The organism is Chryseobacterium sp. T20 (assembly GCF_047345655.1).
Classification (GTDB): Bacteria; Bacteroidota; Bacteroidia; order Flavobacteriales; family Weeksellaceae; genus Chryseobacterium.
The window spans coordinates 57672-112876 of sequence record NZ_JBLFDU010000003.1 but is presented as its reverse complement, the minus strand read 5'-3'; the positions used below and the strand labels follow the sequence as shown (position 1 = coordinate 112876).

General features: G+C 35.9%; 66 protein-coding genes (1 of these 66 only partly in view). 53 read left to right on the top strand and 13 right to left on the bottom strand.

Translation table 11 applies throughout. From position 1 onward, the window contains the following. Positions 1-85: 85 nt before the first annotated feature. Positions 86-1264: a nicotinate phosphoribosyltransferase gene (gene pncB / locus ACMA47_RS09080; protein WP_413929529.1), complete on the bottom strand. Its 1179-nt coding sequence runs from the start codon at positions 1262-1264 to the stop codon at positions 86-88. A 1065-nt stretch (positions 1265-2329) separates the two neighbouring features. Here pncB and ACMA47_RS09075 point away from each other — a divergent pair. Continuing rightward, positions 2330-3103: a hypothetical protein gene (locus ACMA47_RS09075; protein WP_413929528.1), complete on the top strand. Its 774-nt coding sequence runs from the start codon at positions 2330-2332 to the stop codon at positions 3101-3103. A 2-nt stretch (positions 3104-3105) separates the two neighbouring features. Here the strand turns inward: ACMA47_RS09075 and ACMA47_RS09070 are convergent, their stop codons facing one another. Next, on the bottom strand, positions 3106-3582 hold the full coding sequence (locus ACMA47_RS09070; protein WP_034694650.1) for a Dps family protein: 477 nt from the start codon (positions 3580-3582) through the stop codon (positions 3106-3108). A 235-nt stretch (positions 3583-3817) separates the two neighbouring features. On the opposite strand from ACMA47_RS09070, the gene ACMA47_RS09065 reads away from it, so the two are divergent. The 9 genes from ACMA47_RS09065 to ACMA47_RS09025 all read left to right on the top strand — a co-directional run bounded on the left by ACMA47_RS09065 (position 3818) and on the right by ACMA47_RS09025 (position 14406). Then, positions 3818-4948 (top strand): hypothetical protein, encoded by a 1131-nt coding sequence (locus ACMA47_RS09065; protein ID WP_413929527.1) that lies wholly within the window; start codon positions 3818-3820, stop codon positions 4946-4948. A gap of 313 nt (positions 4949-5261) precedes the next feature. Continuing rightward, positions 5262-5675, top strand: a complete 414-nt coding sequence (gene rpsL, locus ACMA47_RS09060; RefSeq protein ID WP_002983146.1) for a 30S ribosomal protein S12 — start codon at positions 5262-5264, stop codon at positions 5673-5675. Between the two features lie 23 nt (positions 5676-5698). After that, complete coding sequence (gene rpsG / locus ACMA47_RS09055; RefSeq protein WP_034694654.1) at positions 5699-6175, top strand: 30S ribosomal protein S7; 477 nt, start codon at positions 5699-5701, stop codon at positions 6173-6175. A gap of 6 nt (positions 6176-6181) precedes the next feature. Then, positions 6182-8299, top strand: coding sequence for an elongation factor G (gene fusA, locus ACMA47_RS09050; RefSeq protein ID WP_413929526.1), 2118 nt, complete (start codon positions 6182-6184; stop codon positions 8297-8299). Positions 8300-8315: 16 nt separating this feature from the next. After that, positions 8316-8621 (top strand): 30S ribosomal protein S10, encoded by a 306-nt coding sequence (gene rpsJ / locus ACMA47_RS09045; RefSeq protein ID WP_002661363.1) that lies wholly within the window; start codon positions 8316-8318, stop codon positions 8619-8621. Positions 8622-8948: 327 nt separating this feature from the next. Beyond that, on the top strand, positions 8949-11120 hold the full coding sequence (locus tag ACMA47_RS09040) for a TonB-dependent siderophore receptor (RefSeq protein ID WP_413929525.1): 2172 nt from the start codon (positions 8949-8951) through the stop codon (positions 11118-11120). Positions 11121-11135: 15 nt separating this feature from the next. Then, positions 11136-11423, top strand: coding sequence for a hypothetical protein (locus tag ACMA47_RS09035; protein ID WP_413929524.1), 288 nt, complete (start codon positions 11136-11138; stop codon positions 11421-11423). Positions 11424-11549: 126 nt separating this feature from the next. Continuing rightward, entirely contained in the window at positions 11550-12056 is a 507-nt protein-coding gene (locus ACMA47_RS09030) for a low affinity iron permease family protein (protein WP_413929523.1), read from the top strand. A gap of 145 nt (positions 12057-12201) precedes the next feature. Beyond that, the gene (locus ACMA47_RS09025) at positions 12202-14406 is read left to right on the top strand and encodes a reprolysin-like metallopeptidase (protein ID WP_413929522.1); all 2205 of its coding nucleotides are present in this window, start codon (positions 12202-12204) and stop codon (positions 14404-14406) included. Positions 14407-14466: 60 nt separating this feature from the next. On the opposite strand, the gene ACMA47_RS09020 is transcribed toward ACMA47_RS09025, so the two are convergent. The 7 genes from ACMA47_RS09020 to ACMA47_RS08990 all read right to left on the bottom strand — a co-directional run bounded on the left by ACMA47_RS09020 (position 14467) and on the right by ACMA47_RS08990 (position 23736). Beyond that, positions 14467-17187, bottom strand: a complete 2721-nt coding sequence (locus ACMA47_RS09020; RefSeq protein WP_413929521.1) for a hypothetical protein — start codon at positions 17185-17187, stop codon at positions 14467-14469. A 76-nt stretch (positions 17188-17263) separates the two neighbouring features. Next, positions 17264-18241 (bottom strand): hypothetical protein, encoded by a 978-nt coding sequence (locus tag ACMA47_RS09015; protein ID WP_413929520.1) that lies wholly within the window; start codon positions 18239-18241, stop codon positions 17264-17266. A 223-nt stretch (positions 18242-18464) separates the two neighbouring features. Continuing rightward, positions 18465-18887, bottom strand: a complete 423-nt coding sequence (locus ACMA47_RS09010; RefSeq protein ID WP_413929519.1) for a hypothetical protein — start codon at positions 18885-18887, stop codon at positions 18465-18467. Between the two features lie 171 nt (positions 18888-19058). Then, positions 19059-19871 carry a hypothetical protein gene (locus ACMA47_RS09005; protein WP_413929518.1) on the bottom strand — a complete coding sequence of 271 codons (813 nt, stop codon included), beginning with the start codon at positions 19869-19871 and terminating at the stop codon, positions 19059-19061. A gap of 4 nt (positions 19872-19875) precedes the next feature. Then, positions 19876-20607, bottom strand: a complete 732-nt coding sequence (locus ACMA47_RS09000; protein WP_079240240.1) for an MIP/aquaporin family protein — start codon at positions 20605-20607, stop codon at positions 19876-19878. A 23-nt stretch (positions 20608-20630) separates the two neighbouring features. Then, positions 20631-22127, bottom strand: a complete 1497-nt coding sequence (gene glpK / locus ACMA47_RS08995) for a glycerol kinase GlpK (protein WP_309522550.1) — start codon at positions 22125-22127, stop codon at positions 20631-20633. Positions 22128-22137: 10 nt separating this feature from the next. Then, a complete protein-coding gene (locus tag ACMA47_RS08990) occupies positions 22138-23736 on the bottom strand; it encodes a glycerol-3-phosphate dehydrogenase/oxidase (protein ID WP_413929517.1) in 1599 nt (532 codons plus the stop codon). Between the two features lie 116 nt (positions 23737-23852). Between ACMA47_RS08990 and ACMA47_RS08985 the strand changes: the two genes are divergently transcribed. From ACMA47_RS08985 to rplQ, 29 genes are all read left to right on the top strand, one after another. Then, positions 23853-24617, top strand: a complete 765-nt coding sequence (locus ACMA47_RS08985) for a DeoR/GlpR family DNA-binding transcription regulator (RefSeq protein ID WP_413929837.1) — start codon at positions 23853-23855, stop codon at positions 24615-24617. A gap of 249 nt (positions 24618-24866) precedes the next feature. Beyond that, positions 24867-25490, top strand: a complete 624-nt coding sequence (gene rplC, locus ACMA47_RS08980) for a 50S ribosomal protein L3 (RefSeq protein ID WP_413929516.1) — start codon at positions 24867-24869, stop codon at positions 25488-25490. Beyond that, positions 25481-26110, top strand: a complete 630-nt coding sequence (gene rplD, locus ACMA47_RS08975) for a 50S ribosomal protein L4 (RefSeq protein WP_034694672.1) — start codon at positions 25481-25483, stop codon at positions 26108-26110. The genes rplC and rplD overlap by 10 nt, the downstream gene beginning before the upstream one ends. A 3-nt stretch (positions 26111-26113) precedes the next feature. Continuing rightward, entirely contained in the window at positions 26114-26404 is a 291-nt protein-coding gene (gene rplW, locus ACMA47_RS08970) for a 50S ribosomal protein L23 (protein WP_002983204.1), read from the top strand. Between the two features lie 22 nt (positions 26405-26426). Further along, positions 26427-27248, top strand: coding sequence for a 50S ribosomal protein L2 (gene rplB / locus ACMA47_RS08965; RefSeq protein ID WP_027381305.1), 822 nt, complete (start codon positions 26427-26429; stop codon positions 27246-27248). Positions 27249-27250: 2 nt separating this feature from the next. Then, a complete protein-coding gene (gene rpsS, locus ACMA47_RS08960) occupies positions 27251-27529 on the top strand; it encodes a 30S ribosomal protein S19 (protein WP_002983209.1) in 279 nt (92 codons plus the stop codon). Positions 27530-27531: 2 nt separating this feature from the next. Beyond that, entirely contained in the window at positions 27532-27930 is a 399-nt protein-coding gene (gene rplV / locus ACMA47_RS08955; RefSeq protein WP_002983214.1) for a 50S ribosomal protein L22, read from the top strand. A gap of 7 nt (positions 27931-27937) precedes the next feature. Then, positions 27938-28687, top strand: coding sequence for a 30S ribosomal protein S3 (gene rpsC, locus ACMA47_RS08950; RefSeq protein ID WP_034694675.1), 750 nt, complete (start codon positions 27938-27940; stop codon positions 28685-28687). Between the two features lie 98 nt (positions 28688-28785). Continuing rightward, positions 28786-29211 carry a 50S ribosomal protein L16 gene (rplP, locus tag ACMA47_RS08945; RefSeq protein WP_034694677.1) on the top strand — a complete coding sequence of 142 codons (426 nt, stop codon included), beginning with the start codon at positions 28786-28788 and terminating at the stop codon, positions 29209-29211. 12 nt (positions 29212-29223) lie between these two features. Beyond that, complete coding sequence (rpmC, locus tag ACMA47_RS08940) at positions 29224-29409, top strand: 50S ribosomal protein L29 (protein ID WP_034694678.1); 186 nt, start codon at positions 29224-29226, stop codon at positions 29407-29409. A 12-nt stretch (positions 29410-29421) separates the two neighbouring features. Next, on the top strand, positions 29422-29676 hold the full coding sequence (gene rpsQ / locus ACMA47_RS08935) for a 30S ribosomal protein S17 (RefSeq protein WP_027371715.1): 255 nt from the start codon (positions 29422-29424) through the stop codon (positions 29674-29676). 2 nt (positions 29677-29678) lie between these two features. Then, entirely contained in the window at positions 29679-30047 is a 369-nt protein-coding gene (rplN, locus tag ACMA47_RS08930) for a 50S ribosomal protein L14 (RefSeq protein ID WP_002983226.1), read from the top strand. A gap of 21 nt (positions 30048-30068) precedes the next feature. Further along, on the top strand, positions 30069-30395 hold the full coding sequence (gene rplX / locus ACMA47_RS08925) for a 50S ribosomal protein L24 (RefSeq protein WP_029297774.1): 327 nt from the start codon (positions 30069-30071) through the stop codon (positions 30393-30395). Positions 30396-30408: 13 nt separating this feature from the next. After that, positions 30409-30960: a 50S ribosomal protein L5 gene (gene rplE / locus ACMA47_RS08920; RefSeq protein ID WP_062673609.1), complete on the top strand. Its 552-nt coding sequence runs from the start codon at positions 30409-30411 to the stop codon at positions 30958-30960. A 3-nt stretch (positions 30961-30963) separates the two neighbouring features. After that, positions 30964-31233: a 30S ribosomal protein S14 gene (gene rpsN / locus ACMA47_RS08915; RefSeq protein WP_002983233.1), complete on the top strand. Its 270-nt coding sequence runs from the start codon at positions 30964-30966 to the stop codon at positions 31231-31233. Between the two features lie 146 nt (positions 31234-31379). Further along, positions 31380-31778: a 30S ribosomal protein S8 gene (gene rpsH / locus ACMA47_RS08910; RefSeq protein WP_034694686.1), complete on the top strand. Its 399-nt coding sequence runs from the start codon at positions 31380-31382 to the stop codon at positions 31776-31778. A 17-nt stretch (positions 31779-31795) separates the two neighbouring features. Further along, positions 31796-32341 carry a 50S ribosomal protein L6 gene (rplF, locus tag ACMA47_RS08905; protein WP_034694687.1) on the top strand — a complete coding sequence of 182 codons (546 nt, stop codon included), beginning with the start codon at positions 31796-31798 and terminating at the stop codon, positions 32339-32341. Between the two features lie 15 nt (positions 32342-32356). Continuing rightward, the gene (rplR, locus tag ACMA47_RS08900) at positions 32357-32710 is read left to right on the top strand and encodes a 50S ribosomal protein L18 (protein ID WP_034694689.1); all 354 of its coding nucleotides are present in this window, start codon (positions 32357-32359) and stop codon (positions 32708-32710) included. A 19-nt stretch (positions 32711-32729) separates the two neighbouring features. Continuing rightward, positions 32730-33251, top strand: a complete 522-nt coding sequence (gene rpsE, locus ACMA47_RS08895; RefSeq protein ID WP_002983245.1) for a 30S ribosomal protein S5 — start codon at positions 32730-32732, stop codon at positions 33249-33251. An 11-nt stretch (positions 33252-33262) separates the two neighbouring features. Further along, complete coding sequence (rpmD, locus tag ACMA47_RS08890) at positions 33263-33439, top strand: 50S ribosomal protein L30 (protein ID WP_027371710.1); 177 nt, start codon at positions 33263-33265, stop codon at positions 33437-33439. A gap of 21 nt (positions 33440-33460) precedes the next feature. Beyond that, entirely contained in the window at positions 33461-33910 is a 450-nt protein-coding gene (gene rplO / locus ACMA47_RS08885; protein WP_291904486.1) for a 50S ribosomal protein L15, read from the top strand. A gap of 9 nt (positions 33911-33919) precedes the next feature. After that, positions 33920-35299 (top strand): preprotein translocase subunit SecY, encoded by a 1380-nt coding sequence (gene secY / locus ACMA47_RS08880; protein ID WP_062673613.1) that lies wholly within the window; start codon positions 33920-33922, stop codon positions 35297-35299. 3 nt (positions 35300-35302) lie between these two features. Continuing rightward, on the top strand, positions 35303-35518 hold the full coding sequence (infA, locus tag ACMA47_RS08875) for a translation initiation factor IF-1 (RefSeq protein WP_027381317.1): 216 nt from the start codon (positions 35303-35305) through the stop codon (positions 35516-35518). Between the two features lie 64 nt (positions 35519-35582). Next, entirely contained in the window at positions 35583-35699 is a 117-nt protein-coding gene (gene rpmJ / locus ACMA47_RS08870; RefSeq protein ID WP_007839480.1) for a 50S ribosomal protein L36, read from the top strand. A gap of 7 nt (positions 35700-35706) precedes the next feature. Next, on the top strand, positions 35707-36084 hold the full coding sequence (rpsM, locus tag ACMA47_RS08865) for a 30S ribosomal protein S13 (protein ID WP_034694696.1): 378 nt from the start codon (positions 35707-35709) through the stop codon (positions 36082-36084). Between the two features lie 12 nt (positions 36085-36096). Further along, positions 36097-36486 carry a 30S ribosomal protein S11 gene (rpsK, locus tag ACMA47_RS08860; RefSeq protein ID WP_034694697.1) on the top strand — a complete coding sequence of 130 codons (390 nt, stop codon included), beginning with the start codon at positions 36097-36099 and terminating at the stop codon, positions 36484-36486. 19 nt (positions 36487-36505) lie between these two features. Next, positions 36506-37114 carry a 30S ribosomal protein S4 gene (gene rpsD, locus ACMA47_RS08855; protein ID WP_062673615.1) on the top strand — a complete coding sequence of 203 codons (609 nt, stop codon included), beginning with the start codon at positions 36506-36508 and terminating at the stop codon, positions 37112-37114. A 33-nt stretch (positions 37115-37147) separates the two neighbouring features. Then, entirely contained in the window at positions 37148-38143 is a 996-nt protein-coding gene (locus ACMA47_RS08850; RefSeq protein ID WP_034694699.1) for a DNA-directed RNA polymerase subunit alpha, read from the top strand. 6 nt (positions 38144-38149) lie between these two features. After that, complete coding sequence (gene rplQ, locus ACMA47_RS08845) at positions 38150-38662, top strand: 50S ribosomal protein L17 (RefSeq protein WP_034694700.1); 513 nt, start codon at positions 38150-38152, stop codon at positions 38660-38662. A gap of 100 nt (positions 38663-38762) precedes the next feature. Here the strand turns inward: rplQ and ACMA47_RS08840 are convergent, their stop codons facing one another. Next, entirely contained in the window at positions 38763-39197 is a 435-nt protein-coding gene (locus ACMA47_RS08840; RefSeq protein ID WP_413929515.1) for a hypothetical protein, read from the bottom strand. A 568-nt stretch (positions 39198-39765) separates the two neighbouring features. Here ACMA47_RS08840 and ACMA47_RS08835 point away from each other — a divergent pair. The 8 genes from ACMA47_RS08835 to ACMA47_RS08800 all read left to right on the top strand — a co-directional run bounded on the left by ACMA47_RS08835 (position 39766) and on the right by ACMA47_RS08800 (position 47537). Further along, entirely contained in the window at positions 39766-40398 is a 633-nt protein-coding gene (locus tag ACMA47_RS08835; protein ID WP_413929514.1) for a response regulator, read from the top strand. A 5-nt stretch (positions 40399-40403) separates the two neighbouring features. Next, on the top strand, positions 40404-41234 hold the full coding sequence (locus ACMA47_RS08830) for a hypothetical protein (protein ID WP_413929513.1): 831 nt from the start codon (positions 40404-40406) through the stop codon (positions 41232-41234). 618 nt (positions 41235-41852) lie between these two features. After that, positions 41853-42641 (top strand): sensor histidine kinase, encoded by a 789-nt coding sequence (locus ACMA47_RS08825; RefSeq protein WP_413929512.1) that lies wholly within the window; start codon positions 41853-41855, stop codon positions 42639-42641. A 71-nt stretch (positions 42642-42712) separates the two neighbouring features. Then, complete coding sequence (locus ACMA47_RS08820; RefSeq protein WP_413929511.1) at positions 42713-43042, top strand: hypothetical protein; 330 nt, start codon at positions 42713-42715, stop codon at positions 43040-43042. Positions 43043-43067: 25 nt separating this feature from the next. Continuing rightward, on the top strand, positions 43068-43457 hold the full coding sequence (locus tag ACMA47_RS08815; protein WP_413929510.1) for a hypothetical protein: 390 nt from the start codon (positions 43068-43070) through the stop codon (positions 43455-43457). Beyond that, complete coding sequence (locus ACMA47_RS08810) at positions 43454-44677, top strand: hypothetical protein (RefSeq protein ID WP_413929509.1); 1224 nt, start codon at positions 43454-43456, stop codon at positions 44675-44677. The genes ACMA47_RS08815 and ACMA47_RS08810 overlap by 4 nt, the downstream gene beginning before the upstream one ends. A gap of 192 nt (positions 44678-44869) precedes the next feature. Next, on the top strand, positions 44870-46162 hold the full coding sequence (gene eno, locus ACMA47_RS08805) for a phosphopyruvate hydratase (RefSeq protein WP_413929508.1): 1293 nt from the start codon (positions 44870-44872) through the stop codon (positions 46160-46162). A gap of 88 nt (positions 46163-46250) precedes the next feature. Then, a complete protein-coding gene (locus tag ACMA47_RS08800) occupies positions 46251-47537 on the top strand; it encodes a citrate synthase (RefSeq protein WP_034694713.1) in 1287 nt (428 codons plus the stop codon). A 60-nt stretch (positions 47538-47597) separates the two neighbouring features. Here the strand turns inward: ACMA47_RS08800 and ACMA47_RS08795 are convergent, their stop codons facing one another. Both ACMA47_RS08795 and ACMA47_RS08790 read right to left on the bottom strand, forming a co-directional pair. Then, positions 47598-47921, bottom strand: coding sequence for a nuclear transport factor 2 family protein (locus ACMA47_RS08795; RefSeq protein ID WP_413929507.1), 324 nt, complete (start codon positions 47919-47921; stop codon positions 47598-47600). Positions 47922-47940: 19 nt separating this feature from the next. Beyond that, positions 47941-48735: an SDR family oxidoreductase gene (locus ACMA47_RS08790; RefSeq protein ID WP_413929506.1), complete on the bottom strand. Its 795-nt coding sequence runs from the start codon at positions 48733-48735 to the stop codon at positions 47941-47943. A gap of 122 nt (positions 48736-48857) precedes the next feature. On the opposite strand from ACMA47_RS08790, the gene ACMA47_RS08785 reads away from it, so the two are divergent. From ACMA47_RS08785 to ACMA47_RS08775, 3 genes are all read left to right on the top strand, one after another. After that, positions 48858-49217: a winged helix-turn-helix transcriptional regulator gene (locus ACMA47_RS08785; RefSeq protein WP_079240253.1), complete on the top strand. Its 360-nt coding sequence runs from the start codon at positions 48858-48860 to the stop codon at positions 49215-49217. An 87-nt stretch (positions 49218-49304) separates the two neighbouring features. Continuing rightward, positions 49305-50366 carry a helix-turn-helix domain-containing protein gene (locus tag ACMA47_RS08780; protein WP_413929505.1) on the top strand — a complete coding sequence of 354 codons (1062 nt, stop codon included), beginning with the start codon at positions 49305-49307 and terminating at the stop codon, positions 50364-50366. Positions 50367-50446: 80 nt separating this feature from the next. Further along, a complete protein-coding gene (locus ACMA47_RS08775) occupies positions 50447-52621 on the top strand; it encodes a TonB-dependent receptor domain-containing protein (protein WP_413929504.1) in 2175 nt (724 codons plus the stop codon). Between the two features lie 35 nt (positions 52622-52656). Here the strand turns inward: ACMA47_RS08775 and ACMA47_RS08770 are convergent, their stop codons facing one another. Next, complete coding sequence (locus ACMA47_RS08770; RefSeq protein WP_413929503.1) at positions 52657-52821, bottom strand: hypothetical protein; 165 nt, start codon at positions 52819-52821, stop codon at positions 52657-52659. A 290-nt stretch (positions 52822-53111) separates the two neighbouring features. Here ACMA47_RS08770 and ACMA47_RS08765 point away from each other — a divergent pair, with 290 nt between their 5' ends. From ACMA47_RS08765 to ctlX, 3 genes are all read left to right on the top strand, one after another. After that, positions 53112-54026, top strand: coding sequence for a dimethylarginine dimethylaminohydrolase family protein (locus ACMA47_RS08765; protein WP_413929502.1), 915 nt, complete (start codon positions 53112-53114; stop codon positions 54024-54026). A gap of 106 nt (positions 54027-54132) precedes the next feature. After that, complete coding sequence (locus ACMA47_RS08760) at positions 54133-54540, top strand: four helix bundle protein (protein ID WP_413929501.1); 408 nt, start codon at positions 54133-54135, stop codon at positions 54538-54540. A gap of 55 nt (positions 54541-54595) precedes the next feature. After that, positions 54596-55205, top strand: partial view of a citrulline utilization hydrolase CtlX gene (gene ctlX / locus ACMA47_RS08755; protein ID WP_413929500.1) — the 5' portion only. 314 nt of this gene lie beyond the right edge of the window; 610 of the gene's 924 nt are visible here — the first part of the coding sequence; the start codon lies at positions 54596-54598; the stop codon falls past the right edge of the window.

The following is a 55205-nucleotide window of genomic DNA, read 5'->3' as shown; positions in this document are numbered from 1 at the left end:
TTTTGAAAACTGAATTTTAAGTGATGATATAAAACAAAAACCTCGATGACTTCGAGGTTTATATCTAATTGTTCTGATGAGGTTATTAATCTTTAATTCGTAAAAATTCTTTTGCCAATTCAATCATCTTTGGATCTCCGGTATATTTACCATGCTCATCGGAAAGTTTTACCGTAGGAATCCATTCTTTATTGGGAGCCTGTACACCGATCAGTTTCATAACGATATTCATTGGTTTCAATCCTACATCATTGGTAAGGTTGGTTCCGATTCCGAATGAGATGCCAATTTTTCCTCTGCAGTAATTGGTGATTTCCTCTACTTTTTCAAGATTTAAAGCATCAGAAAAAATAATATATTTAAACATAGGATTAATCCCGTTTCTTTGATAGTGGGCAATGGTTTTATCTGCAAATTCCAAAGCGTCACCACTGTCATGGCGAACCCCATCGAAAAGCTTCGCAAATTTTTTGTCGAACTGTTGGAAGAAAACATCGGTAGTATAAGTATCAGACAAGGCCACTCCAAGATCACCTCTGTAAACATCTACCCAGTGTTCAAGGGCCATTTCATTGGCCATTTTGAATCCATATTCAGCTGCGTGGAACATAAACCATTCGTGAGCATGCGTTCCGATTGGTTTTACGCCGTACTTCATAGCAAAATGAACATTTGAACTTCCGATAAATGTAGATTCTTTTTTCTGAGTTAAAGCTTCCATTACAAGATTCTGTACCTTGTAAGAGTGTCTTCTTCTCGTTCCGAATTCTGCAAATGTTACTCCAAGTCTTCCCAATGAGTCAGCCTTTTCGATTGTTTTGCTCATCACCATTTCGTTGGAATCCCTTTCCATGTGGTTCATCTCGTAATGCAGCTCACTGATTAATGCAAGTAGTGGAACTTCCCAAAGAATGGTTCTGTACCAAAGTCCTTCCACAATAACGGAAAGATCACCTCCTTCCTGATGGATTTTTACTTCAGATGGGTCATAATGGTAGCCTTCTAAAAAATCAAGATAGGGTAGATCTATATAAGGACATGTTCTTGCCATGAATTTTTTCTCGTCCTTCGTAAGCTTAAGTTCAGCCATTTTATTCACAGCTTCTCTTAAAGCAGCGTCAAATCCTTCCGGGAAGTGGTGCTTTCCTCTGTTGATAAATTCATATTTTACAATAGAACCAGGAAATAGCTTTACCACAGCATTCTGCATGGTTATTTTATAGAAATCATTATCAAGGATAGAGTTTAATCTGACGTCGTTCATAATATGTGTAATTTTAACGCAAATATAAAAATAAAAAATAATATCCCCTAAATGTAAGGCGATTTTTTGGAAATATTTCCATGCTTTTTGATGGAGTTACTTTCCAGGATCGGAATTCTACATCCAAACTTGTTTTTCCTTCTTGGTAATATAGTTGCGTATTTGAGAGTTTGACCTAAGTATAATTTATAACGGTATTCTGCATAGTATTGTTATGAAAATCTTTGTCGGGTATTGAGTTAAAAGGTAATGCAGACTTTTTTTTGTAATAAAATTTAATAATTTACTTTTGTTCTCCATATTTATTTAGGCAGTAAAATGAAAAAATACGGGTTTATAAGTGTTTTTGTTTTTCTATTAGGCTATTTTTTTTACTTAGTTTCGGAGATTCTTTCTTTGCCAAAGGGTGTAGGCTATTTTTACCCTGTTGATGATGTTTATATTCATTTGGAGGTAGCAAAAAATATAGCTGATCAATTTTTATTTTCTATCAACTCCAATTCATTTGATCCCGCATCTTCATCTATATTGTATAGTTTCTTTTTGAGCCTTTTAATAAAAGTTTTTGGGGATTCATCTTATTATCCTTTGTTGATTAATCTTACGTTTGGGGTTTTAACAAGTTTTTACGCAGCCAATTTTATTGTCCTTCAATACGGAAAGAAGTTTGCACTTTTTTTTGTTCTTCTGTTGCAGCCATTAGCAATGATTTATCTTTCCTCTATATTAGGAATGGAGCATACTATCCATATATTCCTCATAGTTCTGTTTTTTATTTTTTATAATAAATTAGTTTCAGGAGATTTGAAGGCTTTCTCCTATTTATTAATAGTCATTTTTTTTCTCGGAGCAGTAAGATTTGAAAGTGTGTTCTTCATTTCTGCCGTTATTTTTGTTTTTGTAGGTCAGAAAAAATTTAGACAGGGCTTGTTGATTGGTTTTGTCGGTTTTTTCCCTATCATAATGTATGGATTGTATTCTCTTCTTATGGGAGGTTTATTTTTTCCAAATTCAGTACTTGTCAAAAGTAATTTTCATGTTTCAGATGTAGAAAGTTGTATAACAATGTTGAAAAGCAAGTTTTTGGATGTGGATTATATCAAATATTTGTTTCCTTTCAGTATATTTTATTTAACATATGCTTTTTCCAGATATAGAAATGCAAAACTTCAAAGAGTTCTTGAAATGGAAGCATTGCCAATCATCATTTTGCTTACTTCTTACGGGCAGCTCATTTTTGGAATAATGACATTTAGATATGAAAATTATTTGATGATTGCCTATCTTTTTATTGGAGTTAAAATTTGTGATTTTTATTTTAAAACTTCAGGTTTCTCTATTCCTAAACTTTTTGCTTTTTTATTTGTAGGCTACTCGGTAGTTTTTGGACTATTCAAAATGTATTGGTATCATCCGGTTTTATATACTGATTCTAAAAATCTTTACTACAATCAATATAAGCTCGCACAGTTTTTAAAAAAGTATTATTATTCTGAAACAATTGTAGCCAATGATATTGGCGCAATCACCTATTTTACAAATATTGAAGTTTTAGATATGTATGGATTGGGAAGTACGGATGTTGCAAAATATAAATATAAAAACCCTGATGGTAATGATTTTTCATATTTTATGGGAGAATTAAGTTACCGAAAAAATGCGCGAATTGCTGTAATCTATCCGGAATGGTTTGTAAATCAAATTCCCAAAGATTGGGTTTTGGTTGGAAAATGGAAAATGAGTGATTTTAGAAATCCTCATATAAGGTATGTCAATTTTTATGCTGTTACAAAAAATGACATACCTTATTTAAGAAAAAGTTTAAAAGAGTTTAAATAGAATTACTTCCCAAGATAAGAGTTATACATCCAAACTTCTTTCTCCTGCTCGGTAATATAGTCGCTCATTTGCGAGTTGGTACCTTCATCTCCTGCTTCATCTGTAATATCCAAAAGTTCTCTCTGCAGATCAATCACCACTTTGAATGAGCTTAGAATCTGCTCAACACTTTTGGTACCATCAGTTACTTCTTTGCTTTCCTTAATGGTTGCTACCTTTAAGTAATCTGAATAGTTATGAGCAGGCGTAGCTCCTAACGTAAGGATTCTTTCTGCAATTTCGTCAATCTTTAATACAAGGCTGTTATACAATTCCTCAAACTTCGGATGAAGGGTAAAAAACTGTTCTCCTTTAATGTTCCAGTGAGAACCTCTTGTGTTCTGATAGAATACAGAATAGTTAGCCAATAAAATGTTTAATTTTTCTGAAATCTTTTTGCAATCGGCTTCTTTAAGGCCAATGATACTAGCATTTTTCATATGTATATATTTATTTTTTTAAGGTTAGATACAATCACTGCTTCCATTAAGTATGGGAGGAAGCTTTTTTGATGTGATTGATAGTTTATCATTTTGTATATCTCAAATTTACGAAATATCGTGCCGAATTCCACTGATTATTAATAGATCATAACTATAAGAAAGTTTTTAAATATAGTTTGGAAGTATTAATATTGTGCTTATTTAAAACAGACCTCAGAAATTACAGACTATTATGCTTTTTGATACCCTTATCAATATCCCTGAAAATAAAGAAAGATCACTGGTAAAATATTTCAGTATTGGAATTGTACTGATTTATATTGGTGTTTTTATCGCATTATATCTGAAAGCTGAAGAACCGTTTTCAGCCTGGACTATTTCTGATTGGCTGATCAATTATACAGATGGCGGTTTCAAAAGAAGAGGCCTTTTGGGAGACGTATTTTTTTATATACAGGATATAACGGGATTGAAATTACAATTTCAGATCTTTATTCTTCAGATCGTGGGGCTGTCGGGAATTCTGTACGGGACGCTTTTATACCTGAAAAAATATAAGGTTGACCTTTTTTATCTGAGCATCATGGCCTCACCTTATATTCTTTTATTTCCTGCATTGACTGTGAGAAATGCTGGCAGAAGAGAAATCATATTGATTATTATAATGCTTTGGTATTCTTTTGCAAAAAGATCTAAGCTTAATGATGCGTTATTATGGATTTTGTATATCATTTTTCTTTTCATACACGAGGCCGGATTTTTTTTCTTTCCCTTTTTATTATGGATTAATTATTCCAAATGGCAGAAAATTAATATTAAATACTTCCTGTCTATAACCGCAGCTGCTTTTGCCAGTATTGGTCTGATCTATTTTTTGGGTGGAAATGTGAACCAGGGAGAAAGTTTATCGATCCTGAAAAGCAGAGGAGTGGTTTTTCAGAAAGAGAATATTTTTGATCTGGAATATTATTTTGATTTTAACTATGTTCTTCAGTACAAATTATCATTTCTGGTTCATGCTATTGAGCTCCTTGTTATGATATTTCAGATAGGACTTTATATTTATCTGTTTAAAAAAGAATCATTCTATAACTACCTTTTCTGTAATATGATCTGCCTTCTTTGGGTTGCTCCTTTATATTATCTTGGAATTGACTGGATGAGATGGAATTATATTTACTCCACATTATTATTTATTGTGTTTACATCGCTGTTAAAAACAAATGATTCCGGAATGATATCATTCAATAATAACCCGATAAAATCTTCTTATCTTATTTTTTCCGGTGTTTTTTATGTACTGATTCTCTTACATCTTCAGCATGATACCATGATTGAATGGATTCAAAACTATCTTATGTAGAATTAAATTTGAAATCATCATAAGGATAAGAACATTTCTAAATACATCAGATCTGATATCCGGAATTTATTTTAAAAGAAAAAAATATTGAAAATCCGGAGTCGATAAATTTCATAATTATTTAATACTCATTTTTTAGGATGTAAAATCCATTTCTTCCTGCTTGTTTTCCGCATGTATATTGTACTTCTATATTGATACTCATGAAATGTGTTTCATTTCCGATGTAAGTATTTGATTTTAATTTTTATATAAGAGTTTGCAGATTAAAAAAATATTACTATTTTTGCACCCTAAAATAAAAAGCAATTAAATGCCTACTATTCAACAATTAGTAAGAAAAGGAAGAGCCACGCTTGCCAAGAAGAGCAAATCGGCTGCCCTAGATTCTTGTCCACAAAGACGTGGTGTATGTACGAGAGTATATACAACTACACCTAAGAAACCTAACTCTGCACTTAGAAAAGTAGCAAGGGTAAGACTTTCTAACGGTAAAGAAGTTAACGCCTATATCCCGGGCGAAGGACACAATCTTCAGGAGCACTCGATAGTATTGGTTAGAGGCGGAAGGGTGAAAGACCTACCGGGAGTACGTTACCACATCGTAAGAGGTGCATTAGACACCGCTGGTGTAAATGGAAGAACTCAGAGAAGATCTAAGTACGGAGCTAAGAGACCTAAACCAGGACAAGCAGCTGCTGCTCCTGCAAAAGGAAAGAAAAAATAATCATTAAATAAGGTACAAAAGCAATGAGAAAGACAAAAGCGAAAAAAAGACCGTTGTTACCAGATCCGAAATTTAATGATCAATTGGTAACGAGATTCGTAAACAACTTAATGCTTGACGGTAAGAAGTCAATCGCATTCAAAATTTTCTATGATGCATTAGAGATCGTAGAAACTAAAAAAGGAGATAACGAAAAAACTGCACTTGAAATCTGGAAAGATGCACTTACAAATGTAATGCCTCACGTAGAAGTACGTTCTAGAAGAGTAGGTGGAGCTAACTTCCAAATCCCTATGCCAATCAGAGCTGATAGAAAGATTTCTATGGCAATGAAATGGTTAATCAAATATTCTAAAGCTAGAAATGATAAGTCTATGGCTTTGAAATTAGCTAACGAAGTTGTAGCTGCTTCAAGAGAAGAAGGTGCTGCTTTCAAAAAGAAATCTGATACTCACAAAATGGCGGAAGCTAACAAAGCTTTCTCACACTTCAAATTCTAATCTGAAATGGGAAGAGATCTTAAATTTACAAGAAATATTGGTATCGCTGCTCACATTGATGCAGGTAAGACTACCACTACAGAAAGGATTCTATTCTATACAGGGGTAAACCACAAAATTGGAGAAGTTCACGATGGTGCTTCTACAATGGACTGGATGGAGCAGGAAGCAGAAAGAGGTATTACTATTACTTCTGCAGCGACCACTTGTTCTTGGAACTTTCCAACAGATCAAGGAAAACCTCTAGCTGATACTAAGCCTTACCACTTCAACATCATTGATACACCGGGACACGTTGACTTCACAGTAGAGGTAAACAGATCTTTAAGAGTATTGGATGGATTGGTATTCTTATTCTCTGCAGTAGATGGAGTAGAGCCTCAGTCTGAAACAAACTGGAGACTTGCTGACAACTACAAAGTTGCAAGAATGGGATTCGTAAACAAAATGGACAGACAAGGTGCTGACTTCCTTAACGTGGTAAACCAGGTTAAAGAAATGTTAGGATCTAATGCAGTTCCAATCGTTTTACCAATCGGTGCTGAAGAAGATTTCAAAGGTGTTGTTGACTTAATTAAAAACAGAGCGATCATCTGGGATGAAGCAGGACAAGGAGCTACTTTCGAAGTAGTGCCAATTCCTGAAGATATGAAAGATGAAGTTCTTGAATATAGAGAGAAACTAGTAGAAGCTGTTTCTGAATATGACGAAACTTTGATGGAGAAATTCTTCGAAGATCCGGATTCAATTACAGAAGAAGAAATCAATGCTGCATTGAGAGCTGCTACTATCGATTTATCTATTATCCCAATGACTTGTGGTTCTTCATTCAAGAATAAAGGAGTACAGTTTATGTTGGATGCAGTATGTAAATACCTTCCTTCTCCATTGGATAAAGATGATATCAAAGGTACTGATCCAAGAACAGACGCTGAGATCACAAGAAAACCATCTGTAGATGAGCCTTTCTCTGCATTAGCATTTAAGATTGCTACTGACCCGTTCGTGGGAAGATTAGCATTCTTCAGAGCTTACTCTGGAAGACTGGATGCAGGTTCTTATATCTTGAACACTCGTTCAGGTGATAAAGAAAGAATCTCTAGAATCTATCAGATGCACGCTAACAAGCAAAATCCAGTAGAATATATTGAAGCTGGAGATATTGGTGCAGCAGTTGGATTCAAGTCTATCAAAACTGGTGATACGATGTGTGATGAGAAAAACCCGATCATTCTTGAATCTATGGTTTTCCCTGATCCGGTAATTGGTATCGCTGTTGAGCCTAAAACTAAAGCTGACCAGGATAAAATGGGTAACGCTTTAGCTAAATTGGCTGAAGAAGATCCTACGTTTACTGTTAGAACTGACGAAGCTTCTGGACAAACGATTATCTCTGGTATGGGTGAGCTTCACTTAGATATCATTGTTGACCGTATGAAGAGAGAGTTCAAAGTTGAAGTAAACCAAGGACAACCTCAGGTAGAGTACAAAGAAAACTTAACAAAAGTTGCTCAACACAGAGAAGTTTACAAAAAACAATCTGGTGGTAAAGGTAAATTTGCTGACATTGTATTTGAACTAGGACCTGCAGACGAAGGTAAAATTGGTTTAGAATTCATCAATGAGATCAAAGGTGGTAACGTTCCTAGAGAATTTGTTCCTGCAATTGAAAAAGGATTTAAAGCTGCAATGAAGAACGGTCCTTTGGCTGGTTTCGAAGTTGAAGGTATTAAAGTTACTCTTAAAGATGGATCTTTCCACGCGGTGGATTCTGATGCTCTTTCATTTGAAATGGCTGCTAAATTAGGATTTAAAGAAGCGGGACGTGCTGCTAAGCCAGTAATTATGGAGCCTATTATGAAACTGGAAGTTGTAACTCCGGAAGAATATATGGGTAACATCATTGGTGACCTTAACAAAAGAAGAGGTACTATCAGTGGTCAGGAAGAGAAAAACGGTGCTGTTGTAATCAAAGGTTCTGTTCCACTTTCTGAAATGTTTGGATACGTAACTACTCTAAGAACACTTTCATCAGGAAGAGCTACTTCTTCTATGGAATTAGAGAAGTACCAAGCTACTCCACAAAACGTTGCTGAAGAAATCATAGCTAAAGCAAAAGGTTAATTTTTAAATTAAAGAAATGTCACAAAGAATCAGAATAAAACTAAAATCTTACGATTACAACTTGGTAGACAAGTCTGCTGAGAAAATCGTAAAAACGGTAAAGGCTACTGGTGCTGTTGTAAACGGTCCAATTCCATTGCCAACGAATAAGAGAATCTTCACAGTGTTGAGATCTCCGCACGTAAACAAGAAAGCAAGAGAGCAGTTCCAATTATCAGCTCACAAGAGACTAATGGATATCTACTCTTCTTCTTCTAAAACTGTTGATGCTCTAATGAAATTAGAACTTCCTTCAGGTGTAGACGTTGAAATTAAAGTGTGATAAATGCATACTTTGCAATGATTATACAATCCGTTCCTTTTCAGGGACGGATTTTTTTTATGCATACAACCTAAAATGCTAAAACATGCGAAGGATGTAGATTTGTATATCACCAAATCTGCTTTTTTTTGAATTGTACTTTCTGTAACCATAAAAGACCTTGGGAGGATAACCCTTAAGGATGCTATAGATCTGTTTGGAGATTACAATAGGTCGCTGGATATGATTAATGATCTGATATTAATAGTTCTTTTCAGGGTGACATATGTCACTCTTGTTTATTTATTTAGAATTAATAAAAATAATAATTTTGCAAAAAATTATCAGATGAATAAAGTAGTATCCTTTTCTCTGCTTGTATTAGGTGGGGTTTTTGTAAATGCACAGAAAGTTAATGATTCTATCAAAAAGTCGAAAGAAATTGATGAAGTAGAATTATTCGGTGAAAGAAAAAAGCAACCGCAAGGTTTAGAAGCAATTACAAGATTGCCTTTAAAAACCAGAGACCAGATTCAGAGTATTTCTGTAATCTCTCATAAAGTAATTGAAGACCTGGGAGGGCTGACCGTTACTGATGTAGCAAAGAATGTTCCGGGAGTGACCCAGTTCGGTAGCTATGGAGGGACCAGAGAAAGTATGTCTATCAGAGGATACCGAGGAGTGCCAGTTTTAAAGAATGGAGTACAGATGGATTCCGATTTCCGTACTGCGGGAATGCTTACTGATATGCAGGGAATAGAAAGTATTCAGATAATTAAAGGCTCTGCTGCCGTTACACAAGGAATTGGTGATGGTCTGGGATCAGCAGGAGGTGTGATTAATGTGGTAACAAAAGTACCTAAATTTATCAATCAGACTAATGTAGGTTTCAGATATGGAAGCTGGGATTTCTATAGACCAACAGTTGATTTCCAGAGAGTGCTAGATTCTCAAGGGAAGGTTGCTGTTAGATTAAATGCTGCCTATCAAAATAATAACAGCTTCAGAAGATTTATTAATACAGAACGTATTTATGTAAATCCATCTATTGCCATTCGTCCGGATGATAAAACGGAAATTGTAGTGGAAATGGATTATATGCATAACAATACAACACCGGATAGAGGAACTGTAAACCTAGCTAAAGGAGACACTGAGGCAATATACAGAATGCCGGGAAGAAAATTCCTTGGATTTTCTACAGATAATGCAAAGACTGAAACATTCAACTTTTCAACAACTGTAAACCGAAAGCTGACTGAGAAATTAAAATTAAGAGCTGCTTATATGAGCTCATCTTATCAGACTGAAATTGTGGGTGCAGCTCTGGCTCCTTTAAAGAGAGATAATCCAACGGAATTCCGTAACAGAACATTGACAAGATCTGATAGAGAGGATTTAAATAAAGTATTTCAATTTGATTTTATCGGGGCTGATGTAATGACAGGGTTCATGAAACATACTTTTCAGGTAGGTTTTGACTGGAAAGAATCTAATGTTACAACTACTTCTTATAAAGCTAAAGATGTAGACCAGATTAATGTTCTGAATGAAATCAACAATATTCTTCCTGCTGGAGTGAACATAGACCTATCAACAGCGAATGCTATTAATACAGTAGCGCCTACTATGGGATTAATGGCGCAGGATGTTATTACGTTCAACAAATATATTAAGGCTCATTTAGGAGTTCGTTATAGCAGATTAATCGGTTCAGATAAAGAAAAAGATTATGCATGGAACCCTTCATTGGGGATTATGATTTCTCCTATTGAAAATATGAACATCTTTGGTTCCTATACAAGTACTACAGCGTTGAGAAGTTCCAATAATGTATTGTTCAGCGGAGGAACTGTTGGAGCATCTACTACCAAACAATGGGAGGCTGGGATTAAATCCGACTGGCTAAATGAAAGATTAAGATTTAATGTAACCGTTTTTGATATCAATACAGATAATTTATCCTACGAACTTCTTGATGGTGGAAATCCTACAGGAAAATATGCACTTGCAGGGAACTTAAAAAGAAAAGGGGTTGAAGTGGAGTTGATCGGTAAAATTCTTCCCAATCTACAGGTAATGACGGGATGGGCTTATGTGGATGCACAGTATAAAGACAGTCCTTCATTTGTGAACGGTTCAGCACCTATTAATACCCCTAAGCATTCTGCTAATGCATGGTTAAATTATAAATTCGATACAGGGGTTCTTACAGGGCTTGACGTAGGAGCAGGAATTTATTTTGTAGGAGAAAGACCGGTGGATGATTATAAACAAAAATATAGCAATACGGAAAATGGCTATGTGAACGGAACTCAGCCGGGAGAAAAACCTTTCTTTATGCCGCAGTATACTACAGTAGATGCTCAGATAGGATATTCTTTCAAAAATGGATTAGGATTAAGAGGGTTCTTCAATAACATCTTTGATTCTGTAGGGTATAACTCTTATTTCAGAGGTGGGTACATTGACCAGATTCAGCCGAGAAACTTTGCTGTACAGGTAAACTATAAATTCTAACTCAAAAAAAATATTATGAAAATTACCAGAACAGTATTCTTATCATTGATTGCCGTAGCTGGTTTAGCTTCATGTTCCGAAGAGCATTTGTCTGAAGAAGAACTGAAAACAGCCAGAGAAAATATTGAAAAAAGTTACAATAATCCTAAAAGTATATACTCTTGGGGGAACATTTCTCCCTGGAAGGATCATTGGAATAATACATTTTATCCAAAACCTTTTTCATCTGCTCAAATCGGAAAGAGTATGATAGCAGAAGAAAAACAGAACCTTGAAAACCGTTTTTCAGGAAAAATCAAATAATATATTTCACACATTCATATCAATTTTAATTAGAAAACATTAAGACAGTAGTATTGTCTTAATGTTTTTGTTTGTATTTATGATTCCTGATTCCTGTTAATTTTATACATTTAATCAATCTATAAAATGATAACCATGGGAAAAATGAACCATAGCTTTTTTGAGAAATTTTCAAACTGGGCTGTAAAATTTACAGGAAGTCCGTATGCTTTTATAGGAGCTTTTCTTATTGTAGTAGTATGGGCAGTTTCAGGACCTTTTTTTGACTATTCTGAAACCTGGCAGCTGGTAATTAATACTGGAACTACAATCATTACTTTTCTGATGGTATTTCTCATTCAGAAAGCTCAGAACAAAGACTCAAAAGCCATACAGATCAAACTCAATGAGCTTATTGCGGCTCACGAAAAAGCAAGCAACCGGATTGTGGATATTGAAGATCTTACAGAAGCAGAGCTGGATCAGCTTCACGTCTACTATGAAAAGCTGGGTGAGCTTGCCAAAAAAGATGCGGATATCCATACGTCTCATTCCATTGATGCAGCACAAAGGAACCATGATTACAAATATGAGTTCTTTAAAAGAAAACATGAAGAATGGATGCAGAAACAGGAACATAAGAAACAGAATTGAAAATTTTCTAAATATTTTTAAATATTATGATTTTTTTTAATTCTCCCATTGGTGTTATTATGGATTTTAGTGTTTGTTTTTAATTTTTAATCTTGTTTTTAGTGTTTGTTTTGATAAATATTTACTTTTATTTTAAAAAAAACATATGAAAGCAAAATTATTTTGTTTGCCGGTATTGCTGTTGGCAATATCTGCAAATGCACAATGGAGCAGAGGATTGCCTCAGCAGAAAATAATAAAAAAGAGTGATCATTCTGTTTACTACAAGCTTGATATTGATCAGATAAGAACACAGTTGCTAAGAGCTCCTAAAATGGGTGAAGGTTCTCCCATCACGATCAATATTCCTACTCTTGAAGGTAAAATAGAGAAATTTACAGTCAACAGTTTTCCGGTAATGGATGAAACCTTGGCTAATAAATACCAGTTGGGTTCCTATGTCGGAATTGGCGTTGATGATCCTATTAAATATATCAGATTCAGTGTTGCTCCCCATGATTTCCAGTCTATGATGATTGGTGCCAACGGTCAATATGAATTTATAGAACCAGCCACATCTGATAAGGCTTTTTATTCCGTACATGGAAAAACTAATAAAAGCGGACATGCATTTGCCTGCTCTACAAAAGAAGATAAAGAAACTGTAGCTAATCTTGAAAAGCTCAAGAATATTGGAGCAGCAGCAAAATCAAATAATAAAACCTTCCATACCCTTCGATTGGCCATGTCTGTTACGGGTGAGTATACCGCCTATTTTGGTGGTGTTGCTGGCGCACTAGCACAGATCAATGCTACTTTATCAAGAGTAAACGGTGTATTTGAAAAAGAATTTAATCTGCATGTTAATGCGATTGATGCTCCTAACCTGATCTTTACTGACGCCGCTAACGATCCTTATAGTGATTCCAGCCAGATGTGTAAATGGAATTATGAACTGATGAATACATTGCATGGAGGGGCTTATGGTGTTACAGATACTAGTTTTGATATCGGGCACCTGTTCGGAGCTTCTGGAGGAGGAGGAAATGCAGGCTGTATAGGCTGTATAGGGAGTAATGATACATCTACAACTATTGATCCTGATTGTAATAATTCACCTTCTCCAAATAACTACAAAGGAAGCGGTTTTACCTCTCCAGCAAATAGTATCCCAATGGGAGATACTTTTGACATAGATTATGTAGCTCATGAAATAGGACATCAATTGGGAGATAATCATACCTACAGTTTTAATGAAGGAACAGGCGTATGTGTGGAACCAGGATCGGGATCTACAATTATGGGCTATGCCGGGATTACAGGTGCAAATACTGATGTTCAGCAAAATTCTGATGCCTATTTTCATAGTGTAAGTATTGATCAGGTACAGGCTAATCTTGCTGCAGTAACTGTTGATGTGGAAACACCAATCACCAATAATCCACCTGTTGTAACCGCAATGAATACAACCTATACGATTCCTAAATCCACAGCATTTGTACTGACAGCATCAGCAACAGATCCGGATGGAGATGCTCTGACTTATTGCTGGGAACAAGTGAACTCGAGTAGTTTGGCTAATGGGGTAACCAAAACTAATATTGGAAATACAAGTTCAGGAGCAAGCTTCAGATCCTGGATGCCTACCACCAATCCTACCAGATATTTCCCTAAACTGGCAACCGTATTGGGAGGAGCTGTAAAAAATACAACTGATTTTGAAGCAGCAAGTACAGTGGCAAGAACTACGAACTTCCGCGTGACGGTAAGAGATAACAAACCAGGAGGACAGGCTCAGACGGCTTATGCTACCCAGACTGTAGTTGTGGGATCTGCAGCCGCATTTACTGTAAATACAACATCATTGACACCTAATGCCAATTCTGTAATTGCATGGACCGTTTCAGGAACAACAGCATCTCCATATAATGTAGCTAACGTAAAAATTGATTATACTGCAGACGCCGGAGCAACCTGGAATGACCTTGTTGCATCAGTTCCAAATAACGGGTCGGCAAACGTTTTCATCCCTGCATCTTTAGCAGGGAAAACGATTCACCTGAGAGTTTCAGCAATCGGAAATATTTTCTACGCTGTGAAGCAGGCTACCGTCTCAAGTCTACTGGCAGTTTCTGAAGCTGGAAATGTGAAGTCTGTTAAGATCTATCCAAATCCTGTAGAAGATGTGTTGAATGTGATGAATGTCTCTTCCAATGCTTCTTATGAAATTTTCAATGCTCCGGGGCAGATAATTGCAAAAGGAACTATAGGAGAGGGGAAAATTAATGTAAGAACTCTTGTGAAAGGAGTCTACTTTATTACCATCAATAATAAGGAAGAGAAAAGTACAACCAAGTTTGTGAAAAAATAATCCAGTAAAAAATCAAAATAAAAAACCTCTGAGTCATCAGAGGTTTTTTTATGGTTTGTATTATCTCATAAAATAGTTGAAATAACTACAGCTTCCCATTAAGTTCTTCGTTGTTTCAGTATCAGAATACTGAGCTTTCAACTGGGCAAAATAGGTTCTGTATTTCTGGTTTTTAAGATTGTCCATTTCCTTTTGTCTGGCATCTTCTTTTTCAGACCATTTAGGATCAGAATAATCGAAATCTTTTGGGGCTTTTGCTTCATACTGGTAATACTTGCCTTGTTCAGCACTTGCCATCTGGAATAAGATTCTTGCTTTTTCCTCTTTATTATTGGAAAGCTTAAGGGCTTTTTGATAATAGTTGATTGACAGGTCAAAATTATCAGGCTCAATATAAGAAGTATCAAGGAAGTTTTTGTAATAATACTTGTAAGGATTCTTTTGATTTGTATTCCAGAAGTCATATTTACCTCCGTTGGTGTTGTCGATATCCATGACAAACAATTGGCGATAATATCCTAAAATAGAAGTATTGTACAATAAGTTTCCGATCAGTTGATTGGCTTTTGCTGCTTTTTCACCTGTTCCGTTTCCGATCTTTTTCAGTTGAATCAGTGCATCTGCCAGCTCTAGTTTGTCCATGCTTGTTTTGATGAAAGGGAAATCAGTATAGTTTTCTGCTTTCATGCTTTCCGTATCAGGACTTCCGAAACTTTCCCACACATTATGTCCGAAGACAAGGTTTGAAATATTTTTAAACCCGTTGTATTCTGCAGGAGCATATTGTTTTGGAGTAATGGTCTGACCATTCTTTTCTGTCCATTCGTAATTTTGTCTTGGAATCCCGGCAAAGTTTTTTGCTTTTTCATAATAAGCTTTTGCCTTTTCAAAGTCGGCAAGTCTCATCGCTCTGTCACCATAAATGGTACTGAAGAAAGCATCAATGTTACCTACGCTGTCCATATTTTTGGCGATAATCTGCTGCTCAAACTGGGTTTTATTTGGCTTTCTGTAAAACTCTTCCACGCTTTTTACCAGACTGGAGTTCGGATTGTACTGCAGATCTGAAAGTTTATTGTTCATCAGGAATGATTTTCCGTCCTCTCCCTGAAGAAAATAACGGTTCGCAATAACATCTTTAAGGAAATCTGCAGTAGAAGGGACTTCACCATAATAATCGAAATTATCGGTAGTTGCTGTATCTTTCACTACTTTTTTCTCTACAAAGTATTCTGCATAATCTTTCATCAGATGGTCTTCATAGTCTGCATCAATTTTCGGCTGAGAAACAATGTCATTCAGAACTTTCATCCTTTTGATTTCCTCCAGATATTCCGGATTGGTCGTTTTGATGTCATTCAGAATTTCAGAACTTTCTTTATAGTCTTTCTTTAAAAACTTAAGATATGCATCTGCAATCTGCCAGTATTCATCTTTAGACTTTTCTTTTGTTTTATCTGTGAATTTTTCCAGGTCGTTAAGGAAGTCCTGTGTTTTTTCATCATAATAATAGCCCGTTCTGTTGTAGAATGGAATTCTGTCCGGATTGCTGAACAGCTCATCATCACTTTGATCTGCTTTAGCATTGTCACCTTTTTTGTCAGATTTGGAACCTCCGAAAAGGTTTTTGAAGAACCTTACAATTTTCTGCCAGAAAGAAAGCTTTTCTTCCTTTACTTCAGTTTTGGTTTGATCTGTAGTTTGAGCTTTTACGGTATTATCCGTTGAATTTTCTTTTGATGCTGCTTTTTGAGCCTCTGAAGTATAATAATAAGTAGGCAGGTAGCTTCTTTCAAGCTCATTGATACTTCTGGCGGCCATTACCTTCAGAATCTCAGAATCAGGATTGATTTCATACATCTTTTCCATCATTGGAATAGGATTGTTGAAATCTTCATAGCCTAAAAGAAAATAAGCCATATTCTTTTCCTCATTCGTATGGGCTCTTTTCATAATGTTGCTGAAAGAGGCAGTATCTGAAAGCTTCATAGAAACAAATGCAGATTCTTTACGGTCTTTGCTGTTCATGAATACCTGAAAGAAGTTCCAGTTGGCATCACTGTTCATTTCCATTCCTCTTTGTGCTCCTGCCAATTGGTCCAGAGACATGAAGTAGACTGTTCCTTTTAGTTTGATGGGAGCGACATACGTTTTGAAAGCCTGTACTGCAGAATCATAATTTCTTGTATAATGATTCAGACGTACCAGCTGATATCCGTAACGTTGTTTGATTTCAGGATTTCTCGCTGCATTGTATAAAGAGGTTAAAGCTGCGATCGTTTTATTGTAATCCAGAGCAGTAGCATTTTTTCTGTTGGCATCCCTGTCGTAATAGAATGAGTTTTCACTTTCTATATAATTGATGCTCATGTAGGGTTCAAGATATTTGGCTTCAATCAAATAATCAATGCCTTCCTTATATTTCTGGTAAAATCCTGTACCTAGTTTCTGTAAAAGAGGGTTGGTAGGATTTCCGTTCTTTAAAGCATTCAGGTCGTTCATGGTGATCTTATACACCAGATTCTGGGTTTCAGAATAGCTCAGCTGATTGTTGAAGAACTTTTTCCAGGTTTCCACATTGTCATCAGGAATCAATGCAGAGTTATATCCACCATAAAATCTGCTTGAATAATTGTGCAGAAAAGGAAGGTAAGCCTTGTCCTTGATGATGGTTTGCGTAAAAAGGTTGAAGTAATCATAATCAGGATCTGACCACGCACACGCGTCAGATTGTGTATAGAAAAGTGATACAACCGCAAGTGAAAGAATATACTTTTTCATAGGGTGTGTAGTGTTTTTTTAGTTTTAATATTGTATGATGGTTGGTTCAGGCAAGTGTGCCTCTATCTTTAAAAGATTAAAATTTCCGGTCTAACACAAATTTACTATCTAATTGATAATAAATAATATTAAAATGCGGGATTTTTTTCTGTAAAAACTCAATAACATCGTTAAGCTGTTCTTCGGAGATTTCTTCTACCTTTATTTTAAAGCCTTTGTTTAAATAACTTCCAAAGTAGAATCCGTCTTTCATGACTTCAACTTCGTGATCTGAGATCTTTTTGAAATGGGAGTTTTCCAGGTCTCTTTTTGATAAGGCATTAATGAGTTTATGTTTTCCTAAATGGTTGGTAACAATTCCCCATGAATAAATTGGAAGTGCCACTTCAACTTTTTTGATAGGGTAATCTTCCATCTTTGAAAGATAGCTTTTCAGAATATTCACATCCAGAATAGAATTCTTATCAGATTTTTCCAGAGGTGATGAAGTGGAGTAACACATCAGATATACCTTTTCCACAGGAGGAATTCCGGTTTGCTTTTTATCTTTCACCTGATGAAGGCGAAGCGTACAGGTAATTTCTTTTCCGGAGACTCTTTTGAGTTCTTTCAGAAATTTAAAATAATCATTCCTTGTTCCGGCTGTCCAGTCACAATCGATTTGAATTTCATTATGGGTTTTGAGATGATATTCTTCTGCTTTCTTTTGGATTAAAAGATGAATGCTTTCTGCCAGAAATCTGATCTCTTCTGATGAGATACCCAACAAGGTCTGATTGGTAATGAAAACTGTAGGAACAATCTGTTTGTCTGTCTGAAAACTCTGATCCTTGGTGATGACTGCAACAGGTTGAAATTTCCCATTCACTTTATCCACATCAAAGAATCTGGTGTACAAATAAGGAATGGTAGCTTTATCTAATGCTTTCTTTTCTGTATTGTCAAGCTTCAGTTTGGTTTTCCAGTAATAAAACGTGTAAGGATGATTCTCCTTTCTGTTGCATGATACAGTAAGAAAGAGGAGAAATAGAAATAAAATTTTTAAATGCTTCATTGGTGTAAATCACCCTTTAAAATTAAAGATATTTTGGCAGAATATAAACCGTAAAATCCCGGTGATTAAAGAATGATAGCTGATGATGCGAAGGTGAGCTGTTACAAATGTATAAAGGTTTTGCTGATGGAAAATTACAATAGTACTTTTTTACAATTATTGGGTGTTCCCAACAACAAGAAAACCACCCCTGATGGAATGGCTTTCTCTATATATTATTATACTACTTAAAAAATTCGCTTTCGCAGGTACAGGTTTCTTTATTGATGCTCTCAGTGGATGAGCAGCAGCCTTCAAGATTCTTAACATTTCCTTTTTCATCGGTAAGGTAAATCTTTTCTTTATCGAATTTCACGAAAAACGTTTCTTCAAATTTTTTAAAAACTACTTTCATTACCTTATTGGGTGCGTATTGACCAACATTGATTTCTTCTGTTGTTTCTTCTCCGCTGGCTTGATTCACCTGAACGTATCCAAAATGTACATCGCCATTATTTTTGAGATCCAGATAATAATGAGGAGTACCTGTGCCACTATATCCTTTCATGATATCAAAAGCTCTGTATCCAATAAAAGGAAGCTCTGTCTGCTGTGCCCACGTAAAAATACTGATGCACAGAATCATTACACTGAAAAACTTTTTCATAGATATTTTTTTCAAAAGTAAAGATTTTTAAGCAAAACAGCTACCGTAAAAAAACGGTTATTGTATTTTAGAATAACTGCTGGATTACAAAATAGATTACCTTTTAATTGTAACATCATGACAAAGCCACCCCAAAAGGAGTGACTTCTCTATAATTGGGTTAAAGTTGGATTAAAAAACAGTTGCTGCAAGTTGAATCCTTGCAAACTTATTGGATGGGTTCCACATCGCCATCATGGTTACAGGAAGACTGTAATGATCGGTAATCTTAACAACCTTTCCAGCCTTTACCCCTACATTTACAATGTCAAAGCTGTTTTGGCCATTGCCATATAAAAACGTTTTGTCGTTAAGAGCGAATCCTGCTCCTACAAATGCATCCAGATTGACTTTCTGCCCCTTAATAACAGGGTAGCTTGCCTGTACATAGGTAGAATATCTGTTCTTTTTGTAACTTCCATCAGCTTCCAGAATAACTTCTCCTGCATTGGCTCCTCCATACAGCATGATGTCAGCTTCAATATTGATCGGGAATGATGGTCCGAAAGTATAGTTGGTCCTTAAATCAATAATATGAGCAGTTCTTCTTTGTGAATAGCTGAAGATATCATCAGCAGCCACTTCAGTATTGATGTTTCGGGAGTTGTAAAGATCCCATAGTCCAATATAAAAACGTCCGTCAGAATATTGAATATAATAATTGATCTCTTTATAATGAGTGTTGTCTTTATCATCCGCCAGTGCTGATGCTCCCCAGATTCCTACCTTCCATTTTTTCTCTGCATCCAAAGCATACGACAGATTTCCCATCACAACGGGTTTATCAGTAATAATAAGACCTCTCCATAAATGATTGTTCTGAATGTTGGCTGTAAAATCAAGTCTTCCTTCTTTGGATTCCTTGGCTTCAGCACTTTCCTGTGAAAGTAGCTTTCCTGTTCCTAAAACAAGAAAGAAGATCCCTTTTAAGATTTTTCTCATCATGTGCTTATTTTAAAAATCCATATAATACTGCTGCGATAATAGCTCCGGTAATCGGGCCTACTACAGGAATCCACGCATAGCTCCAGTCACTGCTGCCTTTTACAGGTAAAATTGCATGCATAATTCTTGGGGCAAGATCTCTTGCCGGGTTAATGGCATAGCCTGTAGTTCCTCCAAGAGATAAGCCTATTGCCCACACTACAAACGTAACAGGAATTGCTCCAATAGAACCTAATCCTACTTTGGCTGTTGGATCTGCCTGTAAAGAAATACTTGGATCTGCAAAATAGAAGACGCAGAATACCAGTACAAATGTTCCGATAATCTCACTGATAAGATTGGAAGATGTTTTTCTGATAGCCGGACCTGTACTGAAACAGGCCAGTTTTGCACCTTCATCTTCTGTAATGGCAAAGTGATCTTTATGAAATAGCCATACTAAAAATGCACCCAGCATTCCTCCGATCATTTGGGCTGCAATATAAGAGGGAACCAGGTCCCACGAAAACTTTCCTGCTGTCGCAAGGCCAATGGTTACAGCCGGATTCAGATGGGCCCCACTTATTGGCCCTGCAACGGTTACTCCCACAAATACAGCCAGTGCCCATGCGGTAGTAATAACAATCCATCCGGAATTATTTCCTTTCGTATCTTTTAAGACAACATTGGCTACAACACCGTTGCCTAACAATATAAGAAGCATCGTTCCGATAACTTCTGCAATAAATGGGGTCATATAAGTTTTTTTTGATGAGTGAGTTAATCTTCTATCCAGCTTTGAGCGCTTTTTACAGCTTTCTTCCAGAAGTGGGTCATTTTATCCACCTGTTCTCTGTTTAATTGTGGGTGGAAGTCTTTGTCTACAATCCATTGTTCCTGGATTTCATCTATGCTTTTCCAGTATCCTACTGCAAGTCCTGCAAGGTAGGCTGCTCCAAGAGCGGTAGTTTCCAATGTCTTTGGTCTTGTTATTTTAAATCCAAATAAGTCAGACTGAATCTGCATCAGAAGATCACTTGCCGAAGCACCACCGTCTACTCTTAATTCAAGACTTGCTCTTCCTGAATCGGCTTCCATTGCTTTTACAATATCATAAACCTGAAATGCAATTCCTTCCAGTGTTGCTCTTGCGATATGGGCATCAGTAGTTCCGCGGGTAATTCCTACAATCGTTCCACGAGCATATTGATCCCAGTAAGGAGCACCAAGGCCAGTTAATGCAGGAACAAAATAAACGCCTCCATTATCTTCTACAGAAGCAGCCAGTTCATTCACCTGATCAGAAGAATGAATAAGCTTAAGACCATCTCTTAGCCATTGGATAGCAGCGCCTCCTACGAATACACTTCCTTCCAGAGCATAATTGACTTCGCCATTAATTTTCCAGGCTACTGTTGTAAGAAGGTTGTTCTTAGAAGAAACAGCTTCTGTTCCTGTATTCATTAGCAAGAAACATCCTGTTCCGTAAGTGTTTTTTACCATTCCCGGAGTGGTACACATCTGCCCGAATAAAGCAGCCTGCTGGTCACCGGCAATACCCGCGATTGGAATTTTGGTAGAGAATAGAGTAGTAGCGGTCTCTCCGTATATCTCACTGCTTTGCTTAACTTCAGGAAGAATATTTTTAGGAATGTCAAATAATTCTAATAAATCATTATCCCATTCTAAAGTATGAATATTAAGAAGCATTGTTCTGCTGGCATTGGAAACGTCTGTGATAAACATTTTTCCACGAGTCAGTTTCCATACAAGCCATGTATCAACAGTTCCGAAACATAATTTTCCTTCTTCGGCTTTCTGTCTTGCTCCTTCTACATTATCAAGAATCCATTTTAATTTGGTGGCAGAAAAGTAAGCATCCAGAACCAGTCCTGTTTTTTCTTTGATCGTTTCTGCATGTCCCTGATCTTTCAGTTCGTCGCAGTATTTTGAAGTTCTGCGGTCCTGCCATACAATAGCATTGTAGATGGGTTCGCCGGTTTCTTTATCCCAAACAATGGTAGTTTCACGTTGGTTGGTAATTCCGATAGCGGCAACTTCCAGTCCGGAGATTCCTGCCTTTGCTATAATTTCTGCTGCTACGGAGATCTGTGAAGACCAGATTTCGTTTGGATCGTGCTCTACCCAGCCTGGGGTGGGAAATATTTGTCTGAAATCTTTTTGAGATACATATTCTATTTCTCCACTATGGTTGAAGAGAATCGCTCTGGAGGAAGTTGTTCCCTGATCTAGAGCGAGGATAAGCTTTTCATTCATGTATATAGTGCTAATTTAGGTTGATAACTTTAGGGGAATAAGGCGTTAATAAATACCCTCTTGCCAATTCAATGAATTCATTTTCCTGCTGATGAGCCCATTCTTCAGAATATCCTTTTTCTTCAGCAATGATTCTTGCTACATGATGTGCGCTGTCTATAGCAGCTCTGGCATCCAGGAATAATAAACGTACTCTTCTTGCCAGAATATCTTCTATGGTTTCTGCCATTTCAGCTCTTACAGCCCATACTATCTCTGCTACAGTGAAAGGGTGATCCGGATGGATCTTCTGAGCGTAACGCGGATTGCTTTGTTGCAAGGCTTTGATAGAAGGAATATCAGATCCGTAAACATATAGGTGGTTGGTTCTGTCTACCTGTTCTGGTTTTACATTTCCATGGATAGAAAGATGTTCCGTTTTAGACGGGCTATTTCCCAATCTGTGAACTTTCATTGCTTCATCTACGGTGTCTTCTGCCATTTTACGGTAGGTAGTCCATTTTCCTCCGATAATAGAAACTAATCCGGTTTCTGAAGTAATAACTTTATGGCTTCGGGAAACCTCTTTGGTGCTTTTGCTTCCATCTTTAGGAGCAGCAAGCGGACGAAGACCTGCGAAAACGGATTTCACATCTTCACGCGTTGGCTTTTTAGCCAGATATTGTCTTGCTGTATTTAAAACAAAACTGATTTCTTCTTCCAGTGCACGAGGCTCAAAGCTTTCATCCTTTAAAAGAGTATCGGTAGTTCCTACCAAGGCTCTGTCATGCCATGGCACAACAAATAAAACCCTGCCGTCTGATGTTTTCGGAATCATGATAGCATCATCGCTTTTCAGGAAGGATTTATCCAGAACAAGGTGAATTCCCTGGCTTGGTACCACCAGTTTACCATGCTTAGGGTTATTCATATTAAGAATATCATTTGTAAATACACCGGTAGCGTTGATCACTACTTTACCATGGATCTGATATTGCTGTTTGGAAAACTGGTCTTCTGCAACGACACCTATTACTTTATCAGAAGCATCTTTCAAAAGGTTGATCACTTTCACATAGTTGACAGCGCTTCCTCCTTTCTCAATGATTGTTTGGGTAAGGTTAATGGCAAGTCTTGCGTCGTCAAACTGTCCGTCCTGGTAAACAACACCACTCATTAAATGATTTTGTTCAATAGTAGGAAGCTTTTCAACTGTTTTCGCTTTGCTGATGTATTTCGTTTTACCCAGGCTTAGTTTTCCCGCAAGGAAATCATAAACAGATAAACCTATCTTATAGTAGATTCCTCCCCACCATGTGTAGTTCGGAATAATGAAAGACTGATTTTTTACGATATGAGCTGCGTTCTTTGCTAAGAGTCCTCTTTCCTTTAATGCTTCTTTTACCAATCCGACATCTCCCTGAGCGAGATATCTAACTCCGCCGTGTACCAATTTGGTACTTCTGCTGGATGTTGCTTTTGCGAAGTCATGAGATTCAAGCAATAAAGTTTTGAATCCTCTGCTTACCGCATCTAATGCTGAACCTAAACCACTGGCTCCTCCTCCTATGACAATAAAGTCCCATTCTTTTACATTGGTTAACTTATTGAGTTCTTCGTTTCGTTTCATAAATGTTTCGTTTATGTTTCGTTTTCAAATATATAAATTAAAAATGAAAGCAAAAAGAAAATAAATGAAATTTTAAGATGTCGAAAAAAAACGGTAATTTTGATGAAACGAATAAAATGGAAAAGCTATTACCAAGGCAGGATGAAATACTTAAAGAGCTTGATGAGAAAGGACATGTACTTGTTCAGGATCTGTGTGAAAAGCTCAATGTTTCTTCGGTTACGATCCGAAAGGATCTGAACTATCTCGAAAGCCTGGGGCTTCTTTTCAGAAATCATGGAGGAGCAAGTAAGCAGGTAAGATATGCTTATGAAAAAAATGTAGGGGAGAAAGAAAGCATCAATGTGGAAGCGAAACAGGCTATTGCCAAAGCAGCATTGTCATTGATTCAGGAAAACGACTGTATTATACTGGCGTCCGGAACAACAATGCATTATCTTGCCAGGATGCTGATGAACTTTGGGCCGCTTACGGTATTGACATCTTCTTTACGGGTGGCTATTGAACTTTGTAATAATCCTAACATTAATATTATACAGTTGGGAGGCGAGGTGCGAAAAAGCTCTACTTCTATAGTGGGTTCTATTTCTGAAGGAATTCTAAAACAGTTTTCATGTAATAAACTTTTTCTGGGCGTAGACGGGATTGATCCAGAGTTTGGAATCAGTACTTCCAATGCTGCAGAAGCTCATTTGAATCAGATTATGATGGAATGTGCAGATCAGACAGTGATTCTTGCTGACTCTTCCAAATTAAATAAGAAAGGATTCGGGAAGATTGCAGGTTTAGATCAGGTGGATTATCTTATTACGGATAGTGGTATTTGTGCTGAAGACATGGCCGGACTGGAAGAAGTGGGAGTGAAGGTGATGGCTCAATAAGATCTTCATCTTAATTTCTTTTTCAAAATCAAAATAAATCTTTGGGAAATTGGTTCTGAATTTTTTCAAAATCATCTAATTGATTAAAAATCAAAATATTTTAGTCGAAATATTTGTCAGTTACAAAATTATTCATACATTTGCACACTCATTTTAGGGGCGTAGTATGCCTATATCAAAAGTAGAAATTACTTCAGACTTCCGAAAAATGGTGATAAATAAAGGATAAATTTTATTATAATATAAACAATGTCAGGTATTATTGGTAAAAAAATCGGTATGACGTCTTTGTTTAACGAAGAAGGAAAAAACATTCCTTGTACAGTTATTCAAGCTGGTCCATGCTCGATTTTACAGGTCAGAACCTTAGAAAACGACGGTTATACAGCTGTTCAGTTAGGTTTCGATGACAAGAGTGAGAAGAACGTTGGTAAAGCGTTAGCTGGCCATTTTAAAAAGGCTGGTTCTGCTCCTAAAGCTAAATTAGTAGAATTCCACGTAGGATTTGCTGATGCTAAAGTAGGAGAAGAAGTAAAAGTTGATCTATTCGCTGAAGGTGAATATGTTGACGTAACAGGAACTTCAAAAGGTAAAGGCTTCCAGGGTGTTGTTAAGAGACACGGATTTGGAGGTGTAATGCAGGCAACTCATGGTCAGCACAACAGACTTAGAGCTCCAGGTTCTATCGGTGCTGGTTCAGACCCTTCAAGAGTATTCAAAGGGATGAGAATGGCTGGAAGAATGGGAGGTAAGCAGGTAACTGTTCAAAACCTTCAAGTGTTAAAAGTTGATCAAGAACAAAATCTTTTAGTAGTAAAAGGTGCTGTTCCGGGAGCTAAAAATTCTTATGTAATTATCAGAAAATGGAACTAGTAGTATTAAATACATCAGGAAAAGAGACCGGAAGAAAAGTAACTCTAGACGAAACAGTATTCGGAATTGAGCCAAATCAGCACGCGGTTTACTTAGAAGTTAAGCAGTATCTTGCTGCTCAAAGACAAGGTACTCATAAAGCAAAAGAAAGAAGCGAAATTACTGCTTCTACTAAAAAGCTTAAGAAGCAAAAAGGATCAGGATCTGCTAGATACGGTGATATCAAATCTCCAGTATTCAGAGGTGGAGGTAGAGTATTCGGACCAAAACCAAGAGACTACAGATTCAAATTGAACAAAGCTCTTAAGAGATTGGCTAAGAAATCTGTTTTATCTCAAAAAATGAGAGACAACAGCATTAAAGTTTTAGAAGATGTGAGCTTTGACGCTCCTAAGACTAAAGATTTCATCAATGTATTAAATGCATTGGAACTTAACGGTAAAAAATCTTTATTCGTTCTTCCTGAAGCTAACAAGAATGTGTATTTATCTTCAAGAAACTTACCTAAAACTAAAGTAATGAACTTCAACGAGATCAGTTCTTACGATTTAGTAAACGCTGGTGAGATCATTTTCTTCGAAGGTGCAGTTGAAAAATTCCAGGAAAATTTAAAGAAATAAATCATGTCAGTTATTATTAAACCAGTTATTTCAGAAAAGGCTAATTACCTTACAGATTTAAGAGGTTCTTATTCTTTCTTAGTTAACCCTAAGGCGAATAAAATCGAGATCAAAAAAGCTGTTGAAGCAGCTTACGGTGTAAAAGTAGCAGACGTTAACACAATGATTTATGCTCCGAAGGTTTCTTCAAAGTACACTAAAAAAGGTCTTCAAGTAGGAAAGACAAATAAATTGAAAAAAGCGGTAATCAAACTTGCTGAAGGTGAGGTTATCGATATTTTTGCTGTAAATTAATTATTAATTATAAATAATAGTAATGTCTGTTAGAAAATTAAAACCTATCACCCCGGGACAGAGATTCAGAATTGTAAACAATTTTGAGGAAATTACTACCAACAAACCAGAGAAATCTCTAACAGTTGGTATTAAAAAGTCAGGTGGACGTAACCAAACAGGTAAAATGACCATGCGTTACACCGGAGGTGGACACAAAAAGAAATACAGAATTATTGACTTCAAAAGAAACAAAGCAAACGTTGAAGCAACTGTAAAATCTGTAGAATACGATCCAAACAGAACTGCATTTATCGCTTTATTAGAGTACGCAGACGGAGAGAAGAGATATATCATCGCTCCAAACGGTATCAAAGTTGATCAGAAAGTAGTATCAGGAGAAAGCGTTGAACCAAACGTAGGTAACGCAATGAAATTGAAAAATATTCCATTGGGTACTGTAATCTCTTGTGTTGAAATGAAGCCTGGACAAGGTGCAATTTTAGCAAGAAGTGCTGGTTCTTCAGCTCAATTAACTTCCAGAGATGGTAAATATGCAATCATCAAGTTGCCTTCAGGAGAATCAAGAATGATCCTTACTGAATGTATGGCAATGATTGGTTCAGTTTCCAACTCAGATCACCAATTAACTGTATCAGGTAAGGCTGGTAGAAGCAGATGGTTAGGTAGAAGACCAAGAACAAGAGCGGTTGTAATGAACCCAGTAGATCACCCAATGGGTGGTGGTGAAGGACGTTCTTCAGGAGGTCACCCAAGATCTAGAAACGGTAAACCGGCTAAAGGTTACAAAACTAGAAAGAAAAACAAAGTGTCTAACCGTTACATCGTATCTAAAAGAAAATAATTATGGCAAGATCACTTAAGAAAGGACCGTTCATTCATCATACTTTAGATAAGAAGGTTCAGGCAAATATAGAGTCTGGTAAGAAGACAGTTATCAAAACTTGGTCTAGAGCATCTATGATCTCTCCGGACTTCGTAGGACAAACTATTGCTGTACACAACGGGAAATCTTTTATCCCGGTTTACGTTACAGAAAACATGGTTGGTCACAAGTTAGGCGAATTTTCTCCAACAAGATCTTTCAGAGGTCATGGTGGTAACAAAAACAAAGGAAGCAGATAATCATGGGATCAAGAAAACAAGATAGTTCAATCGCAAGAAAAGAAGCTAACAAAGACGTTGTAAAAGCTTCATTAAATAATTGCCCGTCTTCTCCAAGAAAAATGAGATTAGTTGCTGATATCATTAGAGGAGAGCAGGTAGACAAAGCACTTTATATCTTAAAATATTCTAAGAAGGATGCTTCTAACAAGTTAGAGAAATTACTTCTTTCTGCTATGGCTAACTGGCAAGTGAAAAACGAAGGTGCTGACATCGAGGAAGCAAACCTTATCGTTAAAGAAATATTTGTGGATAGTGCAAGACAATTGAAGAGACTAAGACCAGCTCCACAAGGTAGAGGGTATAGAATCAGAAAAAGATCTAACCACGTTACATTAATCTTAGGTAACAAAGAAAATTAATCAAGGTATGGGACAGAAGACAAATCCAATTGGTAACAGATTAGGTATCATCAGAGGATGGGATTCTAACTGGTTTGGTGGAAACGATTATGGAGACAGAATCGCTGAAGACTATAAAATCAGAAGATACCTTGAAGCTAGATTATCTAAAGGTGGTATTTCAAAAATTTATATTGAAAGAACTTTAAAATTAGTTACAGTAACTATTACTACTGCTAGACCGGGACTTATCATCGGTAAAGGAGGTCAGGAAGTTGATAAATTGAAAGAAGAGTTGAAGAAACTTACAGGTAAGGATATTCAAATCAACATTTTCGAAATCAAAAGACCTGAATTAGATGCTGTACTAGTTGCTGATAGTATTTCTAAGCAAATTGAAAACAGAATTTCTTACAGAAGAGCTGTTAAAATGGCAATGGCAAGTACTATGAGAATGGGTGCTGAAGGTATCAAAGTTCAAATCTCTGGTAGATTAAACGGAGCTGAAATGGCAAGATCAGAATCTTTCAAAGAAGGAAGAATTCCATTGTCAACTTTCAGAGCTGATATTGATTACCACTGGGCAGAAGCTCACACTACTTACGGTAGACTAGGGGTTAAAGTTTGGATCATGAAAGGTGAAGTTTACGGTAAAAGAGAACTTTCTCCACTAGTGGGACAACAGAAAAAAGGAGGTCAGTCAGACAGAGGAAACAGAGGAGGAGACAGAGACAACAGAAGACCTAGAAAAAACAACAACAATAACAATAATAATTAAAATTTTAGATTAGAAATTTTGAATTTTAAATTACCGTTACTTTTTTAAAATTAAAAAAAATCTAAAATCTAAAATCTAAAATCTAAAATTTAGAAATTATGTTACAACCAAAAAGAACCAAATTCCGTAGAGTTCACAAGATGAAGATGAAGGGGAATGCCCAAAGAGGTAGTCAACTTGCTTACGGAACTTTTGGGATCAAAGCAACGGAAGGAGCTTGGATCACTGCAAGACAGATTGAAGCAGCTCGTATCGCTGCGACAAGATATATGAAGAGAGAAGGTCAACTATGGATCAAAATCTTCCCAGATAAGCCAATTACTAAGAAACCAGCGGAAGTACGTATGGGTAAAGGTAAGGGTGCTGTTGAATATTGGGTAGCTGTAGTAAAACCAGGTAAAATTATGTTCGAAGTTGGAGGAGTTCCTTACGAAATTGCGAAAGAAGCTCTTAGACTTGCTGCACAAAAATTACCAGTAGTTACTAAATTCATCGTTGCTAACGATTTTGTTAAACCTCTATAATCTTTGAATACAATGAAAAATGCTGATATTAAAAATTTAAGCGCGGGTGATATTCAAGCTCAATTAACTGAAGCAAAAGCTCAATATTCTAAATTGAAATTGGCTCATGCAATCAGCCCAATTGAAAACCCGATTCAAATCAGAGATTTGAGAAAAACAATCGCAAGACTAAACACTGAGTTAACTAACAAACAATAATTTCATTTTACAATGGATAGAAATTTAAGAAAAGAAAGAATCGGAGTGGTTTCCAGCAATAAAATGGAAAAAACTATTGTTGTTAGTGAAACTACAAGAGTAAAGCACCCGATGTACGGTAAATTCGTTTTGAAAACGAAAAAATATACTGCACACGACGAGAACAACGAATGCACAGAAGGTGATACAGTTTTGATCCAGGAAACTAGACCTTTGAGCAAGAGCAAGAGATGGAGATTAGTAAGAATCATTGAAAAAGCTAAGTAATAATGTTACAAACAGAATCAAGATTAAAAGTTGCTGATAACACAGGTGCTAAAGAAGTACTAGTGATCAGAGTTCTGGGAGGAACCAGAAGAAGATATGCTTCAGTTGGTGATAAAATCGTTGTTACGATCAAGGATTCTACACCATCTGGAAACGCTAAAAAAGGTCAGGTATCTAAAGCTGTAGTAGTAAGAACTAAAAAAGCAGTAAGAAGAAAAGATGGTTCATACATCAAATTCGACGACAATGCTTGTGTATTACTAAACGCAGCGGGAGAAATGAGAGGAACGCGTGTTTTCGGACCAGTTGCTCGTGAGTTGAGAGACAAAGAATATATGAAAATCATTTCATTAGCTCCTGAAGTACTTTAATTTTTAAAATTTTTAAAAGAAATGTCAAAGTTAAAAATAAAAAGAGGAGATAACGTAATCATTACTACTGGTAAGAAAGATATCAAAGGTAAGACTGGTGAAGTTATTGAAGTGATCAAGAAAGAAGGTAGAGACCCAAGAGTAATCGTTGCAGGACTTAACATCGTTAAAAAACACGTTAAGCCTTCAGCTTCTAATCCTCAAGGAGGAATTACTGAAAAGGAAGCTTCTATTCATATCTCAAATGTAGCTTTAGTTGGTAAAGACGGAAAAGCTATCAAAGTAGGTTACAAAATCGAAGGAGATAAGAAAGTAAGAATCAACAAAAAAACGGGTGAAACTTTATAATTTTAAATAACACATGGAATATATAGCAAGACCCAAAAAAGCATATAAAGAGACAATTGTTCCTGCAATGATGGAAGAATTCGGGTATAAGTCAGTAATGCAAGTACCTAAATTAGAGAAAATCGTTGTATCACAAGGTTTAGGTGATGCTACTGCAGACAAGAAAATCATTGATTATGCTGTAGAAGAGCTTACAAATATCACTGGTCAAAAGGCTGTTGGTACAATCTCTAAAAAAGACGAAGCTGCTTTCAAATTGAGAAAAGGAATGCCGGTAGGTGCTAAAGTAACATTGAGAGCTGACAGAATGTATGAATTCTTAGACAGACTTACTGCTTCTGCTTTGCCTCGTATCAGAGATTTCTCTGGAATCAAAGCTGATGGTTTCGATGGTAGAGGTAACTACAACTTAGGTATTACTGAGCAGATTATCTTCCCTGAAATCGTAATTGACAAAGTGAAAAAAATCCAAGGGATGGACATTACTTTCGTTACTACTGCGAAAACAGATAAAGAAGCTAAAGCATTATTAACTCACTTCGGTTTACCATTTAAAAAGAACTAAGAAATGGCTAAAGAATCAATGAAAGCGCGTGAGCGCAAAAGAGAAGCACTAGTTGCTAAATACGCTGCTAAAAGACAAGCTCTTAAAGAAGCTGGTGATTACGAAGGACTTCAAAAATTGCCTAAAAATGCTTCTCCTGTAAGATTACACAACAGATGTAAACTAACAGGTAGACCAAGAGGATACATGAGAACGTTCGGTATTTCCAGAGTAACTTTCAGAGAAATGGCAAACAACGGTCTTATCCCAGGTGTAAGAAAAGCTAGTTGGTAATAATTACTAATTAAAAATCGGAACAATTAAGTTGTCGAGATACTAAAGATAAAAATATCAGACCGAAGATTTCTGAAGTCTGATATTTTACTCTTCAAGTCTTTTCAAAACTGATTGTTCTTTAACCAATAATTTATAAAAGAAAAATGGTAACAGATCCAATTTCAGATTTCCTAACTAGAGTAAGGAACGCACAAAGCGCAGGCCACAAAGTGGTGGAAATTCCTGCATCGAAAATCAAAAAGGAGATTACTAAGATCTTATTTGATCAAGGGTATATCTTAAACTACAAGTTTGAAGATAACGCTGTTCAAGGAGTGATCAAAATCGCTTTAAAGTATGATAAGCAAACTAACAAACCAGCTATCAAGTCTATCCAAAGAGCTTCTAGACCAGGTTTGAGACAGTACAAAGGTTCTACTGAACTTCCAAGAGTACTAAACGGTTTGGGTATTTCTATCATCTCTACTTCTAAAGGAGTAATGACTGACAAGAAAGCTAGAGAAGAGAAAGTAGGCGGTGAAGTAATCTGCTATGTTTATTAATTTTTAATCAGAGGAAAATGTCAAGAATTGGTAAAGCAATTATAACAATTCCAGCTGGAGTTACAATCACTGAAAATAACGGTGTAGTAACTGTAAAAGGAGCTAAAGGAGAACTTTCTCAGGAGCTTACAGCAGGAATTACTATAGAACAGAAAGATGGTGAACTTAACGTAAACAGACCATCTGATTCTAAACAACACAAAGCACTTCACGGTCTATACAGAGCGTTAATCAACAACATGATTGTTGGTGTAAGTGCAGGTTTCGAAAAGAAACTTGAACTAGTAGGAGTAGGATATAGAGCTTCACACGCAGGTCAAAAACTTGAGTTAGCTTTAGGATTCTCTCACGGTATCGTATTAGAACTTCCAGGTGAAGTAAAAGTTGATACATTGACTGAAAAAGGTAAAAACCCAATTATTACTTTAACGTCTCACGACAACCAACTTCTAGGAATGGTAGCTGCAAAGATCCGTTCTTTCAGAAAGCCTGAGCCATACAAAGGAAAAGGTGTAAGATTCGTAGGAGAAATTGTTAGACGTAAAGCTGGTAAATCTGCTTAATAAATTATAAGTATTATGGCATTAAGTAAATTAGAAAAAAGAATAAGAATCAAAAGAAGAGTAAGAGGGAAAATCTCTGGATCTTCTGAATTGCCAAGATTATCTGTATACAAAAGTAATAAGGAAATTTACGCTCAGTTAATCGACGATAAAAATGGTAAAACTTTAGCATCAGCTTCTTCAAGAGAGAAAGGTGTAGACGCTAAAGGTACTAAGACTGAAGTTTCTGCTGCTGTTGGTAAAGCTATCGCTGCTAAAGCTATCGCTGCAGGAATCGAAAGTATTGTATTTGACAGAAACGGATTCGTTTACCACGGTAGAGTGAAAGCTCTAGCTGATGGTGCAAGAGAAGGTGGACTTAAATTCTAATCATTAAATTTCGGAAAATATGTTAGGACTAGATAATATAGAAAGAGTAAAACCGGGAGGATTAGAATTAAAAGATCGTCTCGTAGCTGTTAACAGAGTAACAAAAGTAACAAAAGGAGGTAGAGCTTTCGGATTTTCTGCTATTGTTGTAGTAGGTAACGAAGAAGGTGTTATCGGTTTCGGTTTAGGAAAATCTAAAGAGGTTGCTTCTGCAATTGCTAAAGCAGTTGAAGACGCTAAGAAAAACCTTGTGAAAGTTCCTGTAATGAACCATACTATCCCTCACCAAACTACTGCTAGATACGGTGGTGCAGATATCTTCTTAAGACCTGCTTCTCACGGTACAGGACTTATCGCCGGTGGTGCGGTAAGAGCGGTATTGGAATCTGCTGGTATTCACGATATCCTTTCAAAATCTAAAGGATCTTCTAACCCTCACAACGTAGTGAAAGCTACTTTCAAAGCGTTATTAGACATCAGAAGACCTGAAGAAATCGCTAGAATGAGAGGGATTTCTCTAAGTAAAGTGTTTAACGGTTAATAATTAAAGCAATGGCAACAATTAAAGTAAAGCAAGTAAGAAGCGCTATTGGTAGAACAAAAACCCAAAAGAGAACGCTTGAAGCATTAGGATTAAAAAAACTTCACCAAGTTGTAGAACATGAAGCTACTCCTTCCATCTTAGGAATGATCGCTGCTGTAGGACACTTACTTGAAGTTCAAAAATAATTTTATAAAAGAGAAATTAAAATGAATTTAAATAACATACAACCTGCTGCAGGATCTACTTTCAACTCAAAGAGAATTGGTAGAGGTCAAGGTAGCGGAAAAGGAGGTACTTCAACAAAAGGTCACAAAGGTCAGAAAGCTAGAGCTGGTTATTCTCAAAAAATCGGTTTCGAAGGTGGACAGATGCCTTTACAAAGAAGATTACCTAAATTCGGATTCAAAAACGTAAACAGAAAAGAGTTTAGAGGAGTTAACCTTGATACTATTCAAACTTTAATCGAGAACAAATCCATCACTGGAGATATTACGAAAGAAGTTTTAGTAGCAAACGGTTTAGTTTCTAAAAACGAATTAGTGAAAATTATGGGTAGGGGAGAATTGAAATCTGCGGTTTCAATCTCTGCTGACAAATTCACTAAATCTGCTGAAGAGCTTATTGCTAAAGCAGGTGGAAAAGCAATTACCTTATAATACTTACTAATGAAAGAATTTATACAAACACTTAAAAATATTTGGAGTCTTAAAGAACTTAGAGATAAAATTCTCTTTACTTTAGGTATTATCCTTGTGTATAGATTCGCATCTTATATCTCGCTTCCTGCGATTAACCTTGCAGAGGTGGGAGATCTCTTAGAGCATTATAAAAATCAAGGCGGTAACAAGCAAGGAGCAGGTCTCCTTGGCTTGCTTTCGTCGTTTACGGGGGGAGCTTTCAGCCACGCTTCCGTAATGGCGTTAGGAATCATGCCTTATATTTCTGCTTCTATTATTGTTCAGTTGATGGGGATGGCTATTCCTTATCTTCAGAAGCTTCAGAAAGATGGAGAGTCAGGTAGAAATACATTGAACCAAATTACAAGATGGTTAACGATTGGAGTTTGTCTGGTACAGGCACCTTCTTACTTAACTTCTATTACTCAATTATTCTTACCATATGCTCAGTTCCAGTCTGCATACTATGTAGAGCCAAATTCAATTATGTTCTGGTTACCAAGTATTGTTATTTTGGTTGCCGGTTCAGTATTTGCAATGTGGCTAGGTGAAAAGATTACCGATAAGGGAATCGGAAATGGTATCTCTATCCTTATTATGGTGGGGATCCTTTCAAGATTACCTGAGGCATTCGTACAGGAGATGGCCGTGCAGAACGGAAAAGGAGGAATGGGATCTATCATGATCCTTATTGAAGTATTATTCTGGATGTTGGTTGTTCTTTTAGCAGTAATCTTATCAGTAGCTGTTAGAAAAATTCCAATTCAGTATGTAAGCAGAGCTCAAGCAAGAGGAGGTGTAAACAGAAATCTTATGCAGGGAGCAAGACAATGGATTCCATTGAAAGTAAATGCTGCTGGTGTAATGCCGATTATCTTTGCTCAGGCATTGATGTTCGTACCAGGATTATTAACAAAATTCGATGAGTCTAATACTTTTCTTGCAGGTTTCAAGAATGTTTTTAGCTGGCAGTACAACGTATTGTTTGCGCTATTAATTATTATCTTCTCATTTTTCTATACTGCGATTACAATTCCGGTAAACCAGATGGCTGATGATTTGAAGAGAAATGGAGGTTTAGTACCAAAAGTAAGACCAGGAAAAGAGACCGCTGATTATTTAGATGATATTTTATCAAAAATTACCTTGCCAGGTGCAATATTTTTGTCTATCTTTGCAATCCTTCCGGCAATTGTGCATGGAACCTTTGTTCAGACAGATGCGTTTGCCCTATTTTTTGGGGGAACGTCCCTATTAATTATGGTGGGTGTAATTTTAGATACAGTTCAACAGATTAATACATATCTGCTGAACCATCATTATGATGGCTTAATGCAGTCTAAATTATCAAGAACGACTGGATATTAATTTATGGCAAAACAAAAACATATTGAACAAGACGGCGTTATAACGGAAGCACTTTCGAACGCTCAGTTCCGTGTAGAACTAGAAAATGGGCATATTCTTATCGCTCATATTTCTGGTAAAATGAGAATGCATTATATTAAACTTTTACCTGGTGATAAGGTAAAACTAGAAATGTCTCCTTATGATTTATCAAAAGGGAGAATCACATTTAGATATTAAACAAACGCCAAATGGAATCTTCAGATCTCCATTTGGCTCTTGTTAAAAAATAAATACTATCAAAATGAAAGTAAGAGCATCAATTAAAAAAAGAAGCGCTGATTGCAAAATCGTACGCAGAAAAGGTGTACTGTTCGTAATCAACAAGAAGAACCCAAAATTTAAACAAAGACAAGGTTAATTAAATTATGGCGAGAATTGCAGGTATTGATTTACCAAAAAACAAAAGAGGAGTTATCGGTTTAACTTACATTTATGGTGTTGGAAGAAGTACTTCTTCTGAAATCCTTAAAGCTGCCGGTATCAGCGAAGACAAAAAAGTCAACGAATGGAATGACGATGAATTGGCTGCCATCAGAACTTACATCCTAGAAAACGTAAAAGTTGAAGGAGAATTAAGATCTGAAGTGCAATTGAACATCAAGAGATTGATGGACATAGGATGCCAACGAGGAATACGTCACAGACTTGGATTACCTTTAAGAGGCCAGAGAACGAAAAACAACTCTAGAACCAGAAAAGGAAAGAGAAAAACTGTTGCTAACAAGAAAAAAGCTAGTAAATAATCGTTAGGAATTATGGCAAAACAAACTAAAGTAGTTAAGAAGAGAAAAGTAAAAGTTGAAGCTATTGGAGAAGCGCATATTCAGGCTTCTTTCAATAACATCATCATTTCTTTAACAAATAAAAACGGAGAGGTTATCTCTTGGGCTTCTGCCGGTAAAATGGGTTTCAGAGGTTCTAAAAAGAATACTCCATTTGCTGCTCAGATGGCAGCTGAAAATTGCTCTGCTGTAGCTCACGAAGCTGGTTTAAGAAGAGTAAAGGTGTTTGTGAAAGGTCCAGGTGCAGGTAGAGAATCTGCTATCAGATCTATTCACAATTCAGGAATTGAAGTTAGCGAGATCGTTGATGTGACTCCAATGCCACACAACGGATGTAGACCACCAAAAAGAAGAAGAGTTTAATTTTTAGAATTTACCCATTATGGCAAGATATATTGGACCTAAAACTAAGATTGCTAGAAAGTTTGGTGCTGCAATCTACGGAGATGACAAAAACTTCGAAAAGAGAAAAAACCAACCGCCAGGACAACACGGTCCTAACAAAAGAAGAGGTGCTAAAAAATCAGAATATGCAGTTCAGTTAGCTGAAAAACAAAAAGCTAAATATACTTACGGTATTTTAGAAAGACAGTTTGCTAACTTATTTGACAAAGCACACAGAAGTAAAGGTGTAACAGGGGAAGTTCTATTACAACTTTGTGAATCAAGATTGGATAACGTAGTATTCAGATTAGGTTTTGCTAAAACAAGATCTGGAGCTAGACAATTAGTTTCTCACAGACACATCACTGTGAACGGAGAGATTCTTAATATCCCTTCTTACTTGGTAAAAGCTGGTGATGTAATCGCTGTAAGAGAAAAGTCTAAGTCTCTTGAAGTTGTTACCAATGCATTGGCTTCTAAGTCAAACTATGAGTGGTTACAATTCAACGATGAGAAGAAAGAAGGTACCTTCATTTCTGCTCCTGAAAGAATCCAGATTCCGGAGGACATTAAGGAGAACCTTATCGTCGAACTTTACTCTAAATAATTTTTTAATCAAATTTTTGCTCAACCCAATAATATGGCAATTTTACAATTCATAAAACCCGATAAAGTAATTTTACTTAACTCTGATGAATTTAAAGGTCAATTTGAATTCAGACCTTTAGAACCAGGTTTCGGGCTTACAATCGGTAATGCTTTGAGAAGAGTGTTGCTTTCTTCTCTGGAAGGATACGCTATTTCATCTATCAAAATAGAAGGTGTAGAGCACGAATTTTCAACTATTCCAGGAGTAATCGAAGACGTTACCGAAATTATTCTTAACCTTAAGCAGGTAAGATTAAAAGCTGCAGCAGAAGGCCAGGCTAACGAGCAGGTTGTTGCTAAAGTTTCAGGTCAAACGGTTATTACTGCTGGTGATTTAGGAAAGTCTATCAATGGATTTGAGGTTCTGAACCCAGATTTATTGATCTGCAACCTAAACAGTGATGTAACTTTCGAAATTACTTTCAATATTGAAAAAGGAAGAGGGTATGTTCCTTCTGAACAAAATAAGTCAAACAATGCTCCTATTGGAACTATTGCTATTGACTCTATTTTTACGCCGATCAAGAAAGTACAATACAGCATTGAAAATTATCGTGTAGAGCAAAAAACAGACTACGAAAAACTTGTATTAGATATAGAAACTGACGGGTCTATCAGCCCTCAGAATGCTTTAACTGAAGCTTCTAAGATATTAATTTATCACTTCATGTTATTCTCCGATGAGAGAATCACTCTTGAAACTGAAGCCGTAAAAGCATCTATCCAGTACGATGAAGAAACTCTTCACACAAGACAACTTCTTAAGTCTAAATTAGCAGATATGGATCTTTCTGTAAGAGCCCTTAACTGTCTAAAAGCAGCTGAAGTAGAAACTCTTGGAGAACTGGTTTCTTACAGTAAGTCTGATTTGATGAAATTCAGAAATTTTGGTAAAAAATCTTTGACAGAACTAGAAGAATTAGTGCATTCAAAAGGTCTTAACTTCGGTTTCGACGTTGCAAAATATAAGTTAGACGCTGATAAATAATTAATAATGAGACACGGTAAAAAATTCAATCACTTAGGAAGAACAGCTTCTCACAGAAGTGCTTTACTTTCTAATATGGCTTGTTCTCTAATTGAGCATAAAAGAATCAACACTACTGTAGCTAAAGCTAAAGCTTTAAGAGTATATGTTGAGCCTCTATTAACAAAAGCAAAAGAAGATACTACACACAACAGAAGAGTAGTATTCTCTTACCTTCAAAATAAATTTGCGGTTGCTGAATTATTCAGAACTGTAGCTCCTAAAATCGCTGAAAGAAACGGTGGTTATACAAGAATCATCAAGACAGGATTCAGACCAGGTGATGCTGCTGATACTGCTCTTATCGAACTAGTAGATTTCAACGAGCTTTACAACCCTAATGCTGAAGAGAAAAAAGCTACAAGAAGAAGCAGAAGATCTACGCCAGCTAAAGCAGCAGTTGTTGCTGATGCTCCTGTAGTAGAAGAAAAAGTAGAAGAAGCTAAAGCTGATACTACTGAAGAAAAAACTGAAGAATAATATTCATTCAGATATATATAAAAACCATCCGTTTTCGGATGGTTTTTTTTGTAATACTTATAAAATAAGATGTCCCTCAATATTGAAGGACATTTTTTATTTAGATCTTTGTTCTTTTCAGTTCAATAATATTATTCCCTTGCTCAAGGTGAAGACTATCTCCTTTTACCCTTGCCGTCATATCATCTTTTTTGTAAATCGTTTCATCCCCTTTGGTTTCCGATTTAGGTAATGTAAATGTTTTCTTGTTGCTGGTAATGGCTACTGTGCTTTCTTTCGGATCATTTTTAAATACTACTTTTACCAATGTTCCGTCTGTAGCTTTATAAACAAAATCAGTTTTCTCAATTTTCTTTCCGTTGATATCTACTGTCGAAGAACTTTGTGTCACCGAATCTATTTTTCCGTTATCATCTGTAACTACAGTTTCTGAACTGTCTGTTTTGATAACAACTTTGTTTCCGCTTTCACTTTTTTTACAGCTGACTACAGCTAATGCCAACACAGCACCTAAGGCTAAGATACTTTTTTTCATGATTATTTTATTTGATATTCAATATGATTTTATAATTTAATTTTACAAAAATCATGCCTTACAATATGAGAAAATTTAACGGTTATTCATGCATATTTCTTTTGTTTTTCTCTTTGAATACTAGGTTTAGCAAATAGAAAATTTTGAAATTAAAGAGAGGCAGTTCTTCTTATCAAATGAAAAAATTCCGGATGATATTGGAATATTACAGCAGGTCATCAGCAGGCATTTTACATTTCTGGAATATGGTTTAAGAAAGGTAAGAACCGGATTCAGATCTCTGAGTGGGTCAAATTCATAATACAGTAAGCTATATTTATCAGTAAATTTTTAATCATATTGTGAAATAATTGTTAATTTAAGGTGATTTATTGTCTCTTGTTTGTTTTTATTTTTAATTTATTGTGAAATATTTAGCCGTATATTGTTTTTGAAGTCAAAAATTGATTAAATTTAGTAAAAACTAAAAGACTGAATCACAACTTCAAACTCAAACATTAATATTACACAAAGGTGTAATTGATTTCAAATTGTTTTCTGTTGAAATTTGCTTCAAACAAACAAAGTCATGAGCATTTCCATAGCCATAGTAGAAGACGAAAAAAACTACAACAATGCGTTGAAGAAGGTCATCGATTATCAGAAGGATATGAAAGTGATTGCTCAGTTCTTTGATGGTAATGATGCCATAACAAATCTACCCGATATTTCTCCTGACGTTGTGATGATGGATATCCAATTACAGGATATGCTCGGAATCGAAATCATAGAAAAATTAAAAAAAGAAATGCCCAATACACAGTTTATCATGTGTACCAGCTTTGATGATGATGAAAAGATTTTTAATTCGTTAAAAGCAGGGGCTATGGGATATCTTGTAAAAGGAGAAAGCATGGATAAAATTCTTTCTTCCATCCGCGATGTATACAACGGTGGTGCACCTATGAGTTTTTCTATTGCGAGAAGGGTATTGAAACATTTCGAGAAAAAACTTCCGGAAATAAAAGGCTTTGATGAACTTACAGAACGCGAAAAGGAAATCCTTGAACTTCTTTCGCAAGGGCTTCTCTACAAAGAGATTGCAGATCAGAAATTCATCAGCATTGATACAGTGAAAAAACACGTTGGAAATATCTACAGAAAACTCCACGTAAACAATAAAGTGGAGGCAATCAATAAATTTAATCAATCAAAAAACTAAAAACTATGGAAAAAGAACTGTACGATTTTAAATGTGCCCTGGAAGCAACCATCGTTGCTAAGCAAAAAGCAGGGACAATTAAAGATTTTTATGACATGGCTGAGTTTACTGAGCAAGAACAATTGATAAAGGATTATATTGTAAAAAATGGTGTGAAATTTTTTGTGACCCATCCTATAGGGGATCATGAGTTTCAAACAAACAATGGAGTATTTCGGCAACGGGTTCCTAATCTTACACAGGAGTTGTTTATTGACTTCAAGTTATTTGAAACTCTTGTTAGAAGTCATTTGAATGATGGCTATACAATAATGAAGATTTCTTTTAGGCAAATTACAGATAGCACGATTAGTGAATCTTCTAAAATGATGTCCGAAAAAAATCAACTTTTCTTGAAAAGTAAAAAGGAATATTTATATATAACTCTTTCTTTCCATGTTGAACCAGAGACAGAGGCTAAACCTGCCAAACATTACTTTGTCTTTAATCTAGATACCTATTATGAGGTCAATCCTAATGATCTTGAAGACATTGTTGGAACGAGTTTAGGCAGAGTTCTTACGAGTGCATCAAGCGATGCTTATGTAGCCAACTGTATACGTTATGATTTGATTCTCGTAAAACAATACATCGATAGAATACACATGTATTTGGAGGGCTGTCTTAGAAAAAATGTTGTTAGGCTTGATTTTATACCATGTATTGGCAAAAAAGTAAGATTTATGGATGGAAGCTTAAAAGAGTCAATATATCTTGCAACGATGCCGTCTGACAATAATAAACAATTGCTCAGTGCAGATTTTCCATATTATGATCAGGGAAGTTTAGAGCCATAAAATGCTTATCACAGCCTACTATATCATTTCTTTTATGGTATTGATAAAAGGAATCATAGTTTTGAGAGGAAGAAAATTGTCCTCTCAAGACTATTTTTTGTTGTATTTAATCGTCAATTTTGCTGTAGATATTTTTTCAGAAATTAATCTTATTTCGACGAAATCAATTCAGTATAATTATCTGAATCTTTTCAATAGTTTTTATTTTATCATCTTTTATTTCCGGTATACTAAAAGCAAGAAGATAGCGGTTGCTCTAGCTATAATAGTTTTAATAGCAATGCTATTGGATGTTGAGCTTTTTTATGTTGATAAGTATAATTTGAATATGGCGATCACATATTGTGTCATGAATATCCTTCAGGTATTGTACTGGTGCAGTTATAAATTAAACAATATCAGCAAATCGAAAATTACAGAAGATCCTGTTTTTTGGATTTCAACCTCGATACTTTTATGGAGCTGCTTTTTTCTTTTCAGAATTATTCCCATGTATTTACTGGATGAAATTGACAAACCGTTTCTAAAATTGTTGAAACAAATATTAAATATAATCAATATTGTATGCTCTGGCTTATTCTTTATTGCTTTACACAAATATAAATTGATGGATAAAAAATGAAGTCTTTACCTTCAGAAATAAAACTTATTTTTTTAATAGCATTACTCCTGGTTGTGCTTTTAGTTGCTTTTACCATTTTCATTGTATTAATGTACAACAGAAAACAGCTCCTTTACCTTAAAGAACAACAACTCAAAGAATCCGAACATCAAAACCAGCTTCTTCAGAAAGAACTCGAAAAACAAAAAGTGCTGGAACAGGAACGGGAGCGTATCTCTCACGATATGCATGATGACCTGGGAGCGGGAATATCTGCTCTGAAACTTCAGGCAGAATTTCTAAAACAGAAGGCTGAGAATGATGATCTGCAAAGTGATATTGATGAACTTCTGAAAACCTCCGAAGAAATGAACATCTCCATGAGGGAAATGCTCTGGAGTCTGAATTCAGGAAATGATACCTTAGGAAGCTTTATCGATTATGCCATCCTTTATACTGGAAACTTTTTGAAAAAAACAAAAATAATGGTGTATTCAGAATGTGAAGATATCATAGCAGAAACAGCGATCTCTACAGAAATGAGGCGCAATCTTTTTCTCTGCTTAAAAGAGGCTGTCAATAATGTGTATAAACACAGTCAGGCAAATACTGTGAAACTCTCATTCTCGCAGGAAGACAATAACTTTTCAATGAAAATTACTGATAACGGAACCGGAATTTCTGATGGGCAGAAAGAAGGTAACGGCCTTAGAAATATGAAACGAAGAATGAATGAGTTGTCCGGTGAATGTATCATCATACCCGAAAATCCAGGAACCTGTCTGGTGTTTAAAATAGCATTATAAATAAATTACCCTTTTGTGTAATTGACTGGTCCGTTTTTTAGAGGGAAATTTGATATATAAAATTAAAAGCCATGAAAACTCTTATTAACGACAGTATTGGAGATTTGGAAGCTGCTTTAAAAAACAACACTGATCTTCAGGAGAAGTTCAAAACCAATCCGATAGAAGCTATTAAAAATGTAGAAATAAAGAACCCGAAAGAAACAGACTATTGGATCTACAGAATCATTGTACTTATGCTCGGGTTGGCAGTCATTACCATTATAGCAGGACTTATTCTCATTGCTTACTGGAATGATGGTGCTGCTAAAGATAATCAGCTGGTCACTATTTTTGCCACCATTTCTTCAGGTGCAATAGGTGCCTTAGCCGGACTTTTATCGCCTACACCGAGAAAATAATAAAAAACTTAAAAGAACAAATGTCATGAAAGCTATAAAATCATCAAAAACCTTAAAATTTGACCTTACAGATAGCCAGGATGTATTTTTAGAAATCACTGTATCATCTACAGCAGCTTGTAGTACTCTTGTCACTATTCCCGGGATAAAAGAATTTGAATATGAAAGAAGAGAGAAAATAGGATCGTTTAAAGATCTTAAGGGAAAAAAGATTGAAATTAATCATGAGTTTTCTTTTGAAGGTATTCCAAAGAAAAATTTAGATAATGCTATTCAACAAACGCAGATTACTTACTCTGTACTTAATGTAATTGGCCCTTTACAGCCTTTTAAAAAAAGAACAAGCAAAGATTTGGATAGCGAGGAGAGGATTAGTTCTGTAAAATTTATAACCATTGAACATATTACCTTATGAAAAATTATATTTTAATCCTTATTTTCTTTCCTTTAGTCTTTTATGCACAGCAAAAAAAAGATATTAATATTGAGTTGAAAGAATTAGAAATTACAACAGCGCCTTCCGTTATACTTTTAGGAGTTTCTCCATCAGAGCTTGAAATTGTTAAATCAAAAAAAGCAATTGTCTTAAGCTTAGTAAATTCATTTAAAAAAAGTGAGGGAATTCCAGACAGTTATGCTTTTGAAGTGACACCATTCTGGCTATTACCATCAAGTAATATGAACTCTTCAAAATATGCTGGATATAGCACAGAGAAAGTGAATGAAAGTGAAGTGAAACATAAATGGAATATTTTCAGCGAAGTCAAAAAAGCTTCACTTTCATTAGGGTTCGTGAGAGATCTATCATTAGGAACGGGGGATGAAATGAAAAATCCTTCATTTGCATTCAGTGTCAGAAGTACGTTAATTAGAGTTCGGACAAATAAAAATAAAGATTCCATACTTGCCCATGATGCAAGACTGAAAAGAGTTTTAAGTAATATTAACAAGGATTGGGTACATTCAAACGAACATACACTATTAAGTGATTCGTGTGATAAAGCGGGGGTTAAGGATGATGTGCGAGGTGAAATCTTTGAAAAAGGAAAAGCACGCTTCAAAAAGAAATTTGCTGAAAAGTATAAAAGCTCCAAAGAAGCCGACTATTATAGAAATCTTTTGGAAGCTCCACCACTCATTTCTGCAGATTTTGCAGGAGGTTACAGTACTTTTTTCTCTGATAATAAGTTTTCAAATAATCACTTTGGAAAATTAGGATTTTGGTTAACATTAAATACAGGGTTTGATTTTGCAAAAAGTGATGAACCTAATGTAGAAAAAAGGCTTAACTTCTATGGAATAGTAAGATATCTGGATGATGGTACAAACTTAGATGCTAATCAACAGTTTTTAAGAACAAAAAACTATGACATAGGAGGGAAAGCTGAGTTTACCTATAAAAGATTCTCTATTTCTTATGAATATATCTATAGAATTAATGATATTGATAAAACATTTCGTTCCAGTGGCTTGATTGCCTATAAGGTTTCTGATAAAGTATATATTAATGCAGCCTTTGGGAAGAATTATGGAGAGAAAGATAACCTTATTTCATTTTTAGGTCTTAATTGGGGATTAGATTCTGAAAAAAAGAGCATTTTTGTAGAAACTCCTAATGAGAAAAAGATTCAATAACTACATCATAACTTAGAATAAAAACCTTTTTGAGTATTCTCGTCAAAAAGGTTTTTTTATTTCTTTTAAAGTTAGAATTATCATAATATAAATTAACTAAAATTTAACTCGGATTTATCTCAAAAAAATCCCGTGAAATACCCCTGAAAGTTAAATTTTGATTAAATTTGTCTAAACTAAAAAAAATAAAAAATGAGTGCAATTTCTTACATAGAAGCAAGACAGATTTTAGATTCCAGAGGAAATCCTACCATTGAAGTAGATGTATTTACAGAAAGTGGGGCTATGGGCCGTGCAGCTGTACCTTCAGGAGCATCTACAGGAGAACACGAAGCGGTAGAATTACGTGATGGTGGTTCAGAATATCAGGGGAAAGGAGTTCTGAAAGCTGTTGAAAATGTAAAAGAAGTAATTGCAGAGAATTTAGTTGGACAGCCGGTTTTTGAACAAAACTATATCGATCAGATTATGATTGATCTTGACGGAACGCCTAACAAAGGTAATCTTGGTGCTAATGCTATTCTTGGTGTTTCTCTAGCGGTAGCCAGAGCTGCTGCTGCTGAATTGGGAATGCCTCTTTATAAATATATTGGTGGGGTGAACGCCAATACACTTCCGGTTCCAATGATGAATGTAATCAACGGTGGATCTCACTCAGATGCTCCTATCGCATTCCAGGAATTTATGATCATGCCGGTAAAAGCTGATTCTTTCTCTCACGCTTTGAGAAAAGGAACTGAAATTTTCCACAACCTAAAATCGATCCTTAAAGGAAGAGGTCTTTCTACAGCAGTAGGAGACGAAGGAGGTTTTGCTCCTACTTTCAACGGAACAGAAGATGCTTTGGATACATTACTTCAGGCGATCGAAAAAGCAGGATACAAGCCAGGTGACGATATCATGTTGGCATTAGACTGTGCTGCTTCAGAATTCTACAAAGACGGAACTTACGATTACAGAAAATTCGAAGGAGACAAAGGTGCTCACAGATCAAGAGAAGAGCAGGTTTCTTACCTTGCAGAATTGGCTGCTAAATATCCGATCATTTCTATCGAAGACGGTATGCAGGAAGATGACTGGGAAGGATGGAAAATGCTTACAGATAAAATTGGTGACAGAGTACAGTTGGTAGGTGACGATTTATTCGTAACAAACGTAGACAGATTATCAAGAGGAGTAAAAGAAGGTATTGCTAACTCAATCCTTGTAAAAGTAAACCAGATTGGTTCTCTTTCTGAAACAATGGCTGCTGTACAAATGGCTCAGAATAACAAATTCACTTCAGTAATGTCTCACAGATCAGGAGAAACTGAAGATTCTACAATTGCTGATTTAGCCGTAGCAATGAACTGTGGACAGATCAAAACAGGTTCAGCGTCAAGATCAGACAGAATGGCAAAATACAACCAGTTATTGAGAATTGAAGAAGCTTTAGGCGAAACTGCAATTTTCCCAGGATTGGAAGCTTTTAAAATCAAAAGATAATTAATCGAATTTATAAATAACGGCAAGCGAAATTTTTAGTTTGCCGTATTTTATGGAAAGTGGTATATTTAAAAAAAATAAATAAATAATGTCAGACAACAAAGTAATATTGAATTACGACGGTAATTCATATGAATATCCAATCGTGGATAGTACTATCGGAGACAGAGGGATTGATATTTCAAAATTAAGAGACCAGACAGGTTTGATCACTCTGGATTTAGGTTACAAAAATACAGGGGCTACTATTAGCGACATCACTTACTTAGACGGAGATAAAGGAGAATTATTCTACAGAGGTTATCCAATCGAGCAGATTGCTGAGAAATCTAACTTCACTGAAGTAATGTATCTTTTATTACATGGAGAATTACCTACTCAGGATCAGTTTACTTCATTCGACAACAACATTAAAAAATATAACTTCATCGCAGACGAAATGAAAAAAATCATTGATGTTTTTCCTCGTTCTGCTCACCCTATGGGAGTTTTATCTTCTATGACGTCTGCTTTGACAGCTTTCAACCCGAAAGCAGTGAACGTAAACTCTAAAGAAGAAATGGATCATGCTGCTGAGCTTATGATCGCTAAGTTCTCTCACCTTTGTGCTTGGACGTACAGAAAAACTCAAGGTTTACCATTAAACCACGGTGATAACAACCTGAACTACGTAGAGAACTTCTACAAAATGGCATTCAGATTACCAAACGCTGATTTCGAAATCGATCCGGTAGTTGTAAATGCTTTAGATAAATTATTAATCCTTCACGCAGACCACGAACAAAACTGTTCTACTTCTACAGTAAGAATGGTAGGTTCTGCTCACACAGGTCTTTTCGCTTCTATCTCTGCTGGGGTATCAGCACTTTGGGGCCCACTTCACGGTGGTGCTAACCAGGCTGTAATCGAAATGCTTGAATTGATCGAAAAAGATGGAGGTGACGTATCTAAATATGTTGCTAAAGCTAAAGATAAAGGAGATAGCTTCCGTCTAATGGGATTCGGACACAGAGTTTACAAAAACTTCGACCCAAGAGCGAAAATCATCAAGAAAGCTGCTGACGATATCCTTAAAGCATTAGGAATCCAGGATAAAGCTCTTGACATTGCAATGCAGTTAGAAAGAGTAGCTCTTGAAGACGAGTACTTCGTAGAAAGAAAACTATATCCAAACGTAGACTTCTACTCAGGTATCATCTACAGAGCATTAGGAATTCCTACAGAAATGTTTACTGTAATGTTTGCATTAGGAAGACTTCCAGGATGGATTTCTCAGTGGAAAGAAATGAGACTGAAAGGAGACCCGATCGGAAGACCAAGACAGGTTTACCAAGGTGCTCAGGAAAGAAACTACATCGACATCGCAAGCAGATAATATTTGCTTATACCATAAAAGAATCCCAAAGCTTGCTTTGGGATTCTTTATTTTTACAACTTATTCAGTAATTGCTAATGCCGTAATAAGATTGTCCTTCATCCGGAAATGAAAATTCAGCATGACCGGACTTCCATCAAAAGAACCGAAAATATTGATTCTTACAACAGTTGTATTGTCCTTCATCGAAAAATCTTTTACCTCAAACAGGGTTTTGTATTCATTATTGGATTTTTCATTCCATTGTCTTATTTCTTCTTTTCCCGTGTATATTTTTCCTTCATCAAATACGGATGCCTGTTCAGAAAAACAATCAGCGAAAGAAATACTGTCAAAAAGTTCCTGTGCCTTTAGGAATTCCTGTAAAATGTTAGGTAAGTTCATATTGTTTTTTTTTAAATGATTACACAGTAGGAATAGTGCCACCGTCTATTACATATTCGGTTCCGGTTAGATATTGTGCCCGTGGAGAAACTAAAAATCCAACAAACTCTGCAATATCTTCTGGCTGGGCAGGTTTACCGATCGGAATTCCACCCAACGCATCCATAACGCTTTGAGTCGCTTCTTCTATCGATGTTTCTGAACTTTTAGCAATGCGTTCCATCATTCGGATGGCAGATGAAGTCATAATCCAGCCTGGAGATACGGTAAGGACACGCACTCCCTTTGGAGAAACTTCTTTTGATAAACCTTTGCTGTAATTGATCAGTCCCGCTTTAGCAGCCGCATAGGGTAATGTAGAGTCAAATAAAGGCAGTCTTCCCTGAATGGAGGCAATATGAATGATTACTCCCGTTTTTCGTTCTAACATTTGCGGCAGAAATCCTCTGTCTAAACGAACAGGTGCCAACAGATTGGTCTGAATTGTATTTTCCCAGTCTTCATCGCTCAAAACAGAGAAACCTCCACCAGGAGTTTCTGAACCTCCCAATGTATTAATTAAAATATCAAGCTTTCCAAAAGTAGAAAGAACTTCCTTTACCAGCTTTTCAGTGTCTTTGGCCTGACTCAGATCTCCTGAAATGAAATAAAGTTGATGATTCATCTCTTCAGGCTGATTTCTGGCAGAGACAATTACAGTGGCGCCAGCAGTGAGTAATCTTTCGGCAATAGCTTTTCCGGTTCCTTTTGTTCCACCTGTTACAAGTGCAATTTTACCTGATAATTCGTTGTTGAAATGAAATGGTTCTGTCATGATTTCTTTTTTGTACAAATTTCAGGAGTATGACAGGCTCTTACAAGTACGGTCTTACGAATCACATAGGGATAAATTAATCCCCTATTGTGATCTCATCTCATTGTGTTACATTTGTTTTTATGTACGAAAGAAAAATCCCACCCAATCTGAATTGCGGGCTTGATCTGATTGCTGAGGTACTCTATGGCAAATGGAAGATTCGTTTGCTATGGTTTATTAATGAAGGTTTTCAAAGACCCAGTGAGTTACAGCGGAAAATTCCTGATGCTTCCCGCAGAGTATTGAATGTTCAGTTAAAAGAACTGGAAGAGCATGATCTTGTTACAAAGAAAATTTATCCCGTTGTACCTCCAAAAGTAGAATACAGGCTTACGGAATTTGGGAAGACATTGATTCCGGTTATTGCCACATTAGGAAAATGGGGTGATGATCATGAAGAGCACTTACGGGCGCTCATCCTGAAAAGGCTGGAACAATAATCTTAAAAAGAGAAAGATATTTTTATTTTTTACAAAATCGGATATAATAATTTGATTAAATTTACTACTGTAAAAAATTAATACCCAATGACTTTCGGAGAACAGATGTTATTTTTCTTCAGCGCAGTAGGAGCATTCAACGGATTTCTGCTGGGCATTTATCTGCTGTTTGTTAAAAAACTGAAATACCTTCCGGATTTTTTCCTTGGGATTCTTCTTCTCATGCTAAGCTCAAGAGTAGCGATTTCTGTATGCTTTTATTTTTATCCCGATTTACCCAGAATTATTGCGCATTTAGGACTGTCAGCCTTATTTTTTACCGGGCCGGCTTTGTATTATTATGTGAAATCTTCCTTTCAGCAGGATCAGTTTGATTGGAAGAAGTGTAAGAAATGGTTTGGAATATTAACCCTTATCTTAGGAGTTGTCGGTTTATTATATCTGGTATTTCCTATTACATGGGATAACTATTTTGCTACTTTTATCTATACCGTTTGGTCTGTATTTATATTTCTTACGGTCTATCAATATTATATTTTGCTTAAACAGAATCATAAAAGTCCGAACAATTTTGTACTTCCGATTCTGGTTAGTAATGTGATTATCTTTTTGAGTTATCAATTGATTTCTACAGGCTGGTTACAAATCTATTGTGCAGGAGGAAGTCTTGTGTTCTCGTTCGTGCTCTATGCCAACTTTTTGATTTTATTTAATAAAAAATACCAGCAGCTTCCAGTTAAAGAAACCGAAAAATATTCCAATAAAAAGATTTCCGGAGAACAGGCGGATAGTTTTGTTTCGAAACTGGAAAGATTAATGGATACAGAAGAACTTTATAAAAATCCGAATTTAAAATTGAGTGATCTTGCCTCAAGAATGAATATGTCTGCACATCAGCTTTCTCAATTGCTGAATGATAATCTGGGGAAAAGTTTCGCGACCTGCATCAATGAATACCGAATCAATGATGCCTGTGAAAAAATAGAAAATGGCTCTTATCTGAAAATTGAAGAGATAGGATACGAAGTTGGATTCAATTCCAAATCAACTTTCTTTTCCACATTCAAGAAAATAAAAAATACGACACCTCTTTTGTATAAACAGTCACAAACCCTTACGGAACCAAGGTTTCAGAGTTCAAATTTATAATTCAGTACTGCGGAATTTCAATTCCAAAACCGTATTGCTACTACAAGCCGATACTTTTGATTTCATAAAATTTAAAATTTATGATCATCAAATTATGGCTTTTACTGCTATTGCTGTTTCTATCATTTTTTGGAAAAGCGCAGGAAAAAGTAAATAAAAAAGTTCCAGATTCTCTGGCTGAGGTAAAACCTTCCACAACGAATATTTCAGAAGTCATCATTCAATCCGCCCCAAGAAAGATGAAGCTGAATGACGGTAATCTTGTACTGTCTGTTGCCGGAAACAAAGACTTTAAAACGTCTACTCATCTTCTTGATGTTCTGAGAAAAACTCCTGGAGTTACTGTAGATCAGGAAGACGGAATTTTTATCGGGGGTAGAATTACCCCAGCCGTTCTTATTGATGGAAAACCGGTGGTGATGAGTAATCAGGAGTTGCAGGCTTATTTGCGGTCTTTATCTCCCGAAATGGTGGAGTCTATAGAAGTAAATACCAATCCGTCTTCGAAATATGATGCAGAATTTAAAGGAATTATTGATATTAAACTAAAAAAGAATGTCAGTCTCGGTTGGAAAGTGGGTTATAATGGAAATATATACATCAATAAATTCAACTATCGGGAAAATGCAGTCAATGTCTCTTACCATACCGGAAAAGTAACATACAGCGTTCAGGCAGGTTACAACGAAGGAATTTCAACCTATCGTTATCATGCTTTACAGCGTTTGGCAAATACAAATATCATGCGTACTCAGACGTATCAGGAAGACTTTGGAAAAGTTTACAACCTGCAAACCGGAGTTGATTTCAGGCTGAATGATAAAAACAGGTTTGGCATCAATATGAGAGGAAACTTCCGGAATAACGACCGCACCCGAAACGGATCACTGTATACAACCAATAAAAATGAAACTCAATGGGTATTGAATACAGCCAGCGAAAACCCTACAGATTATTCACAGGACAACTATGGGATTACGACAGATTATTCTTTTCAGACCAAAGGATTTAAACTGAGCTTTTTAGGAAACTATCTTTCTGTGAAAAATAAACAGGATGATGATTTTATTAATAGAGATCAGGGTACATCAAAAGTATTGTCTTATTGGAAGTCTGATCTTTTTAATAAAATCACAATTTATACTGCTCAGATAGATGCTTCCCAAAAAATAAATAATGCCGATATTGAAGCAGGTCTGAAATACAGTCATTCTGATACGCAAAATAATATCCGGTATGATACATTATCAACGGAAAATCAGTTTGTATTTGATCCTACACGAAGTAATATATTCTCCTATAAAGAAAAAATATGGGCAGGTTATCTGGCTTATAAACAGAAAATTGGGGATTTTCAAATTAATGCAGGATTAAGATTTGAAAACACAAACAGTATTTCCAATGCCATTACCATGGATTCTGTTGTTTCCAGAAATTACCTGAAATGGCTGCCTTCTTTAAGCACAAGTTATACGATTAATAAATCCAGTGAATTTTCCCTTTCTTACAGCAGAAGAATGACAAGACCGGCATTCTCTCAACTCAATCCGTTCAGATTTTATTTCAGTCCGTTAAATTACTGGATTGGAAATCCTTATTTATTACCTTCCTTTACCAGTCAGATCAAAGCAACGTATCGATATAAAAACTGGATCACCAGCTTTACTGTCGGGAAAGAAAAAGATGTGATGACCCGCTATCCTCTTTATAATCCGGAAACGAATGTATTGGAATATCTTGGAACGAATCTTCCGTATCGGAATTTTGCTATTCTGGAGACCAGCTTTCCGGTCAGGATTACAAAATGGTGGAATATCACCAGCCAGATTACGGGATATTACAATTATGAATTCAGACCCTATCTGGATGAGGTCTTTGCATTGAATATTTATAATTATGAAGTAAGATTGAATCAGGTGTTTTCACTTCCAAAAGGATTTACAGTGAATGTCTTTACCAGTTATGAATCTAAAACGGGGAATAGCCTTTACATCATTAAACCAAGATATACCATAGATGTATCAGTTCACAAGTCATGGTTTGATAATAAACTGAACACTAAAATCGGATTTAACAATCTGCTGGATTCAAATGAACAACGTTTGGAATTCAGGCATAAACAGATTATGGATAACCGTTTTACCCATTGGTGGGATAGCAGTAGATTGATATTTTCACTCAGTTATACTATTGGAAGCTCAAAATATCAGGTCAAAGAAACTCAGAAAACAGAAGAAGAAAACAGAGCGAGATAAGAAAACCTGCTTAAAAAGCAGGTTTTCGTTTTTTATTATGGGCATTGGCATCTGTCGCAAGTCCAGATATAGCAGTTTCCTGCATCATCCCATTCGCAGCATCTTCTGCCAGTGGAAATAGGAGCGCCTCCCATTACAGATTTTTGTTGATCTCTTCCTAATTTTTGTGCATGTTTCAGCACTTTAATGTTCTTGTTCATGACTTTGATTTTTGGTGTTAATAGTTAAGTTTTATGATCTATAATTTCGCGAAAATTATATCACTAATATAGGAAATTAAATAATATAATTATCTGTTTTTTTGTTCTTATGTAGATGGAAAATAGTAAGTTGTAGATGTTTTTGGGACTATTCACTGCAGTTAGCCGAACAGACAAGGAAATTTTGTTGAAGAGTGTTGATTTTTGCAATCAAATTTAATACATAAAATAATCCAAAAGTTTTATAGGTAGAGACCTTTACTTATATTTGTAGTATTGCATAAATCTTTATGAGACTAAATATTAAAAACGAAACGGGTAGGCTGAAGTCAGTAGTTCTAGGCCAGCCTAATTCATTGGGACCAGTTCCCACACTAGAGGAAAGTTATGACGCAAAGTCATATTACTCAATCGAACACAACATTTATCCTAAAGAAGAGGATATTATCAATGAAATGAACGCTTTTGAAGCGGTTTTAAAAAAGTATGACGTTGAAGTTTTGCGTCCTAGTATCATCCAAGACTACAATCAGGTTTTTTCAAGAGATGTAGCCTTTGTAATTGATGATAAGATGATTATTTCCAATGTGATTGCAGACAGAGCAGACGAACAGGAAGCCTACAAAAGTGTTTTTGAAAAAGTAGCATGGAGAAAAATTATTAATCTTCCCGAAACCGCACATATTGAAGGAGGAGACGTAATTGTATGGAATGACTTTATCTTCATCGGAACCTGTTTCAGTGAAGATTACAGAAACTATAAAACGGCAAGAACCAACGAGTATGCCATTGAAATCCTGAAAGAATATTTTCCAAAGAAAAGAATCATCGATCTGGAATTGAAGAAAAACGATAAAGTTCCGTTTGAAGGGATTCTGCATTTGGATTGCACATTTAATCCGGTAGGAGAAGACAAATGTATCATTTATAAAAACGGATTCGTAGACGAAAGTGACTACCGTTTAATCATCGATATTTTCGGAGAAGAAAACTGCTTCCATATCAATGATGAAGAAATGTTTGAAATGTACCCGAATATTTTCTCTATTTCTCCTGATGTAGTGGTTTCAGACAAAGCATTCACAAGAATGAATGACCATCTGAGAAACGAGTGGGGAATGACCGTTGAAGAAATTCCTTACAGAGAAATATCTAAAATGGGCGGTTTGTTGAGATGTTCTACAATGCCGCTTGTGAGAGAATAATGGAGTGGGAGAGTTTTAGTGTTTGAGAGCAGAGGAGTTTTAGAGTCTGAGCGTTAGAGTGTTGGTGGGTTTGAATATTTTTTTAATTTTAAAAAAATATTTGGGTATGTCGACAATTAAATTTCATCAGGACTTAAAAGTTTATCAACAATCATTTGAAACAGCACAGTTGATTTATGAACTCTCAAAATTTTTTCCTAAAGAAGAGCTTTATTCACTTACAGATCAGATTAGAAGATCATCAAGATCGGTAACAGCAAATATTAGTGAGGCTTGGGGCAAAAGAAAATATGAAAAATCCTTCATCGCTAAGCTTACAGATTCAGAGGGCGAAGCAAGAGAAACCCAAACATGGCTCCAGTTTGCCCTTGCTTGCCATTATATGAATGAAGAGCAATACAATAATTTGCACAACAAGTATAACCAAATAATAGGGATGTTAGTTAATATGATGAGCCAGTCAGAAAAGTGGTGCTCATTTTCTTCGGTGAATAAAGGAGAGAATAATTTGTAAAACGCTGTTCAGACACTCAAACTCTAATACACTAACACCCTCAAACTTATAAAAAATGCAAACAACAGATACAGTATTAATGATAGAACCGATTGCATTCGGTTACAACGCTGAAACAGCGAAAAATAATTATTTCCAGGTAGAACAGACTGGTTCTGATATCCAGTCAAAAGCTTTGGCAGAGTTCAATACTTTTGTCGGAAAACTGAGAGAAAAAGGAATTAATGTAATTACTATAAAAGATACCTTAGACCCCCATACTCCGGATTCTATCTTTCCAAACAACTGGGTAAGTTTTCATAAAGATGGAAAAGTGGTTTTATATCCAATGTTCGCATCCAACAGAAGAGTGGAAAGAAGAGAAGATATTATTGAAAGTATCCAGGAACAGGGATTTGAAGTAGTTGAGGTGGATGACTGGTCTTTTTCTGAAACTCAGGGACATTTCCTGGAAGGAACAGGAAGCATGATTTTTGATCATGATAATAAAATTGCTTACGGTTCTGTTTCTTTGAGGCTGGATGAAAAACTGTTCAGAGAATTCTGTACAAAATATGGATTTACTCCCGTTGTTTTCCATTCTTTCCAGACGGTAGGAACAGAAAGACTTCCTATCTATCACACCAATGTAATGATGTGTGTGGCGGATAAATTTGTTGTAATCT

Excerpts from the sequence above, each read along its gene's own strand:
- ACMA47_RS08780 (WP_413929505.1), top strand. The coding sequence starts at position 49,305 with ATGACTTTCGGAGAACAGATGTTATTTTTCTTCAGCGCAGTAGGAGCA.
- ACMA47_RS08790 (WP_413929506.1), bottom strand. The coding sequence starts at position 48,735 with ATGACAGAACCATTTCATTTCAACAACGAATTATCAGGTAAAATTGCA.
- rplP (WP_034694677.1), top strand. The coding sequence starts at position 28,786 with ATGTTACAACCAAAAAGAACCAAATTCCGTAGAGTTCACAAGATGAAG.
- infA (WP_027381317.1), top strand. The coding sequence starts at position 35,303 with ATGGCAAAACAAAAACATATTGAACAAGACGGCGTTATAACGGAAGCA.
- rplW (WP_002983204.1), top strand. The coding sequence starts at position 26,114 with ATGTCAGTTATTATTAAACCAGTTATTTCAGAAAAGGCTAATTACCTT.
- secY (WP_062673613.1), top strand. The coding sequence starts at position 33,920 with ATGAAAGAATTTATACAAACACTTAAAAATATTTGGAGTCTTAAAGAA.
- ACMA47_RS08820 (WP_413929511.1), top strand. The coding sequence starts at position 42,713 with ATGAAAACTCTTATTAACGACAGTATTGGAGATTTGGAAGCTGCTTTA.
- rplD (WP_034694672.1), top strand. The coding sequence starts at position 25,481 with ATGGAACTAGTAGTATTAAATACATCAGGAAAAGAGACCGGAAGAAAA.
- fusA (WP_413929526.1), top strand. The coding sequence starts at position 6,182 with ATGGGAAGAGATCTTAAATTTACAAGAAATATTGGTATCGCTGCTCAC.
- ACMA47_RS08840 (WP_413929515.1), bottom strand. The coding sequence starts at position 39,197 with ATGAAAAAAAGTATCTTAGCCTTAGGTGCTGTGTTGGCATTAGCTGTA.
- ACMA47_RS09075 (WP_413929528.1), top strand. The coding sequence starts at position 2,330 with ATGTTGAAAAGCAAGTTTTTGGATGTGGATTATATCAAATATTTGTTT.
- ACMA47_RS09030 (WP_413929523.1), top strand. The coding sequence starts at position 11,550 with ATGATAACCATGGGAAAAATGAACCATAGCTTTTTTGAGAAATTTTCA.
- rplR (WP_034694689.1), top strand. The coding sequence starts at position 32,357 with ATGGCATTAAGTAAATTAGAAAAAAGAATAAGAATCAAAAGAAGAGTA.
- ACMA47_RS08815 (WP_413929510.1), top strand. The coding sequence starts at position 43,068 with ATGAAAGCTATAAAATCATCAAAAACCTTAAAATTTGACCTTACAGAT.
- rplB (WP_027381305.1), top strand. The coding sequence starts at position 26,427 with ATGTCTGTTAGAAAATTAAAACCTATCACCCCGGGACAGAGATTCAGA.
- glpK (WP_309522550.1), bottom strand. The coding sequence starts at position 22,127 with ATGAATGAAAAGCTTATCCTCGCTCTAGATCAGGGAACAACTTCCTCC.
- ACMA47_RS08825 (WP_413929512.1), top strand. The coding sequence starts at position 41,853 with ATGAAGTCTTTACCTTCAGAAATAAAACTTATTTTTTTAATAGCATTA.
- rplO (WP_291904486.1), top strand. The coding sequence starts at position 33,461 with ATGAATTTAAATAACATACAACCTGCTGCAGGATCTACTTTCAACTCA.
- rplN (WP_002983226.1), top strand. The coding sequence starts at position 29,679 with ATGTTACAAACAGAATCAAGATTAAAAGTTGCTGATAACACAGGTGCT.
- rpsN (WP_002983233.1), top strand. The coding sequence starts at position 30,964 with ATGGCTAAAGAATCAATGAAAGCGCGTGAGCGCAAAAGAGAAGCACTA.
- ACMA47_RS08775 (WP_413929504.1), top strand. The coding sequence starts at position 50,447 with ATGATCATCAAATTATGGCTTTTACTGCTATTGCTGTTTCTATCATTT.
- ACMA47_RS09020 (WP_413929521.1), bottom strand. The coding sequence starts at position 17,187 with ATGAAAAAGTATATTCTTTCACTTGCGGTTGTATCACTTTTCTATACA.
- ACMA47_RS09000 (WP_079240240.1), bottom strand. The coding sequence starts at position 20,607 with ATGACCCCATTTATTGCAGAAGTTATCGGAACGATGCTTCTTATATTG.
- ACMA47_RS08810 (WP_413929509.1), top strand. The coding sequence starts at position 43,454 with ATGAAAAATTATATTTTAATCCTTATTTTCTTTCCTTTAGTCTTTTAT.
- ACMA47_RS09035 (WP_413929524.1), top strand. The coding sequence starts at position 11,136 with ATGAAAATTACCAGAACAGTATTCTTATCATTGATTGCCGTAGCTGGT.
- rpsH (WP_034694686.1), top strand. The coding sequence starts at position 31,380 with ATGGTAACAGATCCAATTTCAGATTTCCTAACTAGAGTAAGGAACGCA.
- rplF (WP_034694687.1), top strand. The coding sequence starts at position 31,796 with ATGTCAAGAATTGGTAAAGCAATTATAACAATTCCAGCTGGAGTTACA.
- rplE (WP_062673609.1), top strand. The coding sequence starts at position 30,409 with ATGGAATATATAGCAAGACCCAAAAAAGCATATAAAGAGACAATTGTT.
- rpsL (WP_002983146.1), top strand. The coding sequence starts at position 5,262 with ATGCCTACTATTCAACAATTAGTAAGAAAAGGAAGAGCCACGCTTGCC.
- ACMA47_RS09040 (WP_413929525.1), top strand. The coding sequence starts at position 8,949 with ATGAATAAAGTAGTATCCTTTTCTCTGCTTGTATTAGGTGGGGTTTTT.
- rpsG (WP_034694654.1), top strand. The coding sequence starts at position 5,699 with ATGAGAAAGACAAAAGCGAAAAAAAGACCGTTGTTACCAGATCCGAAA.
- ACMA47_RS09005 (WP_413929518.1), bottom strand. The coding sequence starts at position 19,871 with ATGATGAGAAAAATCTTAAAAGGGATCTTCTTTCTTGTTTTAGGAACA.
- ACMA47_RS09010 (WP_413929519.1), bottom strand. The coding sequence starts at position 18,887 with ATGAAAAAGTTTTTCAGTGTAATGATTCTGTGCATCAGTATTTTTACG.
- rpsM (WP_034694696.1), top strand. The coding sequence starts at position 35,707 with ATGGCGAGAATTGCAGGTATTGATTTACCAAAAAACAAAAGAGGAGTT.
- rpsD (WP_062673615.1), top strand. The coding sequence starts at position 36,506 with ATGGCAAGATATATTGGACCTAAAACTAAGATTGCTAGAAAGTTTGGT.
- rpsQ (WP_027371715.1), top strand. The coding sequence starts at position 29,422 with ATGGATAGAAATTTAAGAAAAGAAAGAATCGGAGTGGTTTCCAGCAAT.
- ACMA47_RS08830 (WP_413929513.1), top strand. The coding sequence starts at position 40,404 with ATGGAAAAAGAACTGTACGATTTTAAATGTGCCCTGGAAGCAACCATC.
- rplQ (WP_034694700.1), top strand. The coding sequence starts at position 38,150 with ATGAGACACGGTAAAAAATTCAATCACTTAGGAAGAACAGCTTCTCAC.
- ACMA47_RS08760 (WP_413929501.1), top strand. The coding sequence starts at position 54,133 with ATGTCGACAATTAAATTTCATCAGGACTTAAAAGTTTATCAACAATCA.
- rpsE (WP_002983245.1), top strand. The coding sequence starts at position 32,730 with ATGTTAGGACTAGATAATATAGAAAGAGTAAAACCGGGAGGATTAGAA.
- rplC (WP_413929516.1), top strand. The coding sequence starts at position 24,867 with ATGTCAGGTATTATTGGTAAAAAAATCGGTATGACGTCTTTGTTTAAC.
- ACMA47_RS08800 (WP_034694713.1), top strand. The coding sequence starts at position 46,251 with ATGTCAGACAACAAAGTAATATTGAATTACGACGGTAATTCATATGAA.
- rpsS (WP_002983209.1), top strand. The coding sequence starts at position 27,251 with ATGGCAAGATCACTTAAGAAAGGACCGTTCATTCATCATACTTTAGAT.
- rpsC (WP_034694675.1), top strand. The coding sequence starts at position 27,938 with ATGGGACAGAAGACAAATCCAATTGGTAACAGATTAGGTATCATCAGA.
- rpmJ (WP_007839480.1), top strand. The coding sequence starts at position 35,583 with ATGAAAGTAAGAGCATCAATTAAAAAAAGAAGCGCTGATTGCAAAATC.
- eno (WP_413929508.1), top strand. The coding sequence starts at position 44,870 with ATGAGTGCAATTTCTTACATAGAAGCAAGACAGATTTTAGATTCCAGA.
- ACMA47_RS08770 (WP_413929503.1), bottom strand. The coding sequence starts at position 52,821 with ATGAACAAGAACATTAAAGTGCTGAAACATGCACAAAAATTAGGAAGA.
- ACMA47_RS08835 (WP_413929514.1), top strand. The coding sequence starts at position 39,766 with ATGAGCATTTCCATAGCCATAGTAGAAGACGAAAAAAACTACAACAAT.
- ACMA47_RS09070 (WP_034694650.1), bottom strand. The coding sequence starts at position 3,582 with ATGAAAAATGCTAGTATCATTGGCCTTAAAGAAGCCGATTGCAAAAAG.
- rpsJ (WP_002661363.1), top strand. The coding sequence starts at position 8,316 with ATGTCACAAAGAATCAGAATAAAACTAAAATCTTACGATTACAACTTG.
- ACMA47_RS09065 (WP_413929527.1), top strand. The coding sequence starts at position 3,818 with ATGCTTTTTGATACCCTTATCAATATCCCTGAAAATAAAGAAAGATCA.
- rpmD (WP_027371710.1), top strand. The coding sequence starts at position 33,263 with ATGGCAACAATTAAAGTAAAGCAAGTAAGAAGCGCTATTGGTAGAACA.
- ACMA47_RS08985 (WP_413929837.1), top strand. The coding sequence starts at position 23,853 with ATGGAAAAGCTATTACCAAGGCAGGATGAAATACTTAAAGAGCTTGAT.
- ACMA47_RS08785 (WP_079240253.1), top strand. The coding sequence starts at position 48,858 with ATGTACGAAAGAAAAATCCCACCCAATCTGAATTGCGGGCTTGATCTG.
- rpmC (WP_034694678.1), top strand. The coding sequence starts at position 29,224 with ATGAAAAATGCTGATATTAAAAATTTAAGCGCGGGTGATATTCAAGCT.
- ACMA47_RS08850 (WP_034694699.1), top strand. The coding sequence starts at position 37,148 with ATGGCAATTTTACAATTCATAAAACCCGATAAAGTAATTTTACTTAAC.
- rplV (WP_002983214.1), top strand. The coding sequence starts at position 27,532 with ATGGGATCAAGAAAACAAGATAGTTCAATCGCAAGAAAAGAAGCTAAC.
- ACMA47_RS08990 (WP_413929517.1), bottom strand. The coding sequence starts at position 23,736 with ATGAAACGAAACGAAGAACTCAATAAGTTAACCAATGTAAAAGAATGG.
- pncB (WP_413929529.1), bottom strand. The coding sequence starts at position 1,264 with ATGAACGACGTCAGATTAAACTCTATCCTTGATAATGATTTCTATAAA.
- ACMA47_RS09025 (WP_413929522.1), top strand. The coding sequence starts at position 12,202 with ATGAAAGCAAAATTATTTTGTTTGCCGGTATTGCTGTTGGCAATATCT.
- ACMA47_RS08765 (WP_413929502.1), top strand. The coding sequence starts at position 53,112 with ATGAGACTAAATATTAAAAACGAAACGGGTAGGCTGAAGTCAGTAGTT.
- ACMA47_RS09015 (WP_413929520.1), bottom strand. The coding sequence starts at position 18,241 with ATGAAGCATTTAAAAATTTTATTTCTATTTCTCCTCTTTCTTACTGTA.
- ACMA47_RS08795 (WP_413929507.1), bottom strand. The coding sequence starts at position 47,921 with ATGAACTTACCTAACATTTTACAGGAATTCCTAAAGGCACAGGAACTT.
- rplX (WP_029297774.1), top strand. The coding sequence starts at position 30,069 with ATGTCAAAGTTAAAAATAAAAAGAGGAGATAACGTAATCATTACTACT.
- rpsK (WP_034694697.1), top strand. The coding sequence starts at position 36,097 with ATGGCAAAACAAACTAAAGTAGTTAAGAAGAGAAAAGTAAAAGTTGAA.